At 62.2% G+C, this 46,373-nt stretch carries 40 protein-coding genes; 24 read left to right on the top strand and 16 right to left on the bottom strand.

Annotation, left to right across the window (positions count from 1 at the left end):
* Window positions 1–686: 686 nt before the first annotated feature.
* The gene (locus KBX18_RS09620; protein ID WP_255995832.1) at window positions 687–1,769 is read right to left on the bottom strand and encodes a pseudouridine synthase; all 1,083 of its coding nucleotides are present in this window, start codon (window positions 1,767–1,769) and stop codon (window positions 687–689) included.
* Between KBX18_RS09620 and KBX18_RS09615 the strand changes: the two genes are divergently transcribed.
* The 4 genes from KBX18_RS09615 to KBX18_RS09600 all read left to right on the top strand — a co-directional run bounded on the left by KBX18_RS09615 (window position 1,705) and on the right by KBX18_RS09600 (window position 3,940).
* Entirely contained in the window at window positions 1,705–1,851 is a 147-nt protein-coding gene (locus tag KBX18_RS09615; protein WP_005287921.1) for a hypothetical protein, read from the top strand. The two genes, KBX18_RS09620 and KBX18_RS09615, sit on opposite strands and share 65 nt — an antisense overlap.
* A gap of 58 nt (window positions 1,852–1,909) precedes the next feature.
* On the top strand, window positions 1,910–2,806 hold the full coding sequence (locus KBX18_RS09610) for a universal stress protein (RefSeq protein WP_255995829.1): 897 nt from the start codon (window positions 1,910–1,912) through the stop codon (window positions 2,804–2,806).
* A 127-nt stretch (window positions 2,807–2,933) separates the two neighbouring features.
* Window positions 2,934–3,203 carry a GlsB/YeaQ/YmgE family stress response membrane protein gene (locus KBX18_RS09605; RefSeq protein ID WP_005287926.1) on the top strand — a complete coding sequence of 90 codons (270 nt, stop codon included), beginning with the start codon at window positions 2,934–2,936 and terminating at the stop codon, window positions 3,201–3,203.
* A gap of 119 nt (window positions 3,204–3,322) precedes the next feature.
* Window positions 3,323–3,940 carry a TetR/AcrR family transcriptional regulator gene (locus KBX18_RS09600; protein WP_255995828.1) on the top strand — a complete coding sequence of 206 codons (618 nt, stop codon included), beginning with the start codon at window positions 3,323–3,325 and terminating at the stop codon, window positions 3,938–3,940.
* On the opposite strand, the gene yidC is transcribed toward KBX18_RS09600, so the two are convergent.
* Together yidC and KBX18_RS09590 are read right to left on the bottom strand one after the other, a co-directional pair.
* Entirely contained in the window at window positions 3,879–5,048 is a 1,170-nt protein-coding gene (yidC, locus tag KBX18_RS09595) for a membrane protein insertase YidC (protein WP_255995827.1), read from the bottom strand. The genes KBX18_RS09600 and yidC overlap by 62 nt on opposite strands.
* Window positions 5,049–5,128: 80 nt before the next feature.
* Complete coding sequence (locus tag KBX18_RS09590) at window positions 5,129–6,211, bottom strand: SGNH/GDSL hydrolase family protein (protein WP_255995826.1); 1,083 nt, start codon at window positions 6,209–6,211, stop codon at window positions 5,129–5,131.
* Window positions 6,212–6,262: 51 nt separating this feature from the next.
* Between KBX18_RS09590 and KBX18_RS09585 the strand changes: the two genes are divergently transcribed.
* Together KBX18_RS09585 and KBX18_RS09580 are read left to right on the top strand one after the other, a co-directional pair.
* The gene (locus KBX18_RS09585; RefSeq protein ID WP_255995825.1) at window positions 6,263–7,519 is read left to right on the top strand and encodes a sensor histidine kinase; all 1,257 of its coding nucleotides are present in this window, start codon (window positions 6,263–6,265) and stop codon (window positions 7,517–7,519) included.
* A complete protein-coding gene (locus KBX18_RS09580; RefSeq protein ID WP_255995824.1) occupies window positions 7,516–8,154 on the top strand; it encodes a response regulator transcription factor in 639 nt (212 codons plus the stop codon). The genes KBX18_RS09585 and KBX18_RS09580 overlap by 4 nt, the downstream gene beginning before the upstream one ends.
* A 24-nt stretch (window positions 8,155–8,178) precedes the next feature.
* Here the strand turns inward: KBX18_RS09580 and KBX18_RS09575 are convergent, their stop codons facing one another.
* Window positions 8,179–8,814 (bottom strand): DUF6474 family protein, encoded by a 636-nt coding sequence (locus tag KBX18_RS09575; RefSeq protein ID WP_255995823.1) that lies wholly within the window; start codon window positions 8,812–8,814, stop codon window positions 8,179–8,181.
* A 57-nt stretch (window positions 8,815–8,871) separates the two neighbouring features.
* On the opposite strand from KBX18_RS09575, the gene KBX18_RS09570 reads away from it, so the two are divergent.
* Window positions 8,872–10,389 (top strand): TM0106 family RecB-like putative nuclease, encoded by a 1,518-nt coding sequence (locus KBX18_RS09570; RefSeq protein WP_255995822.1) that lies wholly within the window; start codon window positions 8,872–8,874, stop codon window positions 10,387–10,389.
* Here the strand turns inward: KBX18_RS09570 and KBX18_RS09565 are convergent.
* On the bottom strand, window positions 10,346–11,569 hold the full coding sequence (locus tag KBX18_RS09565; protein ID WP_255995821.1) for an MFS transporter: 1,224 nt from the start codon (window positions 11,567–11,569) through the stop codon (window positions 10,346–10,348). The genes KBX18_RS09570 and KBX18_RS09565 overlap by 44 nt on opposite strands.
* A 284-nt stretch (window positions 11,570–11,853) precedes the next feature.
* Window positions 11,854–12,456: a superoxide dismutase gene (locus KBX18_RS09560; RefSeq protein ID WP_005287955.1), complete on the bottom strand. Its 603-nt coding sequence runs from the start codon at window positions 12,454–12,456 to the stop codon at window positions 11,854–11,856.
* A 123-nt stretch (window positions 12,457–12,579) separates the two neighbouring features.
* Between KBX18_RS09560 and msrA the strand changes: the two genes are divergently transcribed.
* The gene (gene msrA / locus KBX18_RS09555) at window positions 12,580–13,221 is read left to right on the top strand and encodes a peptide-methionine (S)-S-oxide reductase MsrA (RefSeq protein ID WP_255995831.1); all 642 of its coding nucleotides are present in this window, start codon (window positions 12,580–12,582) and stop codon (window positions 13,219–13,221) included.
* 9 nt (window positions 13,222–13,230) lie between these two features.
* On the opposite strand, the gene KBX18_RS09550 is transcribed toward msrA, so the two are convergent.
* Complete coding sequence (locus tag KBX18_RS09550) at window positions 13,231–15,174, bottom strand: alpha/beta-hydrolase family protein (protein WP_255995820.1); 1,944 nt, start codon at window positions 15,172–15,174, stop codon at window positions 13,231–13,233.
* A 142-nt stretch (window positions 15,175–15,316) separates the two neighbouring features.
* Between KBX18_RS09550 and KBX18_RS09545 the strand changes: the two genes are divergently transcribed.
* The 4 genes from KBX18_RS09545 (at window position 15,317) to KBX18_RS09530 (ending at window position 19,339) form a co-directional block, all read left to right on the top strand.
* On the top strand, window positions 15,317–16,108 hold the full coding sequence (locus tag KBX18_RS09545) for a glycerophosphodiester phosphodiesterase family protein (RefSeq protein WP_255995819.1): 792 nt from the start codon (window positions 15,317–15,319) through the stop codon (window positions 16,106–16,108).
* Between the two features lie 14 nt (window positions 16,109–16,122).
* Window positions 16,123–17,037, top strand: a complete 915-nt coding sequence (locus KBX18_RS09540) for a DUF5926 family protein (RefSeq protein ID WP_005287969.1) — start codon at window positions 16,123–16,125, stop codon at window positions 17,035–17,037.
* 164 nt (window positions 17,038–17,201) lie between these two features.
* The gene (locus tag KBX18_RS09535) at window positions 17,202–17,834 is read left to right on the top strand and encodes a DUF2335 domain-containing protein (RefSeq protein WP_255995818.1); all 633 of its coding nucleotides are present in this window, start codon (window positions 17,202–17,204) and stop codon (window positions 17,832–17,834) included.
* Window positions 17,835–17,908: 74 nt separating this feature from the next.
* Window positions 17,909–19,339 (top strand): amino acid permease, encoded by a 1,431-nt coding sequence (locus KBX18_RS09530; RefSeq protein ID WP_370687244.1) that lies wholly within the window; start codon window positions 17,909–17,911, stop codon window positions 19,337–19,339.
* Window positions 19,340–19,351: 12 nt separating this feature from the next.
* On the opposite strand, the gene KBX18_RS09525 is transcribed toward KBX18_RS09530, so the two are convergent.
* Window positions 19,352–20,800 (bottom strand): LCP family protein, encoded by a 1,449-nt coding sequence (locus KBX18_RS09525; protein WP_255995817.1) that lies wholly within the window; start codon window positions 20,798–20,800, stop codon window positions 19,352–19,354.
* 365 nt (window positions 20,801–21,165) lie between these two features.
* Window positions 21,166–21,942 carry a CPBP family intramembrane glutamic endopeptidase gene (locus KBX18_RS09520; RefSeq protein WP_255995816.1) on the bottom strand — a complete coding sequence of 259 codons (777 nt, stop codon included), beginning with the start codon at window positions 21,940–21,942 and terminating at the stop codon, window positions 21,166–21,168.
* Between the two features lie 25 nt (window positions 21,943–21,967).
* Here KBX18_RS09520 and pheA point away from each other — a divergent pair, with 25 nt between their 5' ends.
* Together pheA and KBX18_RS09510 are read left to right on the top strand one after the other, a co-directional pair.
* Window positions 21,968–22,891: a prephenate dehydratase gene (gene pheA, locus KBX18_RS09515; protein WP_255995815.1), complete on the top strand. Its 924-nt coding sequence runs from the start codon at window positions 21,968–21,970 to the stop codon at window positions 22,889–22,891.
* The gene (locus KBX18_RS09510; protein WP_255995814.1) at window positions 22,892–23,533 is read left to right on the top strand and encodes a histidine phosphatase family protein; all 642 of its coding nucleotides are present in this window, start codon (window positions 22,892–22,894) and stop codon (window positions 23,531–23,533) included.
* On the opposite strand, the gene KBX18_RS09505 is transcribed toward KBX18_RS09510, so the two are convergent.
* Both KBX18_RS09505 and KBX18_RS09500 read right to left on the bottom strand, forming a co-directional pair.
* Window positions 23,530–23,877 (bottom strand): metallopeptidase family protein, encoded by a 348-nt coding sequence (locus KBX18_RS09505; protein ID WP_255995813.1) that lies wholly within the window; start codon window positions 23,875–23,877, stop codon window positions 23,530–23,532. The genes KBX18_RS09510 and KBX18_RS09505 overlap by 4 nt on opposite strands.
* Complete coding sequence (locus KBX18_RS09500) at window positions 23,877–24,923, bottom strand: septum formation family protein (RefSeq protein ID WP_255995812.1); 1,047 nt, start codon at window positions 24,921–24,923, stop codon at window positions 23,877–23,879. Before KBX18_RS09500 ends, KBX18_RS09505 begins: the two co-directional genes overlap by 1 nt.
* 34 nt (window positions 24,924–24,957) lie before the next feature.
* Between KBX18_RS09500 and serS the strand changes: the two genes are divergently transcribed.
* From serS to KBX18_RS09480, 4 genes are read left to right on the top strand one after another with little or no spacing between them, the layout of a single operon-like run.
* Window positions 24,958–26,211, top strand: coding sequence for a serine--tRNA ligase (gene serS / locus KBX18_RS09495; RefSeq protein WP_255995811.1), 1,254 nt, complete (start codon window positions 24,958–24,960; stop codon window positions 26,209–26,211).
* Window positions 26,208–27,035 carry a 1-acyl-sn-glycerol-3-phosphate acyltransferase gene (locus KBX18_RS09490; RefSeq protein WP_255995810.1) on the top strand — a complete coding sequence of 276 codons (828 nt, stop codon included), beginning with the start codon at window positions 26,208–26,210 and terminating at the stop codon, window positions 27,033–27,035. The genes serS and KBX18_RS09490 overlap by 4 nt, the downstream gene beginning before the upstream one ends.
* Window positions 27,032–27,880, top strand: a complete 849-nt coding sequence (locus KBX18_RS09485; protein ID WP_255995809.1) for a lysophospholipid acyltransferase family protein — start codon at window positions 27,032–27,034, stop codon at window positions 27,878–27,880. The genes KBX18_RS09490 and KBX18_RS09485 overlap by 4 nt, the downstream gene beginning before the upstream one ends.
* Entirely contained in the window at window positions 27,880–28,707 is an 828-nt protein-coding gene (locus tag KBX18_RS09480) for an HAD family hydrolase (RefSeq protein ID WP_255995808.1), read from the top strand. The genes KBX18_RS09485 and KBX18_RS09480 overlap by 1 nt, the downstream gene beginning before the upstream one ends.
* Window positions 28,708–28,882: 175 nt before the next feature.
* Here the strand turns inward: KBX18_RS09480 and KBX18_RS09475 are convergent, their stop codons facing one another.
* Window positions 28,883–29,722 carry a hypothetical protein gene (locus KBX18_RS09475; RefSeq protein WP_255995807.1) on the bottom strand — a complete coding sequence of 280 codons (840 nt, stop codon included), beginning with the start codon at window positions 29,720–29,722 and terminating at the stop codon, window positions 28,883–28,885.
* A 205-nt stretch (window positions 29,723–29,927) separates the two neighbouring features.
* Between KBX18_RS09475 and glpK the strand changes: the two genes are divergently transcribed.
* On the top strand, window positions 29,928–31,424 hold the full coding sequence (glpK, locus tag KBX18_RS09470) for a glycerol kinase GlpK (RefSeq protein ID WP_255995806.1): 1,497 nt from the start codon (window positions 29,928–29,930) through the stop codon (window positions 31,422–31,424).
* Between the two features lie 3 nt (window positions 31,425–31,427).
* Here the strand turns inward: glpK and KBX18_RS09465 are convergent, their stop codons facing one another.
* Window positions 31,428–33,539 carry an N-acetylmuramoyl-L-alanine amidase gene (locus KBX18_RS09465; protein ID WP_255995804.1) on the bottom strand — a complete coding sequence of 704 codons (2,112 nt, stop codon included), beginning with the start codon at window positions 33,537–33,539 and terminating at the stop codon, window positions 31,428–31,430.
* Between the two features lie 152 nt (window positions 33,540–33,691).
* On the opposite strand from KBX18_RS09465, the gene glf reads away from it, so the two are divergent.
* Entirely contained in the window at window positions 33,692–34,882 is a 1,191-nt protein-coding gene (gene glf, locus KBX18_RS09460; RefSeq protein ID WP_255995803.1) for a UDP-galactopyranose mutase, read from the top strand.
* 153 nt (window positions 34,883–35,035) lie between these two features.
* Here the strand turns inward: glf and KBX18_RS09455 are convergent, their stop codons facing one another.
* The 3 genes from KBX18_RS09455 to KBX18_RS09445 all read right to left on the bottom strand — a co-directional run bounded on the left by KBX18_RS09455 (window position 35,036) and on the right by KBX18_RS09445 (window position 42,108).
* A complete protein-coding gene (locus KBX18_RS09455; protein WP_255995802.1) occupies window positions 35,036–35,332 on the bottom strand; it encodes a hypothetical protein in 297 nt (98 codons plus the stop codon).
* Between the two features lie 537 nt (window positions 35,333–35,869).
* On the bottom strand, window positions 35,870–41,635 hold the full coding sequence (locus tag KBX18_RS11905; RefSeq protein WP_255995801.1) for a DEAD/DEAH box helicase family protein: 5,766 nt from the start codon (window positions 41,633–41,635) through the stop codon (window positions 35,870–35,872).
* A gap of 164 nt (window positions 41,636–41,799) precedes the next feature.
* Entirely contained in the window at window positions 41,800–42,108 is a 309-nt protein-coding gene (locus tag KBX18_RS09445; protein ID WP_255995800.1) for a hypothetical protein, read from the bottom strand.
* A 667-nt stretch (window positions 42,109–42,775) separates the two neighbouring features.
* On the opposite strand from KBX18_RS09445, the gene KBX18_RS09440 reads away from it, so the two are divergent.
* The 4 genes from KBX18_RS09440 to KBX18_RS09425 form a co-directional block, all read left to right on the top strand.
* Window positions 42,776–44,050: a hypothetical protein gene (locus KBX18_RS09440; protein WP_255995799.1), complete on the top strand. Its 1,275-nt coding sequence runs from the start codon at window positions 42,776–42,778 to the stop codon at window positions 44,048–44,050.
* A gap of 27 nt (window positions 44,051–44,077) precedes the next feature.
* Window positions 44,078–44,773: a hypothetical protein gene (locus tag KBX18_RS09435; protein WP_255995798.1), complete on the top strand. Its 696-nt coding sequence runs from the start codon at window positions 44,078–44,080 to the stop codon at window positions 44,771–44,773.
* A gap of 18 nt (window positions 44,774–44,791) precedes the next feature.
* A complete protein-coding gene (locus KBX18_RS09430) occupies window positions 44,792–45,022 on the top strand; it encodes a hypothetical protein (RefSeq protein WP_255995797.1) in 231 nt (76 codons plus the stop codon).
* 5 nt (window positions 45,023–45,027) lie between these two features.
* A partial coding sequence (locus tag KBX18_RS09425; protein ID WP_255995795.1) for a cutinase family protein occupies window positions 45,028–46,373 on the top strand: 1,346 nt, incomplete at its 3' end.

Below are 46,373 nucleotides of genomic sequence, written 5' to 3'. Positions count from 1 at the left end.
GCTGATGGTACTGCACCCGGGAGGGTGTGGGAGAGTAAGTTACCGCCGACCAACAACAACAAAAACAACTCAATACAGACACAAACAACCCCCGAGGAACGGCGCCACACAGCGCCACCCCGGGGGTTAACCGCGTCTGCCTAAACCCACGCTGGTTGTAACGATTCCTCCTCCCCCGAACACTTCACAGATAGAACCACATAACCGTGAAAAAAAGGGGGAAACATCATGGGTCGCACCACACTCGCAGCTACCGCGATGGCAGCTATTCTCACCACCGGAGCCGCACTCCCAGCACACGCACACACCACCCCGGCACAACCCGACACCGTAGTAGCAGCGCAAGCAGACACTACCGCAAATAACACACGCACACGGGCCGAAGAGTCCTCCGCATGGGCCGAAGGCACACGCTGAATCACCAACGACCTTTCGTCCGGTAACCCAAACATCATTGGCAGATTGGCCTCAGTTCTGGGTATGTTTGGGCTGCTACTCGTTGTTCTAGGCAACTTCGCTCAGTTGGACAGATGGAACAACAAGGGTGCTGCAGCCGGTAACGGAAGCTAGCTCCCACTAATTGGACATCGGGTCGTAGGAACGCGGAGTGCGTTGCGGCAGCCTTGATCGTCGCTTGCCCACCGGCCTTAAACGGTCAGCTTCAAACGCTGAGGTTTCAAGGTGCACTATTTGTTTGCACGTCCCTTCTGCTTCAGCCCCAGAGTCGCTAGTCCCGAGAACCCTGGGGCACTGAAGGTTCGCTTCACCCCGGTTAGGGGATCGGTGAAAGCGAGCCCGACGGCCGTCAGGAGCATTGGGTTCGTGAAATCTTCAGCAGACGCTGGAAGTAGCTCCGGATAGACAGGATCCCCGTGAATAGGAGCGCCGGCAGCGTGCATCTGCACTCGGAGCTGATGGGTGCGGCCCGTTACCGGCTGTAAGAGATATCGGGCAGCACCTCCTTGCAACGGTGTGATGTCTGTGACGTATGTGAGTGAGTTCGGGATGGCATCTACGGTGATGGACGACGCCAGCGCACCCTCCCGCTTCACAATGTGGTGCTCCCATACCAATGGCGAATTCGCTGATGGACGTGCGGGCAGCGACGGGCCGATGTCATCGGCCACAGCCTCATAAAGTTTGGTGACCGCCCGCGACGCGAAGAGTTGCTGGTAAGCGCCCCGCACGGAGGCCTTCTTGGTGAATAAGAGAAGGCCGGAGGTCATTCGGTCGAGGCGGTGCGCCGGCGTGAGTTCTTCGTTTCCCGTCGAACGGCGTAAACGCACCGTCGCGCTTTCGGTAATGTGTGATGCCCTGGGCATGGTGGCCAGGAACGGCGGCTTGTTCACCACCATGATGGCGTCGTCTTCGTAGACGACAGTTACTTCGAACGGCACGCGCGGCTCCGGAGCTGGGCGCCGGTAGAAGAAGACGTCCGTTCCTGGCCGTACTAGGTCACCGGGGGTGAGGGGGGTGCCGTCGATAAGCACGACCTCGCCCGCGGTGAAGCGGGATGTCACGGCGGACTCGTCGTCAAGCGGGTGGCGGTGGCGCTGTGTGGACACAAGATGCCAAATGAAATCCCAGGCGACCCACGGTTCATCGTCCGGAACACGCGCTCGCGACGCGCCGAGGCCGTCGCGCGGAGGTAAAGGTTTACGGTTCCTCTTCCCAACTTCTGTCACATGTACTAACTTATTCCCCATGAATATTGATGCAATTCTGGGCCAACTGACGGCTTTCTTCAGTGAAGGTATCGGCAAGACGATCAAGGATGTCCTGTGGACGATCTACACCATCCTCTTCCCGGCTAACGCGGAACCGGCTCGTCCGATCGAAATCCCCAAGTAGACCGACCCCCGCGGCGGTATGATGGGGGTGTCAGATAAGAACGAGGAAAGGCACCCTCATGAGCCGTGAAGATATGGTTGTCGTCGCTGTTGATGGCGGCGAACCGTCGAACAATGCCGTCCGTTGGGCGGCCAACACCGCTAACAAGCGCGGCGTTCCGCTGCGTCTCGCGTCCTCGTACACCATGCCGCAGTTCCTCTACGCCGAAGGCATGGTGCCCCCGCAGGAGCTGTACGACGATCTGCAGAACGAATGTCTGCGCAAGATCGCAGATGCCCGCGACATTGCTCTCGAGGTCGCTCCCGACATCAAGATCGGGCACACGGTTGCGGAGGGATCCCCGATCGACATGCTGCTAGATCTGTCGAAGGAATCCACGATGATCGTCATGGGTTCCCGCGGTTTGGGCGGACTTTCCGGCATGGTGCTGGGGTCAGTCTCCGCCGCAGTCGTGTCTCACGCTTCGTGCCCGGTCGTGGTCGTGCGCGATGACAACGCGGTGACGGAAGATACCAAGTACGGCCCGGTTGTCGTCGGTGTCGACGGCTCCGAGGTCTCCGTTAAGGCTACTCAGGTCGCCTTCGAGGAGGCGCAGGCCCGCGGTGCCGAGCTCGTCGCCGTGCATACCTACATGGATAATTCCTCCCCAGCCGCCGGCGCGATCGTCACGGAGGATCAATTGCAACAGGTGGATCAGCAGCGCGCGCAGAAGCTCGAGGACGCGCTGTCCTCCTTCTCTACTGAGTTCCCCAATGTCACGGTGCGCAAGGTGGTCACCCGCGACCGGCCGGTGCGCGCTCTGGTGGAGCAGGCGCAGGGCGCCCAGCTGCTCATCACCGGTTCCCACGGCCGCGGCGGCTTCAAGGGCATGCTGCTCGGCTCCACCTCGCGGGCGTTGCTGCAGGCCGCGCCCTGCCCGATGATGGTCGTGCGCCCGGAGAAACTACCGAAGTAAACAGGCAAAAGGTTGCAATGCCAGCCGAACCGTTATGGAACCGTGGGCCTTCTGTTGCCCACGGTTCGGTTTCTTTGGGCATAATAGGAAGCGGAAAGTTTAGGAATTTGTTAGAGAGGAATTTTTCATGACCCCTACACTCGGTTTTCTCGGTTGGATCGTTATCGGTGGTATTGCTGGTTGGATCGCATCCATGATCATGAAGCGTGACGCTTCCATGGGCATCTTCGCCAACATCGCTGCCGGTGTGGTCGGTGGTCTCGTTGGTGGTTGGGTTCTGTCGCTGTTCGGCGTTGATGTTGCCGGCGGTAACTGGATCTTCTCCATGTTCACCTGCATCATCGGTGCGGTTATCGTCCTGTGGATCGTGAACATGATCATGGGTCGTCGCCGCTAATCACCCGTAAGAAAGAATGTGCTCCCGTCCGGTTGGGCGGGAGCTTTTTCGTGCCTGAAGCACCAAATCCTGCCACCAAACCTTTGAATGGACGTACCGGTTTGTCTATATTGAGTTAGGTGAGCAAGAAACAGCCGGCATCGCGTCGCCGCAACAGGCCCAGTCCCCGTCAGCGCCTGCTCGATGCCGCCACAAAATTGTTCACTGAAGAGGGCATCCGCGTCATCGGCATCGACCGCATCCTGCGTGAGGCGGATGTGGCGAAGGCATCGCTGTACTCGCTGCTGGGGTCGAAGGATAACCTGGTCATCGCGTACATTGAACGGCTTGATTCACAGTTCCGTGATCGCTGGGTCGAGCGCACCTCAATGATGATCGATGCCGACGAGAAAATTCTCGCCTTCTTCGACATGGCGATCGAGGAGGAGCCGGAGAAGGATTTCCGCGGCTCACCGTTTCTCAACGCCGCTGCCGAGTATCCGCGCCCGGAGACAGAGTCAGAACGCGACATTGTCGCCGCGTGCTTGGAGCACCGCCGCTGGATGCACTCCACAATGACGGAGCTGCTCAACCGGAAGAACGGTTACCCCTCGGAAGCGCAGGCGAACCAGCTGCTCATCTTCCTTGACGGCGGGATGACGGGTGCGCGCGTGAGCCGCACTGTAGCGCCGCTGATCACTGGTCGGGATCTGGCGCGTCAGATGCTGTCGGCTCCTCCGGCTGACTATTCGATCTAGTCTTCGCCTCGTCGCGTGCTTTCTTCCGCTCCTCCATCTCTGCTTTGCGCATGTCGGAGCGGACTTTGCTCTTTTCCTTCTTCAGGTTCTTCTTTTCCGCTTTTTTATCCTTGAGTGCCTGCTTCTCCGCCTGCTTTTCTGCCTTGATGGTGCGGCGGACCTCCGGGAGCGTCGACGGGTGGGCGAGTGCCTGCAGGTTGCGGCTGCGGCGGGAGCGCTTCGCCTCCTTATTCTGCGCGTCGGCGCGGGCTTCCTCGACGTGGTCAAGGTGGTGCGGCTCGAGCGGGTACTTGCGGGTAAGCAGGTACCACATGATCGCTGTCTGGCACAGGGTCCACAGGTTGCTGATGAACCAGTACATCAACAACGCAATGGGGATCAGACCGGTCATGCCCACGAAACCGAGCATGACGGGTATCAGCAGCATGAGCCACCACATCAAGTCGTAGATGCGTACGGCCATGCGTTCGTTCCAGTCCATGTGCACGCGGCTGCGCAGCTGGGAGACGAACATGTTGAAGGTGGTGAAGATGATCGCGAAGATGAGCAGCGGAATGGCCACTGCGCGCACGTCGTCGCCGGTAGTGCCCAGCGCCGCGAACTGCTCCTGGCTCATGGACACGTACGCCGGCAGCGGCACGCCAAGGAAGGACGCTTCGAGGAAGCCGGCAATGTCATCAGGGTTGAGCAGGCCGATGTCGCTGCCCGTGCGGCCGTTCTCGGGGACGGACATCCAGATGAGTAGGCGGTACAGGCCCAAAATGAACGGCAGCTGCACCAGCGGCGGGATGCAGCCGGACAGCGGGTTGTACCCGTACTCCTTGTTCAGTTCCTTCAGCGCCTTCTCGTGCGCTGTGATGTCGTCCGGCTCCAGGGAGGCGCCGTAGCGTTCCTCGAGCGCGATTTGCTCAGGCCGCATCATGAGCATCTTGCGGCTGGATTTGAACGTCGACCAGTAGGACGGGACTAGCAGACCGCGCACGGTGAGCACGAGAAGGCAGATCGATAGCACCCACGCTGTGTCGGGAGCCACGTTGAACACATCCGCCAGTAACCAGTGCCACAGCTTCATCACCGCGGACACCGGGTAGACGAACGCTTCGAGCATGCCTCACTCTCCTCTACGTACCGAGGGTTGATTCTAGGCCATGCCCACGACGGTTCCTAAAACTTCGGTGCATTGGTGAACTACAGTTTCGCCAAGACATCCGCGATCGCTTCGGCTATTTGTTTCTGCCCGGTCGGTGTCGGGTGCACGGCAAAGGAGTCGGTTTCCTCACCGGTCAGGTCGGTCCAGCGCTCGCTGGCCGGCGCGCAGACGGAGTGGAAATCCGCGTTCGGTGGCATGACAAACAGTGCGCCGTTGCGGACTGCGGCATCGCGCACCATCGCGTTCATGGTCACGGTCAACCCGGCGGCCCAGTTCAACGTCCCGCTGGGTAGATCCGCCGTGCGCTCGCAATCGTCCTCCATGGACAGCAGCGGCATGTAACCGGTGGTGATGATCGTCGCGTTCGGGGCCTTCTCGTTGATGCGTGCGTAGATCGCGTCGAGACGTTTCGGCAGGTCGACGAGGGCGCGGGCGGTGTCGTCGTAAAGCCCCTCCTCGCAGTCGGCCTCGCCGCGGTCCTCGACCATGCCTGTGATGCAGCGGCTCCACGGCCCGAAGTGAATGTCGTTGCCGCCGATCGACAGCGTGATTAGGTCCGTATCCGGTTCGAGGGCTTCGATCTGGGCGGTGATGGTGCTTGCGCCAGCATCCTCGGTCGTGGTGGGAGAACTCGTTGCGGTTGTGCTTGTCGACGTCGCAGTGCTTGTCGACGGACTCTCCGTCACCGTCGCCGAACCCGTTGCGGTGTCTTTGACCTCTGCGTCGAGGACGGGGGCGGGGATGTCTGCGCCGGTGATGTCGCGGTCGGACAGGATGTGCTCGGTGGTGGAGCCTTGGCAGGTCGCATCGGTGAAACCGCGCTTGGCGTTGATGCCGCTGTAGAGTTTCGCCAGCTCATGCGGGTAGTTGTCTTCGCTGCGGGCGCAGAAGGCGGGGCCGACGAATGGCCCGGAGGCGGACCCCATCGCAGCATACGAGTCGCCCAGGGCCACGTAGTGGATGAAGGAAGACGGAAGGTCTGTCGGGTCGGCAGTGACGGTCACGGTGGTGGGCACCTCGACCGTGACGCGCTCAGACGCGGCGTCGCCGGACTCGGAGCAGCCTGCAAGAAGAAGGGGAATCACGGCGAGAATGGCGGCCAGCACGCGACGGGATGTCATGTGCATCATTCTAAGGCTAGAAACGTGGAAGCTCGGGGTACGCTCTTGCGCATGGTCTCCACGGTATCTGCGGAAAGCGGTCGGCCCGACCGGGTCGCCGGGCTGCCGGACAACCGCGCCCTGGACACGGGCATCGCCGCGCTGACAGTGGCGTTACTACTGGTCTCCCTGGGCGGGGTGTTCCGCATGCACATCAGCCAGGCGGTGACCCTGGTTTTGCTCATCATCACCTTCGGCGGGATCTACTCGTTCGGCGCGTTGCAGATGCGCCGCTGGAACGCCATCGCGCGGGTGCTGTGGATGCTCGCGCTGACGGCCGTGTGGGTCGCGGCGATGTTCTTGACCCCGGTGGCCGTCTACTGGGTGTTCATCCTGTTCTTCCTGTTCATGCGCGCGTTCAATGGCTGGTACGGCGTTGTCGGCGTCGTCGGGGTGCTAGCGATCTCCATTCTCGTGCAAATCCCGGATGGGCTCACCCTCGGCGGGGTAATGGGTCCCACCGTCTCGGCGCTGGTGGTCATCATGATCACGTACGCGTTCAAGGTCATTGCCCGGGTGAGTGCGGAAAGGGAGGCGCTCATCCAAGAACTCGTCGATACGCAAGAAGCGCTCGCACTCAAAGAGCGCGAGGCGGGCGTGGTTCAGGAGCGCCAGCGTCTCGCGCACGAGATTCATGACACGGTGGCGCAGTCGCTGTCGAGTATCCAGATGCTGTTGCACGCCGCTGAACGCGATCTGATGAGTACCGGGCTCGAGCGCGAGGCACTCGCCAGCCCGCTGCGCCGCATCGAAGTGGCTCGACATTCTGCCTCGGACAACCTGGCGGAAACACGCGCGATGATCGCGGCGCTCACGCCGGCGCCGCTGTCGGAGACCTCGCTTCCGGAGGCACTGGAACGGATCGCGGGATCGTTCGCGCAGGCCGGGGAGATGGACATTACCGTCGACGTGGACGGTCAGCCGCGTCAGCTGCCGATGCGCGTGGAGGCGGGACTGTTGCGGATTGCGCAGGGGGCGGTGGGTAACGTCGTCAAGCATTCGGGCGCATCGATGGCGCGGGTGACGCTGACGTTCGCACCGGATGAGGTGCGGCTAGACGTCGTCGATAATGGTCAGGGGTTCGATGTCGATGCGCTGCCGGAGCGTCCCAGCGGGCTCGGCCACCTCGGGCTCGACGCAATGCGCACTCGCGCCCGGGAGTTGGGCGGAGAGCTCATCATCGAGTCCGCGCCGTCAGGCTCCACGGCATTGTCGATCGTGGTGCCCGACGGTGATACTATCAATCGAAAGATTGAGGAGGAAGAATGATTCGTGTCTTGCTTGCCGACGACCACGAGATTGTCCGCCTTGGCCTGCGCGCCATCCTGGAAGAGGCTGACGACATCATCGTCGTGGGGGAGGTGGCGACTGCTGAAGGAGCTATCGCCACAGCTCAGGCAGGTGGAATCGATGTCATCCTCATGGACCTGCGCTTCGGCGCGGGCGCGCAGGGGGCACGGGTGACCACGGGCGCAGAAGCCACCCGCGAAATCCGGGCCACGATGGACAACCCCCCGAAGGTCCTCGTAGTGACCAACTACGACACCGACGTAGACATTCTCGGCGCGATCGAAGCCGGTGCTGTCGGCTACCTGCTCAAAGACGCCCCGCCCGCCGAGCTGCTGGCCGCTGTGCGCTCCACCGCCAAGGGCGACCAAGCCATGTCCCCGATGGTGCGCGACCGGTTGCAAACCCGCGACCGCACCCCGCGCTCCTCACTCACCCCGCGTGAGCTCGAGGTGCTTCAGCTTGTCGCCGGGGGCTCCTCCAACCGCGAGATCGGCCAACGCCTCATGCTGTCAGAGGCGACCGTGAAGTCCCACCTCGTCCATATCTACGACAAGCTGGGCGTGCGCTCGCGCACCTCAGCAGTGGCATCGGCGCGCGAACAGGGAGTGTTGTAACTCGCAAGCTCGTTACAGCAGGGATTAGCGGAGGGTCTTTTCCTGGATCTCCGCGGTCAGTTTGTTGATGTCGCGGTCGATCGTCTCGTGAGCCAGGCGGCGCTGCGCGTCGTTCATCTGCTCGACATTGTTGACGGCGGCCTCGATCTCGTCGCAACGCACCTCGACATCGCGGCGGAAGTCGTCCTTGAGCGCGTCGTTATTCTGCGCCTGCGAACGGATCGCCTGCACGCGGCCCTTGAGCTCAGCGCCCTGGGTGGAAAAACGCGCCATCTCGTTGGCGGTCAGGCCAGCGGCACGTGCGCGGTCGTTGACCTTGTTCTGCTGGTAGGTGGTCAGTGCGCGGTAAGCGAGCGGGATGAGGATCGGCAGCAAAATGCGCGACGCACCGACCCACTGCTTGGCCTTCTTCTTGGTCAAGCCAGACTCCTGGATCTTCTTCAGCTCGTTCTTGGCCAGATTCTGCTCGTGCTTGCGCTTGCGCTTCAGGCCCTGCTTCTCCTCTTTCAGCAGGCGCTTTTCAGCCTTGTCCAGCAGCTTGGCCATCTGCTTGTCGTTCTTGGCTTCTTCCTTAGCCAGCTGGCGCGCCTTCGCCTCAGCGGCCTTGATTTCAGCCTTGGTCTTCGCGCGGGATTTGCGGATGGTTTCGAACAGTCCCATGAGTATCTCCTTAAATAACTTGTCCGGTTCAACTTTACCCATCTCTGGCCGTTAGGCTTGGTTTCCGTGAGCGAGGAAACGTCTTTGGTGCGGGCGAGTGACCTTGTCGGTTGCCGTTACCGCCTGCGCCAGCGCATCGCCCACCCCGAGATTCCGCCGCTGCCTGAGGCGGAGCGCCGCCAGCCGCTTATCGACGCCGGACGCGCCGCCGCATTCACCCTCTTGCCTGTCCGAAGAGCCATGGGGGATGGCCGCCGCAAACCCTTCTCGCGCATCGACATCGATCCCGCCGCAGATGTTTTCGCGGCAGAAGGTCACACCCGCGCAGCGCTGGCCAAAGGCGCCACCTTGATCACGAACGGCGCTTTGACCGGGACGATCGACGGGGTGCCGGTGGTGGCGGAGATCGACATCCTCGCCCGTCTTGAAGATGGGACCTACCTGCCCGTGGTGATTTCCAACCACCGCGTCGCCCGGTCGCGCCCATCGGCGACGCTGCGGTTCATCCCCACGCGCCGGTTGGGCCTGGGTAAGCCCCTTGAGGTCCGTGCCAAGCTGCGGCACCACACTATCGACGGGTACCGCGCTGCGCTCGCGCACATACTGCTTGACGACCTCGGATACGCCAGCGGGCAGGCCGCCGCCGTCGGCCAGGACCGCGAACGGGCCTACCTCACTGACGTGACCCGCTATGAGGAGGCGCTCCGCACCGCTCTTGCTTTGCCCACGCCCGACCGCCCGGTGCGCCTGAAACAGTGCGCGACCTGCCGGTTCTGGGAACTGTGCGAGCCGGAGTTGCTCGCAATGGACGATATCTCGCTCGTCTTTCCCGGTCAGCGCGCCGAACCGCTGCGTCTTAAGGGCTTGGAGACAGTCCAGGCCGTTATGGATGCTGATCTTGGCGAGTCCTCCCAGATCGCCCGCGCGTGGCGCGCCGGGATCCCAGTTCTCGCCCGCGACGACTTCGCCCCGCCTGCAGAACTGCGGGCTGATGTTGAAGTGGACATCGACATGGAGGCCTACCTCGACCAGGGTGCCTATCTGTGGGGCGCGTTCGACGGTCAGACGTACCGCGCCTTCTCTACGTGGGAAGAGGTCGGCCCGGATTCCGTGGCCGAGGAAAAGAACTTCGCGGCGTTCTGGAGCTGGCTCATGGGCCTGCGCGCGGCCGCTCACGCTGAAGGCAAGACTTTCCGGGCGTATTGCTACGCGGCGGGTGGGGAGAACCACTGGTTGATGGGGTCGGCGCGGCGGTTTGCGTCGATAAGCGAAAACGAAGTCCGCGACTTTATTGCTTCCGACGAGTGGGTCGACGTGTTCACGTGGGTGCGCCGCTTGCTGGTGGGCACGGACGGGCTAGGGCTGAAAGTGGTCGCGCCCATTGCCGGGTACGAATGGGCCGGCGATGTGGACGGGGAAGAGTCAGTGGCGCTGCGCCGTGAAGCGCGCACCGGGGACATGTCCGCGCGGGCGGCGCTGGAGCGCTATAACGAGGACGATTGCCGTGCCACTGCCGCCGTGCGACGGATGCTTATGGCTGGTGCGCCCGGGGTGCCGCGCCTTTCTTCACTGTGAGCGCGAGCCACACTGCGATCGCCGTGAGCGCCACGAGGAATCCAGCGACGACCCCGATGAAGCTCGGCCAGTCGAGGTACTGGAAGAGCCAGCCCGTCAACGCGCCGAGTGCCGACGATCCGACGTAGTAGAAGAACACGTACCCGCTCGAGGCTTCCGCCCTGTCGCGAGTTGCCACTTGGCCCACCCAGCCGGACGCCACCGAGTGCATGGCGAAGAAGCTGGCCGTAAACAGCAGCAACCCGACGAGCGTGACCCACAGGTTCGGGCTGATGAGGATGAGCGCGCCGATGAGCATGAGCACCGCCGTGATCACCATGACCCGGCCGCGCCCGGCGCGCTGCACGTAGTTGCCCGCGCGTGCCGACGACCATGTGCCCGACAAATACATCACGTAGACAAGCCCTGCCAGCGCCGGCGGGAGCCCGAAGTGCTCGATCGCCCGGAAGCCGAACATGTTGTAGACGGAGACGAACATGCCCATGCCCAAAAACGCGCAGGCGTAGAGGGCCACGAGGCGCCAGTCGGTGAGGTGGCGGGCGATAGCTGTCGCCTCGCTGGAGAAGTGCAGCGGTTTCGGCTCGAACTGCTTCTGGTTAGGCAGCAGTGCCCACATGATGCACGCGAACGTCAGAGCCGTGACCGCCCCGGCGAACAGGGCGGTGCGCCAGCCTGCGACCTCTAAGGTGAACGCGGGGACAAGGCGACCGATCAGCCCGCCGATCGAGTTGCCCGCCACGTACAGCCCCATCGCTCCGGCGGAGTCCTCGGCAGCGATTTCCTCCGAGATCCACGTCATCGCCACTGCCGGGGTGCCGGCGATGAGGCAACCCTGGATAAAGCGCATCGCGATGAGCTGCCCGCCTGTTTGCGCCAATGGCAAAGCAAGCCCGAGCGTGGTGGCGAGCAACGCTGAAATGATGAGCACCCTGCCGCGGCCGAACCGTTCCGAAAGGATCGACGCTGGCACGACGCAGAGCGCCAGTCCGCCGGTTGTTGCCGAGACCGTCAGAGCTGCTTGGCCCTCGGTCATGCCGAGCTCGTCAGTCAAGGTGGGCAGCAGAGCCTGCGTGGCGTAGAGCGAGTTGAAGATGGCGAGTCCCGCGAACAGCAGCGCGAACGAGGCGCGCCGGTACTCCGGTGTGCCTTTGCGTATGCCTGCTTGTCTGTCGGGTGCCATAGCTCCTATCCAACTACTCTTCGCCCGAGGGGTCTAATCCGGGCAGGTCAGGGCGTCGATAAGCAATTAAGCGCATTTAATGTTGCATAAACCTTGCTTGTTTAGGTCAGCCTTACTTATAGTGAAAGGCGAGTTCGGAACTCCGCCGATCTCGTTGCGAAAATCAGGTTACGCACCCAGGCACCTCCAGCCCCGGGAATGCGTGAAGGGACCGCCACTTTCTGGGTAGTGGCGGTCCCTTTCAGCTTGAAGCGACTTTCGCGCTTCAAGCAGTCAAGCGATGGTTAGGCGGAGGCCTTAGCGTAACGCTCGGCGACGTCCTCCCAGTTGACAACGTTCCAGAATGCCTTGGCGTAGTCAGCCTTGACGTTCTTGTACTGCAGGTAGAACGCGTGCTCCCACATGTCCAGCATGAGCAGCGGGGTGAAGTCAACGGAAATGTTGCCCTGCTGGTCGGTCAGCTGCTGGATGATCAGGCGACCAGCAATGTGGTCGTAGCCCAGCACAGCCCAGCCGGAACCGTGGATGGAGGTTGCAACGCCCTCGAACTGCTTCTGGAAAGCCTCGAAGGAGTTGAAGTCGCGGTTGATGGCCTCAGCGATCTCGCCGGTCGGCTCACCGCCACCGTTCGGGGACATGTTCTGCCAGAAGATGGTGTGGTTGGTGTGGCCACCCAGGTTGAACGCCAGGTTCTTGGACAGGGCGCGCAGCTTGTCCGGGTTAGCCTCGCCGTTGCGCTCCTCCTCGAGAGCCTCCAGGGCAGCGTTAGCGCCAGCAACGTAGTTCGCGTGGTGCTTGTCGTGGTGCAGCTCCATAATCTCAGCGGAGATGTGCGGCTCGAGAGCGTCGTATGCGTACGGCAGGTCAGGAAGCGTGTAAACAGCCATTGTTCTAATACCTTTCGTATGGGTGATTGGCTTACGTGGCCCATGATAGGGAAATTTCCCAGGGTGGGGGTCTGGGCCAATTCGGGCGGGAATCTTCTGCGGCACACGGCCGTTATGAAAGACATGGCATTCTTCTTCGGACGCGCCCCTGAACTCACCGACCCGGATCGGACTCTGCCCGGCCGCCCGGACCCGGTCCTGAACAACCCGCGCCCGCACGCTGTGCTGGGCACGCCGATCACCGGCCCGTGGCGTGAGGGACAGAAACGCCTGCTCATCGGCATCGGCTGCTTCTGGGGTGCAGAGAAAATGTACTGGGAGACCCCCGGTGTGGAGTCCACGTCCGTCGGCTACGGCGGCGGCGTGACCCCGAACCCGACCTACCGCGAAGTGTGCAGTGGGGCCACCAACCACGTCGAGCTGGTCGAGGTGGTCTACGACCCGGAGCAGATCAGCCTGAAGGAACTGGTCAGAATGGCGCTCGAGGCGCATGACCCGACGCAGGGCTACCGCCAGGGAAATGACGTGGGCACCCAATACCGCTCTGCGTTCTACACCGATACTGAAGAAGAGGCGGGGCAGATCCGCCAATGGGTGACCGAATACGGCAAACAGCTCGAGCAGGCCGGCTTCGGCGCCATCACTACCGAGGTCGCGGCCGGGCAGGACTATTACCTCGCCGAAGACGAGCACCAGCAGTACCTGCACAAAGTTCCGAACGGCTACTGCCCGCACCACTCCACGGGCGTGGCCTGCGGAATCTAGTTAGCGCCTTTAGCTCGGCGCGCCAGAGACATCCGTGAACGCCTGCCGCGCCGACTCGGCAGCCTGGCGGGCACCTTCCTTCGCCGCGGAGGCAGAGGTGGCGCGGATGCGGGTGGAGTCCTTGTGGATCCACTCGGAAATCGCCGCCAGCTCCTGGTCGGAGAAGCCGGCATCCAAGACAGCGTTCCAGTAGGCCACGGTCTCATCGTGGTACTGGTGGCCGTGGCCGCCGGGCGGGTCCTGGGAGGTCAACTGGTCCACACCGATCTGCCACCAGGTGATGAACGGCACCCAGCGCATGTTTTGCAGGGTATCCACGTGCATGGCTTCCGGTGCGCGCTCGCCGCGGGAACCGGGCTCCTTCAACCAGTCGGGCGCCTTGAACAGCAGCGTCAGATCCCACCAGACAATCGGGTCGGACGCGTGCTGGGCGAAGACGGCGCGGGGGAACTCCCACTCGTTGTCGTAGTCGGAACCGTCGAATGTCTTCTCCAGGTGGTCGGGGTGGGCGGTGAAGCGCACGCTGCGACCACCGTCGACTACAGGTACGCGCTGCGGGGAACCTTCGTCGCGGTTCTGGGTCAGCTGAGCATGGGTCTTGGTAAAGCCAGGTGCACCGGTGAATACGCCGCCGTCGACATTGGCACGGAACTCCTCGAGGTTCTCAAAAGCGTCGGCAAGCCCGTAGGCGCCGAGCGATTCGCCGCCGAGGTAGAGCTTCGGCCGCTCGTCTTCCGGCATGGCGTCGATACGCTCCTTGACCGCGCCAATGAGAATCTTCGCGCTGCGCACCGGCACCTCGCGGTCAGAGGCGTAGGAGTAGGCCGACGGCATGAACGAGTACTGAATCGCCACGATGGCGCTGTCACCGCGGTTCAAGAACTCGAACCCGGAGGTGTGGAAGTCATTGATCCAGCCCGTGCCGGCCGAGGACATCACAGCAATGGACTTCCGCGACCACGCATCAGTGCGGTCCATCTCGCGCAGCACCATCTTGGCTTGCTCCTCCGGCGAGCGGTCCTTCAAACCGATGAAGATGCGGATCGGTTCCTTCACTTCGCCGCCGAGCACCTTCTTCAGATCAGCCGAGCGCGGCCCGCCCGCAACGACGGCGCGGCCTTGGCGGCCCAGGTACTTCCAACGTTCAAGAGAGGCCGGAGAGCCGGAGCGTTCCTTCTCCCGCGGCTTGGTCGCGCCGGGGAGGAATTCGCGGTTGAGCTCGTCGGCGTTCTGGTAGGCCTTGCTCAGCACAGCGCGGACGACCACCTTGTCGGTGAGCAGCAGGCCGGCCGCGCCCAAGGCGACGATCGCCAGCGGCCACGACGCCACGGACGGCAGAACACGGCCGAATTCCTTGTTCAGCTGATCCACGGTGACCTGGATGCCTTCACCAACCAGCAACAGCACGCCATAACCGATGGAGCCGACACCAATGCCAGCCAAGGTCTGCAGCGGTCCAAGCTTGGTCTCGTTTTCTACGAGGCTTTCGTGCTCGGGACGTCGATAAGCAGCGGTCGCGTACGCGATGACCGTAGCTGCGCCCATGACCAGCTGCACTGGCACCGCGGTGCGCTGGCGGAAGCGGCGCGGAGCCTGCCAGCCGACCGACTCGCTGGCGTTGGCCACGAAATTCGCCAGCCCGACACCAACCGAGTGCCCGGCTGCCTGGCAGCCCGCAACATTAGCTGCGGTCACCCACCATGGGTGAGGCAAAAGAGATGGAGAGATGGCTAACCACGTCGCGGCTTCGGCCCCGATGATGCCCGTGGCGAAGTTGTCCGGCAGGCGGCGCAGACCCGCCATGCGGACCACCGGCGTGAGGTCTGCGAGGATCTGAACTGCATAAATCGGGACGCGCACCGCGTGGTTGCGGCGCGGCCACAGCTCCTTCACCGTCGACGTGAGGCGGTCGCGGAAGGACCCGAGAGAATCCTTGAGTGGCTCAACCATCATGCGGTCCATTGTGACAAAAGATACTAACTCGAGGTGAACTCTCAGTAATCTTTGCGGTAATCAACCGTCTGGGGGTTCGCTCACAGCGCGCGGAGGCCTATTGTCTTCCAGTGGTATACGTTGCGTTCGCTGGGAGACCCTTTTGACCACCGTCACTGACACAGCTCTAGTGCCCGTTAATAAAGACCCGAAGATTGTCGCCCACCGCGGCATGAGCGGGCTCTACCCCGAATCCACGCTCCGGGCGTTCGAAGAAGCACTCAAGCTCGACGGGGTGCACGGCATCGAAGCCGACGTGCGCCTCACCCGCGACGGCAAACTGGTTGTCCACCACGACAACTTCATCAACCGCACCTCCACCGGCGCGGGGCGCGTGGCCAAAATGGACTTCGATGAGCTGCGCCAGTTCAACTTCGGCACCAAAGAAGACCCGCAGCAAATTTTGCTTCTCGACGAGCTTCTTGACCTCCTCGCCGACTATCCCGATAAGCACTTCTACATCGAGACAAAGCACCCCACCCGCTACGGCCCCGAGGTCGACGAGCAAACCGCGCGCACCCTGTGGCACCGCGGCATGAAGGAAGACCCGCGGATCCACCTCATCTCTTTCTCTCACGCGGCGATGCGCTACTTCGCCCAGGCCGTGCCGGACCTGGAGACCTTCTACCTGTTCCGCCTGTTCGAGCGGAAGTGGAACAAGAACAACACCATGCTTTCTCGCCCCTACGGTGTCGGCCCGGCCCTGGCCCACCTGCAGGGCAAGCCGGAGCTGCTCGGTTTCCGGGGCTTACGCACCTACACCTGGACGGTGAACCTGCCGAAGGAAATGCTGTGGTGCCGTGAGAACGGTGTGGACGTCTTCGCTACCGACTTGCCGCAGCTCGCCGTGGACACGTTCAAGCGCAACCCGGTCACGCCGGCAGCCGTCGGGTAGTTAGACTAAGCCGCATGGCCAAGAAGAACCGCAAGAAGGACCAAGACCTGCCGGAGGGCATGAGCCGCCGTCAAGCCAAGCTCGCTGCCCGCGCCGCCGAGCGCGAAGCCCTGGCAGGTGACCCCCGCCCGTACAAGGACTTCGCCGCTGAGACCGATCTGGTCGCACTGCAGGAGTTCGTGCCCGCCGCCACCGCGAAACTGGATGTGAACGGTACTCCGGTCACGCTGGCCACTGTGCTGCCGGGCGCTGGCGCCGCGTTGGTCCGCTCCGAGGATGAGGGCGCTGAGCGTCTCGTCGCTCTCCAGGTCCAGTCCCACTCCGGCAACCCCGCCCGTGACCTCGCGTACGCTCTGAACTGGGTAGTCAACGCGCAGCCGGGTGAGACGCTCGGTTCCACGGCAGCAGACGGTTCGCAGCCGGAGCTGACTTCGCTTATCGACGCTTCTACTGACCTCGACATCACCGAGCACTCCGACTTCAACTGGTGGTTCCCCTCCGGCGCCGGCATGAACATGCAGATCCAGCAGGCACTGCAGCGGGCAAACGACGCGATCATGCCGTCCACCAAGGTCGCTGCCGACGTTCCGGGTTCGGTCTGGTGGGTCAACCCCGGCGGTGGCAAGGCCCACATCCGCTGGGTCCGCCCGGAAGATGACGAGCGCGCCATGCTCAACGCCCTGGCCCGCATCGCCGCCCGCGGCGAGCTGAACCTGGGCGAGGGCACCAAGTTCGCCGGAACTTTCCGCACCCACGGCCTGCTCGTGCCGGTGTTCGACCTGGACCCGTCCGTTGCCGCTGACTCCTACGGTGAGGCATTGGCGGCAGTGAATGCGGCGATTGAGAAGGAGTACACCAATTCCGCCCAGCTCACCGCCGACGAGCGCAAGCAGCTGGAGAACATCAAGTCCCGCCAGGTGACTATCTAGACCCTGTCCGAACAGACGGGCATAAGTAGGCACCTAATCCGTTCAATAGATTGCAGGGGCAGCGAGAGTTCGTTGCCCCTGCAGGTAGAAACCAGCGGTACGGCAGATTTCAATCTAAAATGTAGTGCTTATATAGCGTTAAACGATTCGAAGCGGGAGGAGTGATGGAAGATGACAACCAATTACCTGAGTCCGAAGTCGGGGCGGAAGGTGATCGCGAGAACGAACACCGGAGAGGAAATCTACCTGATCGAAGCCCCCGCATCAGGGGAAGTCGTGCGCGAGGCATGGAAGCAGACCGGGACGTCGATGAAGAGGGCCATGAAGCGGCACCAGTCCCAGACGAAGCGGTAGAAGGCGAGATAGTTTCCGGCCCTTCTGGCAACGAAAACCCCAGTTTCTCTGCTGTAGTTGAGCATTCGGGCCCCCTCCCTCCGGTCGCTGCTTTTCGCGGATACGACGAAGTTCTACCTGGCTCGGCCGATCGCATTCTTCGCATGGCAGAGGAAGGTGTTGCGATTCAACGTGTGCAAGTGGAATCAAACGCGGAGATTCAGCGTGCGGTGGCAAGATCGATCGACGGAAACACCCAGCGTTCTAATCGGCAGCAGGGGATATACACTGCCCTAACGATCCTCATCGGTGTTGGAGCTTTCCTCCTGGCTTGGTTCGATAAGCCGATCCCAGCGGTCTTTATGGCGATAGTCGCTTTCACCCCAGTGTTTCTCATGTTTGCTGCTCATAAGAAAGAACCTCCTATCGTTCCGGCGGATTCACCGCAAGAGTCGGAAGGCTAGGCTCTAAACCCTTTTTAGGGAGCGTTTTCTCCCCCGACCGGGGGCGGGCTTAAGCTCAGCGTGTGTCTGAACCTGTGTCTTCCCCCTCGTCTGCGCAAGCCCTTACATCTAGGACCAAGCCGAAGGGCTTGAACACGCGCCACCTCAACTTCATCGCCCTGGGCTCGGCTATCGGCACCGGCCTGTTCTACGGTTCATTCGGCGCCATCCAAGCGGCCGGCCCGTCTGTGCTGCTGGTCTATCTGCTCGGCGGTGCCGTGGTGTACTTCATGCTCCGCGCCCTGGGCGAGATGGCCGTGCGCCACCCCGTGACCGGCTCCTTTGCCGAGTACACGCGTGCGCACTTAGGCGGCGTCGCAGGCTACCTGACCGGCTGGATGTTCGCCTTCGAAATGGTCATTGTGGCGCTGGCGGACCTGACTGCCATCAGTGTCTACATGAGCTTCTGGTTCCCGGATGTCTCCCGCTGGGTGTGGATCGTCACCGCGCTGCTCATCGTCGGGGCCGCCAACCTCGCCAGCGCGAAAGCATTCGGCGAGCTGGAATTCTGGTTCACCATCATCAAGGTCGGCGCGGTCATCGCCATGATCGTCGCTGGCGCGGCCGTGCTCACCTTCGGGCTTTCCGACGCCGCCACCGGCCCGGCCAACCTAGTCAACGACGGCGGGTTCTTCCCCAACGGTTTTGAAGGCATGGTCGCCTCCTTCATCCTGGTGCTCTTCGCCTTCGGCGGAACCGAGATCATCGGAGTCGCCGGCACCGAGGCGGCCGAACCGAAGAAGGCGATCCCGCAGGCCGTCAACGCCGTGCCGGTGCGCATCCTCATCTTCTACGTGCTGTCCATCCTGGTCATCTTGATGATCAACCCGTGGCGCACCATCACCGGCGAGGAGTCCCCCTTCGTCCAGATTTTCTCCGTTCTCGGCGTGAACTGGGCGGCCAGCCTGCTCAACATCGTGGTCATCACTGCCGCTCTGTCCGCTATCAACGCCGATATCTTCGGTGCCGGCCGCGTGCTCACCGGCCTGGCCAAGCAGAAGTTCGCGCCCTCGATCATGGCGAAGACCGTCCGCGGCGTGCCCGTCATGACCACGATCATCCTTCTCATCGTCATGGTCGTCGGCGTCGTGGCCAACGCCCGCATTCCGGAGAGCGTCTTCGAGCTCATCGCGTCCTTGGCCACCTTCGCCACCATCTTCGTGTGGTTGATGATCCTGTTGGCGCACCTCGCTTCGAGGCGCCACATGACCCCCGAAGAAGCCGCGGCCCTGACCTACAAGACACCGCTATTCCCCTACGGACAGTACTTCGCCGTGGCGTTCATCCTGTTCACCTTCGGCATCATGCTCTGGCTCCCCGAGTTCAGGCCAGCCTTCTGGGTCGGCATCGCCTTCAGCGTCATCGTTGTCGCCCTGTACTACCTCACCGGCCGGCACCATCTCCCCGGCGTGAACGATCACACGCCCGGGGCGACGCCGGAGGAGCTAGAGCAGCGGGCGTCGTAAAGCGCACGCTCTTTAGCGCAACTTAGCGAAGAGCTCTTGCGCACCCGCCTCATCCCAGATGAGCACGCTGCCCACCTCGGAATCGGCGAACTGTCCGATGGGGACAGTCTCCGTTTCCACGCCCGAGCGCAGCCCCAGCGCCATGCGCGCGAGGTGCCACACGTGATCGCCCTCGCCGACGATGAGCAGGTCCGTTCCGCGCAACGCCATCGGCACCAAACGGAACGGGTTGAGCAGCACGCCCGGTGAGACCACGCGCTTCATCAGTGCACTCATGAACTCGCGCTGGCGCTGGACACGGTCCAGATCGCCCATCGCCGTCGCGCGCGTGCGGACGTAACCCAGCGAGGTCGGCCCATCCATCTTCTGGCAGCCTGCCTGCACGTCCAGGTTCGCTAACGGGTCCTGTATCGGTTCGGACGGGCATAGCTCCACGCCGCCCACTGCGTCGGTCAGCCCGGCGAGACCGCCCATGCCGATTTCCGCGTAGTGGTCGATGCGCAGGCCCGTGGCCTGCTCCACTGTCTCCGTGAGTAGCTTCGGGCCACCGAACGCGAACGCCGAATTGATCTTATCCATGCCGTAGCCAGGGATATTCACGTAAGAATCTCGGGGTAGCGACACGAGCGTCGGCTTTCCCGTGGCCGGCAAGTGCATGAGCATGATCGTGTCCGTGCGGCCCTGACCAATATCGCCGCCGGTTCCCAGGCGCTCAATGTCTTCGTCGCTCAAACCCTGGCGGGAGTCCGAACCCACAATCAGCCAGTTCGTGCCTGCTGTGTTGGCCACCTGGTTGTCCGGGAAGGCATCCACGCGGGTCAGGCGCGTATCCACGAACAGGGTGCCTGCCACAATGAGAACCAGTAGCAGCGTCAGTGCCGTCGGGATGCAGCCCCGGAGCCGGGGCATGCGCAACCGCGGGCGCCGGCGCTGGCGGGGAGGCTCGTACGGTTGGTCACGTCGTTGCGCTGGTCTTTGGCCCGGCCGCTGCCGCGGCTGGTTCAGATCGCCCGGTAGGTCATCGCGGTAACGCTGCGCGTTCCTTGCAGGGCGGTTCGGACGGTCTGCTGCTCTTTCTGCCGATTGCGGCGAATGGTGCGGAGTCTGCCGAGGCTGATACCCCGTCTCATTCGGCAGGTACTGGCGCGGCCGGTCCGACTGAGCTGGCTGGGCGGTTCGGACTGGTCGCTCTGATTGACGTGGCCGCTCTGCTCGGTCTGGTCGCTCGGGCGAGGCTGGCTGCCGCTCGCGAGCCGCCCTGCGCACGGGCTCTTCGTCGCCACGGCCGACACCCCACTGGGTCTGGTTGGGTTGGCTACTGGGGTTCTGGCTTGTTGCACGCTTGCGGATCGGCCGGCCGTATCGGTCGATCAGCGGTTTGCCGTCCCTACCCACAACGAAGTCCCCGGGGTTGTCCCGGGGATCGTTGGAGTGTGGAGGTCTCGGCGGCGTTGTCGACATGGTAACCATCCTAAACGCTCACACCACATGTCCCAGCAATTCACACCAGTTACATTGGGAAGTTTTAGAAGAGTCCACGCTGCGGACTCCCTGCGGTTTTGTGATCGGCCACTCCGCATTGCGGAGTCCCTGCAGTTTTACAACCGAGGCCGTCCACCTTGCGGAGTGCAATCCGTCGAGTTCCGGAATACTGCTCGACCACATAAACCAAAGAGCATGCTTTTGACCTGCACGTTTACTTGATCAGTATTCCGGAAAACAGCGAGCAGTATTCCGGCCCCCAACCTGTCGTCACCGGGCCCCCGCAAATTTTGCGGAGTCCCTGCGGTTTTGTAGCCTGGCCTGTCCGCGCTGCGGACTCCCTGCTATATCCCAAGCCAAGAGAGGTCGAGGAAAAGGTAGCCGATGTAGGCGACGGCGTCGATAAGGAAGTGGGCGAGGATCAGTGGCCAGACTTTTCCGGTGCGCGCGTAGAACCAGGCGAAAACCACGCCCATGACCACATTGCCCAAGCCGGCGGAAAATCCCTGGTAGAGGTGGTAGGAGCCGCGAAGGACAGCGGACCCGGCGATGGCACCCCACACGGGCACGCCGAGTTGGCGCAGCCGGGAGACAAACCACATCACCACCACGATCTCTTCACCAAAGGCGTTGGCGAAAGACCAGGCCAACAGCAGGGGCAACTTAGATGAGTCGGTGGCGGGGACGACCTCCGCCGAAAATCCGAAGTGCAAGGCGCCCACGTAAAGAGCCAGGCCAGGTAGGCCGATCAGTGCGGCTAACCCCGCGCCCCACGCCCAGTCGCGCCACCCGGGCCACCGCCACGCAAAACCGACATCAGAAGCCGAACCGGCACCCGACCCGACCGCAGACCCCGAGCCAGAACCCGAACCAGCCGGCACCACCGCCAACAAATACAGCGCAAGTAGCCCCCACGCGATCAAGGTTCCAGCGGATGCGAGCTGGAGGCCCACGTCGAGCCAGTCCAGGCGCGAGACGGAGTCGTTGAGGACGACCTGTTTTTGGTTGAGGGGGGTGGGGGAGAGCCAGGCGTCGATAAGCTTCATGGCTGCCTTGAGCCCGGACATGCCGAAGGTGACGGCGAGGACGATGAGGATCTCAAGTTTGAGCCGGGCGTGCATGAGAGCAACTGTAGGCTGGGGAACTATGACTGCAACCGTCGCGTATCTGGGTCCTGCGGGCACGTTCACCGAGGAGGCGCTGTGGCGTCTGGCTGAGCACATCGGCGACGTGGAGCCGCTGCCCGTGGATTCGCCGTCGGAGGCGCTGGGTGCGGTGCGCGACGGGCGGGCCCAGTACGCGGTGGTGGCCATCGAGAACTCGGTCGATGGTGCTGTGACCAGCACGTCTGATGCGTTCGTGGAGGCGCCGGGGGTGATGGTGTACCGCGAGGTGGAGTTGCCGATCAGTTTCGCCATCATGACGCGGCCGGGCTTCGAGCTCTCAGATGCCGCCCGCTTTTCGACGCATCCTGTCGCCCACCGCCAAGTCCGTTCCTGGCTCGGAGAGAACCTGCCCGACGTGGAGTTCGTGGCCGCGAGCTCGAACGCGGCAGCAGCGCAAGCTGTGGCCGAAGGGCAGGCGGATGTCGCGGCGGCGCCGAGGAGAGCAGCGGACCTGTTCGGCCTGGAGGTGGTCGCCGAGGACATCGCGGACATGCGCGGTGCGCGGACACGGTTCGTGCTGGCCGGGCCGCGGGGCGTGCCGACGCCGCGGACCGGCGATGACCGCACCTCCGTCGTCTTCCAGCTGCCCAACGAACCCGGCACGCTCGTCGGAGCGTTGCAGGAATTCGCCTACCGCGGGGTGGACCTGAGCCGCATCGAGTCGCGCCCGACGCGCGAGGAAGCCAACACCTATAACTTCTACGTGGACTTCGTCGGCCACATTGATGATGTGCAGGTGGCGGAGGCGCTGCGGTCCTTGTGGCTGCGGGCGTCGAAGATAGCGTTTTTGGGGTCGTGGCCGCGCTTCGTCGATAAGCAAGAAGCGGTTGTGGACACGATCGAGGCCCCGGCTCGCCTGCGCGAGGCTGAGGACTGGGTCCGTGCTGCGAGCGAAGGGAACTAAATGCTGATTCTTCTGCGTCACGGGCAGACCACGTCCAATGTCGACCACAAGCTGGACACGCTTCTGCCGGGGGCGGAGCTGACGGAGCTGGGCCAAGAGCAGGCGCGCGAGACGGGGGAGCGCATTCTGGCTGAATACGATGTTGACCAGGTGATTTCGTCCCAGGCGACCCGCGCCCGACAGACTGCGGCCATCGCGTTCGGGGAGCGTTTCGGCGGCATTCCCGCCGTCGAGGGGCTGCAGGAAGTCCACGCCGGGAAATGGGAGATGCACTATTCCTGGGAAGCGCACGACGCGTATCTGAAGGCGTTTCGCGGTTTTTACCGCCGCGACCTAGCCTCGGGGATCCAGGACGGCGACTCGCTGGAAATCTTCCTCGCCCGCTACAAGGGCGCGTTGCTGCCGTTCGCGGAGCAAACAGCCCAAGGCGTGACGACGGTTGCCGTCTCCCACGGCGGCGCCATCCGTGCGTTCACCGCCAACGCCTGCGAGGTCGATCCGACGTATGCCGAGCGGTCCTACCTGCCGAACTGCCAGTTCGTCGTGCTAGATCCGTGTGCCGGGCCGACCGGGGATCCCGTGGCTGATTTCGGCCAGTGGGGCATGGTGAAGTGGGCTGACTACGACCTTCCCGGCGCCTAGCCCCAGCCGAGGTGGTGCAGCTCGTGCTCCTCGAGGCCGAAGTAGTGGCCGACCTCGTGGAACACGGTGACTTTCACCTCGTGGCGGAGCTCGTCGAGGTCAGAACAGATCGCTTCGAGGGCATCTTTGTAGATGAACACTGCATCCGGCAGGAAGCCGGTGTGGTTGGCGTGCTGCTTCGGCAGCGGCACGCCCTCAAAAAGGCCGAGCAGACTCGGGTTGTCCTCGTTATAGGGCCTGGCCAGGATGACCATGTTGGTCATGTTGCGGGCGAAGTCCTCGGGGATCTGGTCGAGGGCGTCATTAATGAGGCCCTCGAACACCTCGTCGCTGACCGGCTCCATTACGGGGTGTCTTCGGTCGAGCTGGGGCTTTCGGATTCCTCGCGCAGCGGGCGGCGCTCCGGCGGGGGCTTCGGTGTCTCGCCGTCAACCTTCAGCGCGTCGCGGCCGTCCTTGGCGGAGCCGGTGATCTCGGCGAAGCGGTCGTCCTTGGCGGAGATCAGTCCGCAGTTGACGGAGCGGCTGCCGCCGTCCCATGCCTGGCTGTTGGAGGTTCCCCAGTACACCTGCAGGGTGGACTGGTATAGGTTCTCCTCCCCGCCGAGGTAGTTCTCTGCGGCCTTGGCGCACACGTCGCCCAAGTACTTGTTCTGGTCCTCGGTAGACGGGGTGCGGTCTTGGAAGACGGGGGCCAGGTCGACCTTCTCGGTGATTTCAATGTGGTGCGGGTCGGCGCACTCGACGGTCCGCAGCGTGTTGGCATCATCAGTGATCACACAAGTGCCGGGCTCCGCGACACGGGCCTGGTCCTGCTCGGCGGCGTGGCCGACGGTGAGGATCGGGGTGCCTTGGCTATCAGTTTCCTGCAGCCCGCACAGCATGGTGCGGTCGCCGCGCTCCCACGCCTCGACGGGCGGAAGAATCGGGGCGATGGAGTAGCGGCCCGACGGATCGTAGCGGCCGTTGAGGTAGCGGATGGATGCTGTCTGGCACAGCTCCTCGCGCAGCTGCGCCTGTCTGGTCGGGTTCGGCGGTGGCGCGTCCGGACCGAATTCCTGCGTGGGGTAGGTGTTCAGGTCTTCGCGGGCAGTGACCTCGAAGCGGTGCTCATTGTCGCAGGGCGTTTCGGTGAAACCGGAGATGGAGCCGTCCTCTTGGGACTCCCACGTCAGGCAGGCGCCTTGGTCGGCGGCGGTGAAGGCTTCGGTGTCATCGCCCTTCTTCGACGTGGACGACGTCTGGGAGGTGCCGTTTCCGTTGCCGTTGCCTGCCGCAACATCGAATCCGGTCGCGGCGGCGTAGGTGCCCATGCCTAGCGAGCCCGCGAGCGTGGCCACCAAAATGGTGCGCAACGCGGCCGGGGTCAAAGCGGATTTTCGTGCAGCCATACCCACTATCATGCCTGACGGTAGTGTTATAACCGTGATTGATCTGAAGTTTCTGCGTGAAAATCCCGATGTCGTCCGTGCCTCCCAGCACGCCCGCGGTGAGGATCCGGGGCTAGTAGACGCCCTCCTGGCGGCGGATGAGAAGCGTCGCGGAGCGATCGCTACGGCAGATTCCTTGCGGGCGGAGCAGAAAGCCTTTGGCAAGAAGATCGGCCAGGCCTCGCCGGAGGAACGGCCCGCGTTGCTGGAGGGCTCCAACGAGCTGAAGACGAAGGTCAAAGAGGCCGAGGAGGTGCAGAAGACGGCGGAGGAGAACGTCGTCAAGCTGCAATACGCCATCTCCAACGTCATCGAGGGCGCTCCCGCGGGCGGCGAAGAGGACTTCGAGGTGCTCGAGCATGTCGGCGAGCTGCCGGAGTTCGACTTTGAGGTGCAGGACCACCTGGATCTGGGCGAAGCCCTGGGGATCATCGACATGAAGCGCGGCACCAAGGTCGGCGGCGCCCGCTTCTACTACCTCGTCGGCGACGGCGCGTGGATGCAACTCGGCATGCTCATGCTGGCTGCGCAGAAAGCGCGCGAGGCCGGTTTCAAGGTCATGGTGCCGCCGGTACTGGTCCGCCCGGAGATCATGGCGGGCACCGGCTTCCTCGACGCCCATGACGAGGAGATTTATTACCTCGAGCGCGATGACCTCTACCTCGTGGGCACCTCTGAGGTCGCTCTGGCCGGCTACCACCGCGACGAGATCATCGATCTGTCCGATGGGCCGTTGCTGTACGCGGGGTGGTCGAGCTGTTTCCGTCGTGAAGCGGGCTCCTACGGCAAGGACACCAAGGGAATTTTGCGCGTCCACCAGTTCGACAAACTGGAGATGTTCGTTTACTGCAAGCCCGAGGACGCCGAGGAGATGCACCAGAAGCTGCTGGGACTCGAGCGCGAAATGCTCGCGGCGGTTGAGGTGCCGTACCGCATTATCGACGTTGCAGCCGGCGACCTCGGTGCTTCCGCCGCCCGCAAGTTCGACACGGAGGCGTGGGTGCCGTCGCAGGACACCTATCGCGAGCTGACGTCGACGTCGAACTGCACCACCTTCCAGGGCCGCCGCCTGAACACGCGCTACCGCGATGAGAGCGGCAAGACCCAGACCGCGGCGACGCTCAACGGCACGCTGGCCACCACGCGCTGGCTCGTGGCCATCCTGGAGAACAATCAGCAGGCAGACGGATCGGTTGTCGTGCCGGAGGCGTTGCGCCCGTGGGTCGGGAAAGAGGTGCTCACGCCATGACGCTTTTCGACGTCGCAAGCAGCGACTTCACCCCACCCGCCCCGCACCCGAAAGAATCCCGCGAGCGGTTTTATCAGGCCATTATCTCCGGTTTCAAAGGGATCATGCGCGCCCAAGGGCTGCGTTTCACCATCTTCGGCGTGGAGAACAACCCGACCGAGTCGGGCGCCCTGTACGTGATCAACCACACGGGGTTCTACGACTTCATCATTGCCGGCATCGGCCCGCACCTGCAGGGCAAGCGGCTGGTGCGCTTCATGGCGAAGAAAGAGGTCTTCGACATGCGCGTCGTCGGGTCCTTGATGCGCGGGATGAAGCATGTGCCGGTGGACCGTGCGGCGGGTGCGGCGTCGATTAGCGAGGCCACAAAGTGGCTTGCTGACGGCGGACTCGTGGGCATCTTCCCGGAGTCGACGATCTCGCGGTCGTTTGAACTCGCCGAGTTCAAGACGGGTGCCGCGCGCATCGCGCACGAAGCTGGGGTGCCCATGATCCCGACAGTGATTTGGGGCTCGCAGCGCATCCTGACCAAGGACCTGAAGAAGAACCTTGGCCGCTCCAAGACACCGGTGTTCGTCTCCTACGGCGAACCCATCTGGGCGACCGGCAACGCGGAGGAAGACACGCGCCGGGTCAAGGACGCAATGCAGGCGCAGCTCGAAGAACTGCGGGAAAAGTACGCCGAGAAGTACGGGCCGTTCGAGGACGGTCTGGACTGGATGCCGGCCTCCCTTGGCGGCAGTGCCCCGACGCTGGAGGAGGCGAACCAGATCCTGGAGCGCGAGCGGGCCGCCAAGAAAGCTGCACGGGAGGCGAGGAAGTGAACGAGCCTGACTACCGCGTTGAGAACGGGATTTTCTACATCCCGGCCGACGTTCCGGTGGTGCCCATCCAGCCCGGTTGGAAGCGCGAGCGGATGTATCAGGCGATCAGGAACACGATGATCCCTCTGCTTCGTGCGCAGGGAGTGAAGATCTTCGTGCATGGCCTGGAGAACGTTCCGGTTGAGGGGCCGGCACTTGTTGCGACGAACCACATCGGCTACTACGACTTCATCGCCGGCGCTTTGCCGGGCATGCTCCGCGGCCGCCGCCCGACGCGCTACATGGCCAAGAAGGAGCTGTTCGACCACTGGTTGCTCGGCCCGGTCTGCCGCTCTGTGCGCCACATCGAAGTCGACCGGTCCCTCGGCGCGGACAGCATCGTCACCGCCGTTGAGCGGCTTGAAGAGGGCGAGGTCGTGGGCATTTTTCCCGACGGCACGCTCTCGCCGTCTTTCGAACTGTCGGACTTCAAGACCGGTGCCGCCCGCATTGCGCAGCAGTCCGGTGCGCCGCTCATCCCCGTCGCCTCTTGGGGCACGCAGCGCTTCTGGACGAAGGGCCGCAAGCCGAACCTGGGCCGTAACCACTACCCGATTGTCATCAACATCGGCCCCGCTATCTCCACTGATGGCACGGCAGAGGAGGTCACGCAGCGGCTCAAAGACGCAACGCAGGAGCTTCTCGACGCCTCCCGCGCCCAGTACAACGACCGTTTCGGACCTTTCCCGCCCGGCCTGGACTGGATGCCGGCCTCCATGGGCGGCTCCGCGCCGACGTTCGAGGAGGCCCGCGTGATCAAGGAGCAGGAGAAGGCCGAGCGCGCCAGGAAGAGGGGCAAGAAGTAGTGGCACCACGGCTCATCGTCAGCGACATTGACGGCACACTGCTGGACAGCAACGGCCGCGTCAGCCCCCGCCTGCGGGATAAGCTGGCGCGCGCAGTCCGCAGCGGAACGCACGTGTGCTTAGCGACGGGCCGCCCCCACCGCTGGCTCACCCCCGTCCTCGACCAGCTACCGTTCACCCCGTTGAGCGTGTGCGCCAACGGTGCCGTGCTGTACGACCCTGCCCGCGATGAAGTCCTGGCGCGCCACGAACTGCAGCCCGACACCCTGCGCGACATTGCCTCCGCGGTGCAGGAGGTCTTCGGGCCGGCTTCGCCCTCTGAGTACGGTTTCGGCGTCGAGCGTGTCGGATCTTCCGCCTTCGACCCCGAGGACGAATGCTTCCTGATCACCCCCGGGTACAGCCCAGACCTGTGGGACATCGGGTACGGCGTGGTCGACGTCGACGAGCTGACCTCGGTGCCCGCCGCGAAGATCCTTGTCCGGCGCGCTGACATGAATTCCGCCGAGCTTTTCGACGTTGTCGCTCCGCTCATCGACCCTGCCGACGCCCACGTCACCTACTCCATGAACGATGGCTTGATCGAGATCTCCGCCCCCGGCATCAATAAAGCCACCGGCGTGTCCACCCTGGCCGCCCACTACGGCGTGCATCAGAAACAGGTGCTCACTTTCGGCGATATGCCCAACGACATTGAGATGCTCGCCTGGGCCGGAATGGGAGTGGCGATGGCAGATGCGGCCCCGATCGTTCACGATGCCGCTGACTTTGTCACCACCTCGAATGATGACTTCGGGGTGGCCCGGGTGCTGGAGCGGTGGTTCTAGCTCGCTGCAGTCCGGCCAGCCCGACCCGCCCGCCCGCTCGCTGGCGCTTGCCTTGCTGGGCCCTGCCTTGCTGGCCTGGAATACTACTCGAGCATATAAGCTTTACTGCACGCTTTTGACCTGGTGTTTTCTACGAGCAGTATTCCGGAAACTGCCCAGTAGTATTCCAGCGCCGCTAGGCACCTCTCCGGTACATGGAGTACTTCCTGTTCTCTTCTGCGCGCACGATCTGTGCAACTCTGTTGGCGAAGATGCCTTCCATGACTGATGTCCAATCTCCCCGCACGATCGGGAAGCCCTCGGCTTGAATGCCGTTCTCTCGCGTCTTCTCCCGGGTAATCACCTTTCGTGGATCCCCGTATATGCCGGAGTATTTTGCTGCCCCGTCCACCTCTGCGACGAGGAATCCGTTGATTAAGAAGTCCACCCGTGAGAGGCATAGTTCCCCATAATCGCCTCGGTAGGCGATCTCTGCCTGTGGTTCGAGCGTGACCACTTCGGGAAGCTGCAGCAACCGATCGCGCGCGACGGTTTCAAGGGGACTTTCGCTGGTGTCGGCGGAATATTCAATGAGTTCACGCAGGTCCTTGGCCCCCTTTGCGCGGGGAAGAGTTTCACACGACTCCAGAAGAAGGGCCTGTGTGAACCTGTCAGGCCACTTGTTCCGCAAAGATTCCAAGGCTACGAGGCATTCGAGACGTCCGTGGTAGCGCAGTGTATCGAGGAGCATTCTCACTGGCCTCACTACTGCAACCCCGTTGATCTCTCGGATCTCGTGGGGCTTGAGGATGGCACTGCGGTACACAAGCTGCCCTTTCATTTTGGCCCGGGGTTTCGCACCATTGCGGAGGAGGACATCTGTCTTCCTCACCCAAGTCAGAGTGTTCACACCCATAAGGCGCGCAGCCGCAGGACCTGTGACTACCGCTGACCTACAGTGCCGGATTGATTCCCGTATCAGTTCGAGTTCTGCCTGCTTGTCCATGATCCCCCCGGGGTTTCCTGTGTCCATCATGAACCAGCTGGACCTGGCAGCGCAGCATCACCGTGCGCACTGCAGTGAGCATTCAGGCCTTAGAATACTGCTCGAGGTTATAAGCAAGAATGCATCCTTTTGACCTGCAGCTTCGCATGAGCAGTATTCCGGAAAACCGCGAGCAGTATTCCGACGCCGCTAGGCACCGGCGCGACCCCCAAGCCCATAAGGTTTAATAGCCCCCATGTACATCGCTGCCATCGACCAGGGGACGACGTCGACACGCTGCTACATCACCACCACCGATGGTGAGGTGGCGGGGACGGCGCAGTTCGAGCATGAGCAGATCATGCCGCGTGAGGGCTGGGTGGAGCACGATCCGCGGGAGATTTGGCGCAATACTCGTCGCGCGCTGTCCGAGGCGCTTGTCGACGCTGACTTGGAGCTCGAAGACATCAGCGCCGTCGGCCTGACGAACCAGCGGGAAACAGCCGTGGTCTGGGACAAAGCCACAGGCAGGCCCGTCTACAACGCGATTGTCTGGCAAGATACCCGTACCGAGCGTGTCGGGGAGGGAGAGAAGGACCGCTACCTGCGGAAGACGGGCCTGTTGGCCAACTCGTATCCGGCGGGTCCGAAGTGGGCGTGGATCCTGGATAACGTCGAGGGTGCTCGGGAGCGGGCGGAGAAGGGGGAGTTGTTGGCGGGAACCGTCGATACGTGGCTGATCTGGAATCTCACCGGCGGCGCGCGCGGGAAGCGCTCGGTCTTCGGCCGTGGCGGTGCCCAGCATGTGACCGATGTGACGAATGCATCGCGCACGCTGCTCATGGATCTGGAGACCCTCGACTGGGACGACTCGCTCTGTGAAGAGATCGGTGTCCCGCGCAAGATCCTGCCGGAGATCAGGCCGAGCTTCGGTTCTTTCGGCACCATGCGCCGACGCAAGGGCAGCCGCGACGTGCCGATCACGGGTGTGCTCGGCGACCAGCAGGCCGCGTTGTTCGGCCAGGGCTGCCTCGAGCAGGGCGACGCGAAGATGACCTACGGTACCGGCCTGTTCATGCTGCTCAACACCGGTGAGGAGCCGCAGTTTTCGGATCACGGCCTGCTGACCACCGTCGCCTACCAGCAGGACGGCAAGAAGCCGGTCTATGCGCTGGAGGGGTCAGTTGCGGTTGGCGGCTCACTGATCCAGTGGCTGCGCGACCAGATGGGCATCCTGTCTTCCGCCGCCGAGTCGGAGACGCTCGCCAGCCAGGTCGGCGATTCCGCGGGCGTGGTGATCGTTCCGGCGTTTTCCGGCTTGTTCGCCCCGCGGTGGCGCCCGGACGCGCGCGGCGTGATCACCGGCATCACCCGCTACATCGACCGCCGCCACATTGCGCGCGCCGCCCTCGACGCGACCTGCCTGCAAACGCTCGAGGTGGTCAACGCGATGGAGAAAGATTCCGGCATCAGCATCGACGCATTGCGTGTCGACGGCGGCATGACCGCCAACGACCTGCTCATGCAAATGCAAGCCGACATGCTCAATTCCACGGTGGTCCGCCCAGACAACATGGAGACGACAGTCATGGGCGCAGCCAGTGCAGCGGGTTTTGGCGCTGGGCTTATCGACGACCCCTTGAGCCTCGGCGGGGACACCACCTGGGAAAACGAAATGGCCGGCCCCGACCGGGACCGGCTCGTTTCGCAATGGGAGGAAGCGGTTTCCCGCTCCCTGGACTTGGCGCCTTAGCGGTTAGCGCTCGTCGATAGTGACGTCCAGCTTGTTGGTCTGCACGTTGTAGGTGATCTTGCCGCGTTCGAAGTCGACGCGGACGTCACCGCCGGAGGCTGCTTCGTCGCTCTTGACGGGCTTGCCCAGCGGGCCGAGGTCCATGCCCTGCTTGAGCCAGGCGTCGGCGATCTTCTCGGGCATGACCACGCTGCTGCCGTCGGAGGAGAGCGCCTCGACGCCGTTTTCGAAGAAGGCGTACTCGTCGCCGCCGACACCCTTGACCACTCCGTCGAGCTGGCCGAGGATCGGATCGACCTTGCGCCAGGTGTCCTGAATATCCTCGCTGCCGGACATCTCGACGATCTTGCCAATGTGCGGGCGCAGGCTGGACAGCGTCATGCCCGGCAGGACCTCAATGTTGGCCACATTCGAGACTTCCTCCGGAATCAGGTCTTTGCCTGCGATGAAGAGGAGCACAGCGCCGGCGACAGAGCCCACGGCCGCGGCGATTGCTGCCGGGTCACCACTGAGGATGTCCTCGAAGGAGATGTCGCTGGACAGGTTGGCCGCGTTGTTGATGTTGGTCTCCGTACCGTTCGAGTCCTTGACCGTGCCGGAGTTGCCGGTGTTTCCGTTGTTGCCGTTGCTCGGCTTCGGCGCGGGCTTCGGTGCCGGTGCTGCACCGCCGCCCTTGATCTCGTTGTACTTGGTCTTCGCCTGGCTGCGGACAGTACCCAGCTGGGAGTAGAGCATGTCGCCCGGGCAGTCGTTGTAGTGGAAGTCGCGGTGGGCGTTGATGGCCGGGAAGTTCGCGCCGGAGCCCTTCGGGAACTTGGTGCCGCGGAAGGAGTAATCGGAGCGCAGGTAGACGGTGCCGGTCGGGTCGAAGTTCGAGCTTGCGGCCTTCCAACCGATGATGTCGCCCATGGCCTTGAGCGCTTGCGGGGTCGGGGCTGTCTTGGAGTAGTCGCCCATCATGGACACACCCCAGGTGTTGGAGTTGAAGCCGCCGACGTGCGCGCCCTGCGGGCCGCGGTCCAGGCCGCCTGCGCGGCCCTCGTAGATGTTGCCGTACTTGTCCACCACGGCGTTGTAGCCCAGATCCTGCCAGCCCAGGCCCTGGTGGTAGGCCTGCATCGAGCGCATGATGCCCGGTGCCTGAGCTGCGGTGTAGTTGTTGGAGCCAGCAGTGTGGTGCACCGTGACGGCCTTGGTCGGCTCGGTGTAGCTCGTGCCGGTGGCGTTCTTCGCACCCCAGGAGGCGCGGGTGATCACCTTGGGCATACCGTTACTGTTGTACTGGGCCGGGGCGATCGCACCATCGACAGTGCCCTCGCCGCCGTCGATGAAGACGGCCTCGAGGTCGCTGGCGGTGGTCACCGGAGCAGCCTCGGCCGGAGCCTCGGCGGGGTCTTCATCGCCGTGCTCTTCGGCGCCTTCTTCGCTGAGCTCCTCGATGTCCGCCACCGGTGCGATGTCACCGTAGTTGGTCGGCAGCGCCGGTGCGTCGCCCATGACAGCGGGGGAGTCGGCGTCGGGCACGTCGGGGAGGTCGACCGGGTCAGAGTCGGGAAGCGCATCGTCAGGAAGCGGAACGTCAGGAATGTCGTCCTGGTCGGTGACTTCGGTTCCGCCAATGTTCAGGTCGCCGTTCTCGATGAGGTCCACGTTGGCCGTGGAGACCTGCACCTTCTTGGTCGGCTCGACGTAGATCGGCTCGGTGCCCTGGTGGGTGGCGTCCTCAGGGGTGGACAGCAGGTCCATCGGGTACCACTCGGACCAGGAGCCGTCGGCACGCTCGGCGCGGACGAAGGCGACAATGTCGCGGTCGCCTTCCCACTGTAGGCCGAACACGGAGAACTCCTCGTCGCGGGTGAACTCCTTGACTGTGCGGGCGGCGTCGCCTTCTGCGCCCTGCGTTGCGACGGCTGGGTCGTCGACGACGACATTCTCAGCGTCGGAAAGCGATGCCTGCGAGGTGGTCACCTCGATCTGTGCACCGGCGGCATCCTGGGTCTTGAGAATCTCGTTCCCGCCGTAAACACCAGCGGCAACAAGGGCTACGGAGGTGACGGCGGCGATGACCGGCGTCTTCCTGCGGGAAGACGGGTTCAAACGTGTACGTGCTTTCACGGTGATCGCTCCTGAGTTAATTGTGACAGCTGTGACTAATCTAGATCACAACGAAGTTTAAGTGACTCGTGTGACAACTGGTGACATTGTGAATTTTCGGCGTGTCGCGTCTGTCCCTGCCGTGGCGCTCCGACCCCACTACGCTGGAACGCATGACTTATGACCTCATCGTCGTCGGATCCGGATTCTTCGGCCTCACTATCGCCGAACAGGCAGCGTCTGAGCTGGGAAAGCGTGTGTTAGTCGTCGAAAAGCGTGAACATATCGGCGGCAACGCCTACAGCGAGCCGGAACCGGAAACCGGCATTGAGGTGCACAAATACGGTGCTCACCTGTTCCACACCTCCAACGACCGCGTATGGGAGTACGTCAACCGTTTCACCGATTTCACGGATTACCAGCACCGCGTCTTCGCCATGCACGACGGCACTGCGTACCAGTTCCCCATGGGTTTGGGTCTGATCAACCAGTTCTTCGGGCGCTACTACAGCCCGGATGAAGCGCGCGAACTCATCGAGGAGCAGCGCGAAGGGCTCGACCCCGCAGCCGCGACGAACCTGGAAGAGCGCGGTATTGCGCTCATCGGCAAGCCGCTTTACGACGCATTTGTCAAGCACTACACCGCCAAACAGTGGCAAACCGACCCCACCGATTTGCCGCCGGAGATCATCTCCCGCCTACCCGTGCGCTACACCTTCAACAACCGCTACTTCAACGACAAGTACGAGGGCCTGCCCGTCGACGGTTACGCCGCCTGGCTTGAAAACATGGCGTCGTCCGACCTCATTGACGTGCAGCTGAACACCGACTGGTTTGATGTCCGCGAGCAGGTCCGCGCCGAGTCCCCGGACGCGCCGGTCGTCTACACGGGACCTTTGGACCGCTACTTCGACTACGCCGAAGGCCGTCTCGGCTGGCGCACCCTCGACTTCGAGCAGGAAGTGCTGGAAACGGGCGACTTCCAGGGCACCCCGGTGATGAACTACAACGACGCCGATGTCCCCTACACCCGCATCCACGAGTTCCGCCACTTCCACCCGGAGCGGTCCTCCTACCCGGAGGACCGGACGGTGATTGTGAAGGAGTACTCCCGCTTCGCAGAGGACGACGACGAGGTGTACTACCCGATCAACACGCCCGATGACCGCGCCAAGCTCGAAGCTTATCGACGTCTCGCTGCCGCCGAATCCCGCGACAACAAGGTCCTCTTCGGTGGCCGCCTAGGCACGTACCAGTACCTGGACATGCACATGGCGATCGGAGCGGCCCTGTCCGTCTTCGACAACCACGTTCGCCCGTACTTCGAGGACGGCAAGGCGATCGACCAGCCGCGCGGGCACTAGCAGATAGCGTCCAGAAGCACGGTTGGCACGATCATGACCCCTCAGTGAACGCCAATTTCTACTAACTGTCCTGCTATCGGGGCAGCCACTTGAGGGTATTGCGGCGAGCCGTACACACGGGTGTGGGGCAATACGCAGGGCCGTAGGGCGCGGCTAAGGTGTCGAAGCGCCGCCCATTGGCTGCTGTGAGTTGAGGGCATCACCAGGGTTGTCGTAAAAGGTGCCCTGGTCCACGTTTGGCTTTTCTTCCTGGTCCGCGAACTCGTTGGCTGCTAGCGACAGGGCGGTCCCGAAAAGGAAGATAATCGCGAACGCAACTAGCAGGCCGATAATCGGCATGACACTGAATATAAGACCAGCGAAAAGGCCGTTGGCCTGTACTTGTTTGCGGACAATCCCAAGCGCTGCAAGTACGAATATGGCGGTGGCGATGTTGGCGGTGGTGAACATGACCTCTCGTCCTTTGCCCGGCGGTGACCGGGCTCTTGCATTTGGTTCGTCGCACCGCCCCGATGGACGAGCTATTAGTGCAAAACGCTACCGTCTGACTCGAAGCAGCGAGCGACAACTGGTTCAGGGTACGTCACTACCGTATCGCGGGCTTGGCTTATTCGCGCGGCCGTCAAGATTGCTTTACGTTAATAGTCCCCCAGGGCTTTTGGCGGCAGCAATGCCATCCGCCTGGCGCTCGCATGATTCTGTGCTCAAGTGGCGCGAGGGGGCCTGGGGCACATAGCATGAACCGATTTGTTGGCTAGCGGTTTGAGCAAGAGAGCGATCTTGTTGACAAGCCGCAGCGCTGTTAGGCGTTAGGAGGGGTGTTTGCGACAAGGCGAAGGCCTAGCCGAGTAGAGATGCTCAGCGTCAGGCCTTCGGACGCGGCGGAAACCGGGATTATCCCCAACGTCCCAGGACGGCTAGCAGTTCAACAGCGTCCGACAATGTGCTCGAATTCGCCAGGTGCACGGATGCTTGAGGTCGGCGGGTTTATAACTCGGGGGTGTCGGTTTCTTTCTGGAGATGGTCGTTATGTGTTTCGTGCTCGGTCACTGACGCGTCTTGAAACTCTGACAAGAACGATTGGAGTGCTAGTCGCTCCGGGGCTGTGATCTGCTCGGGCGCCGGACGGTTAGCTGGGTCAGTGATTGAGGTGCCGTTGAGTTCTGCTTTGCGTTTGACGTAATCCACTGCGCCAATCGACTCGTTATGCAACCTCATGTCGAGCTCCTGGACCTTGACACTGCGCACAAGTTCACTTGGGGTGGTGCCTTCGACTTCCTCGGCATACGCCTTGGTCGGGTTCAGCCGCAGTGACCAACCAACCTCCCGCCCTAATTCGGCGTAGCGCGAGGCTCGTTGCTGGCGCTCTTGCTGGGCTGCCGCCGATTGGTCAATCTTAGACAACGTGTCTTCCAATAGGTCTCGCCGTGCAGTAATTTCTCGTAACCGGTCCGCGTGAAGAAATGTGGCTTCGTCTTCGGGGGATGCGAGCTGGCTGGCCTTGATACGGGTCTTTGTGAGTTGCTCGTCGACTGTATCTACCAGATGAGGCAGGTTTTTCACGAAGTTTTCGACACGCCTCATCGCGCCATACTCGCCAGAATTAGGGGGGCCGTCAAAGGTGGGTAGGCCGAGATCACTGGTGGAAATAGAGAGTCTTTGTGCCAGGGCTTCGGTTGGAACTTTCAGGTTGGCCGGAGTGATCGACGCCGATGAGTTCAAAGGTGTGTAGGTAGCCTGGAACTCGATTCCGGCGATGCTGACAAGCGGAACTTGCGTGGTTGAGTCGTGAGAGGCCAGCACATCCCGCAAGGTAGAGACCATTTTGCCGGTGGCCTCGGCGCGGTCGCTTGTTGGAGGTTGGCCAGGTAGGGTCCACGATTTGTCCTCGCTTTCCGACCACGTGTGCGCCTGTTCAACTAGCGGGCCTGCTTGGTCTAGGAACCGCTCGAACTTGTTGATCACGGTTTCGTAGTGGTGGCGGGTGAGCTCGGTAGATTCCCGCGAAGCTTTCCACTCTTCATAGCGGCCCGCTAGGTCGTCCACCTCTCTATTGAGGGCCATCAAATCAAAGTACCGCGGGTCGCCTGTTGCGGCGGCACGGTTCTGGGCGGCGATTTCCTCACTGGATGATTCCAACGGGTCCATCGAGCGCATGGTGCGATCCGCATTGAGGAATTGGTTGATTGTTTGCAGTTTGCGCAGGATGGTCTGCCAGCGCACCGCGTCAGTGGAGCCTCGTGCGATGTAGTTGCAGATCTCGACCTCGGGGTTCTGGTTGCCTTGGCGGATGATGCGGCCTTCGCGTTGTTCGAGGTCGGCTGGTCGCCAGGGAACGTCGACGTGGTGGAGCGCGACAGCCCGGGTCTGGATGTTTGCGCCGGTTCCTAATTTGGGAGTCGAGCCGATGATTACGTCGACCTGTCCGTTGCGGCAACGCTCGAAGAGTGAATCGCGGGAATCGTTGTGGTCATGGATGAACTCGATGCGGCCTGGGTCCATTCCGCGCTCGGCGCAAGCGGCGCGAATCTCATCGTAGAGGTTGAAGGAGCCGTCACCTTTGGGCGTCGCTTGATCGAGGAAAACGATCTGCAATCCCCCTCGCTCGGGGGATTCGTTGCCGTGTTTGTCGGTGTAGACGTTGTCTTTCGTCTCGTTCCAAATGCGGGTCAGTTCGTCGGCTACGGCGACGACGCGCGGGGAAAAACCCTCGTAGTCGAGGTTGACAAGGCGCGGGTCCATCGAGACTTTCTGGCCGTCCGACAACTGCTTGAGTGCCAGGTCAATTGCGGCCGGGTTGCCGTCGGGCACAACGGATGCCCAGTCAATGTCTGCGCGATCGGAGATGTCCTGGATGAAATCGCGTTCTTCTTGGCCGAGGTCGAACTCGATGACTCGGTTGTTGTCTCCGGTGGAGCGCGTAGGCAGGGGCACTTCGATTTGTTCTCGGGTGACAACGTCCATGAACGGCTCGACGAGTGTGACGAGGTCGCCGACGTTAATGAACTTGGCCGTGCGGGTTTTCGAGCGCAGGCCAATACCTTGTGGTGGTACTTCGGCCATCGTGATCTGGTCGGTAAAGGTTGCGGCCCAGGCGTTAATGCCGTTGACGTTTGCGCGCGCAAGCAGATCAGGACGGAGATACTGGGCCATAACCCAGATCTCCGCCAGGTTGTTTGCCAGCGGCGTACCCGTGGCAAAGGTGACGACGGGATTGTTGTGGCCGTCGTTTCTTTCGGTGCGCTCCCGCAGCAGTTGCAATTTCAAGTCCAAGTCGGCAGCGCGCACCGAACCAGGGTGGGAAATGTCTTCGATCCGCGAGGAACGGAACCTATTCTTATAGTGGTGGGCTTCATCCACGATGAGGTAATCACAGCGAGTCGATTCAAACTCCATGCCCACATCACGGGGTCGAGCGATCACCTTTTCGATGCGTGCTTCGTGTGCTTTGAGGGTGCGCTGTATCTGCTTGACCGTTGCTGCCTTGCCGTCACTGCTGGTTTGGACGGCCTCGAGATCGGCTTTGAGTTCATTGAGTTGGGTGTTGAGGTATTCCAGTTCGCGTTCTTTCGAGACGGGAATCTTGGTGAAGACCGACTCAGGAACGACAACGAAGTCCCACTCCGCGGATGCGCTTTGTGCAATGAACTGGCGTCGTTCCTCCGGGCTTTTCAGCCCTGCCCCGCTGAGCACCTTGGCACCGGGATACCATTCGTTGGCTTCTTTGGCGATCTGCTCGGCCAGGTGGTTCGGGACGACAAGCCACGGTTGCGAAATTCTGCCGAGCCGCTTCAGCTCGGCGGCGCCCATGAGGAACGTGCCCGTTTTTCCTGCGCCGACTGTGTGGTTGAGCAAGACGGCAGGCTCGTTGATCATGCGCTCAACGGCGGAGAGCTGGTAGGAGTATGGTTTGAAGTTCTCACCGAGCCCAGGAACGTCTGTCGTACGCGGTCGCCACTTGGTGGGGACATAGGAATTGAACCTGTCGTTGTAGGCGTCGACGATGGCGTTCCAGCGTGTCTCGTCAGCGCTAACCCAGCTCGCGAAGTCTTGACGCAGGACTGTTGATCGGCGCTGCGCAAAGTCCGTAGCCTCTTTGTGAACGGTGGGGCTTTCGGGGTATGCGTCCCGCCATTCCTTGGAGTAGTTCACGGTGGGAGACGACACATTGAGCACGGCTTGGAACATGTCAACGGCTGAAAAGACGGTCCCGTCGTTGCGGGTGGTGGCCGCACCCTGGTTGCGGAACTGGTGGGCAATGGGATTTTGGGCTTGGAAGTTGTAGTTGGGGTTCCTATCGACGTTGTAGGCTGCGACAACGCCGTACTTGGCATCGGCAGCGGCGCCGTTGTCCGCCCACCAGTCGCGATCTACCTCAATTGTCCACTGATCGTTGAAATGCTGAAGGTCGAAGCGGTTGTCGGGGATGCCAAACGTGTCGGTGATGAACTGCCGATAAAACGACTGATCAATCCAGGTTGCGCCAGGGCGAATGTCAATGCCCTCAGAGATGCGTTTCGGGAGAACTTCGGTGAGTGCTTCGACATTGGCTTTGAACCGTTCATCGTTTCTGGCGACGTGCATGGCGTCGGCCAGCTTGTCCTTGACTACGCCAGAAAGGTACAACTCCGAACGAATGAACGTATTGGGGTTGGCCGGGTCGCGGAACGCGTGGCCTTCGCTGACCAGAATCTCTTCGACGTCTTCGGCAGTATTGTTGCTCAGCTCCGCGATGAACACCGGGTCAATGACACCGAAACGGTGCAGGCTGACGTTAACTCCGTCTGCGATGCTGTCTACGTGATCGACAACGTGCGGTGGAGGAACGGGATTACCTGTAAAAATGCGGCCCTTGTGGTGTTCTAGCGTGCTCTCGTCAAAGATTTCACTAGCCAGAAGCGTCTGCATGTGCGGGTCTTGACGAAGCGCACCGATGTGGGGTCGTAGTTTCCGATCAGGAGCAATCGGTGCTGCGGACTGCTCGCGCAGCTGGAGTTCGGTATCGAGTGGGGGGTCGACGTTCGCTGGTTCGCCAGTGTCGGCGCGCCATTCGGCTACGAGTTGCCTGTAGCGCGTTTCTTGCTGGGTAGCCGAGGGCGACTTCGGCGGAGCATCTTTGAAGCGGTTCATCGGGCCGTAGGTCGCCAGATAGGCGTCATACTGTGCGTTGAACGTGTCTTGCAGGGCAGTGGGGTCGGCGCCCTGGGCATAGGCATCATAGAGCGAAACTACGGCGTCGCGCATATCCAAGAGTGCAGCCCACTCGGTGGCGTCCACACCTCGGGGCCGTGTGAGATCTACCCACTCGCCAGAATCAAACTTCTGGAAAGAGATAGATCCGTTGTCGCGGGTGTAGCGGATAGTTCCCGGGAGGACTTCTTCTCGATCTTCTGCCGATTCCACGATCTCATCGACGGTGGTTTCTCCGGACAGCATGCGCCCATGCTCGGCCACAGCCACGGCGACGGCGTGGGCCAGGTGAGCTTCAAGGCGCTGTTCCAGGGACTCCCCGTCGCGCGCGGTGACCTTAAGGAAAGGGTTGCCAAAGCGGTCTTGGCCCACGGACGGTGTGCCAAGGATGGCATCAGGGTTGTCGGCGAAGACACCGTTGACCCTTAAGGGGTCGCTGCCGGTGACCTCGAACCGGTCTGTTTCGATGAAGCGCTCGCTCAGAGCGCTTGGCTCCTTCCCTGCTTCCCGCTTGCGGAACACTAGGACATCAGTGCCTACCTCTGTGCCTGCGACGGAGGAGAAAGTGCCTGCGGGTAGACGGGCGGCTGTGACCAAATCGGCGCGAGCGATCATGTCTTGACGTGCTGCCGAGGACAGCGAATCAGCGGTGTAAGAGCTTGTCACCAGTGCGACATACCCGCCAGGCTGAACAAGGTTGATGGACTTAATGATGAAGTGGTTGTGGATCGAGTGTGACTGGGGGTTGTGCTGGGGGTCGAACAGTTGAAAGTCGCCGAAAGGCACGTTTCCAATGGCAGCTGCGAAGCTGTTGTCGCGGGGCTGAAACTTCTCGAACCCAGTGTTGATGATCTGAGCCTCCGGGTAGAGGTGCTGAGCGATCCGTGCTGCGGTGGGGTCGATTTCCACCCCTACGGCATTCGCCGTGTCGGGTGCATGGCCAAGAAAGTTGCCCGTGCCCGAGCCGGGTTCGAGCACGGGGCCAGTTTCGTATCCGGCGGCGCTAAGTGCTCCCCACAGCGGGCGGATCACGTCCTCACCGGTGAAAAATGCCGTGAGCGTGGACTCTTCCATGCGGCGGTATTGCTCGTCAGTTGTCGCCGCGGCAAGGCGCTCCCGCAGGTCTGCAAACGAGGTGTCTTGGCGATTGAATACAGCTGACGCCGCGCCCCACGACGAGTAGCGAGCAAGCACGTGCTGTTCTTCGGTAGTGGCGAAGCGATTCTCGCGTTCTAACGTGTTCAGCGTCTCTAGAGCCGCGATGTTGGCCTCAGCGCGAGCGCGCGGTGTGCGTGGCATCGCCAGACGCATCCCAGGGTCGAAGGCGGCAGCCGCACGGTCTGATTGATGCTCGCTATTTGATGGAGCGGAGGTGTCGTTGTCGCCGCTGCCCTGCGGTTGATCCGGTATGGTCTCCCAGGATTGGCCGGTATCGGGTTGGAATGTTGGAGATGTGGCCGACTGCTGCGGTGTGGATCGTGGAATCTCACCGGAAGAATCGGCGAGAATTTCGAACAGCTGCATCTGATTGTCGTTTCGCTTCTGCTTGCGTTTCTTGGCCACGAGAATCTCCTAAACCGGTGCGATCGGTACAAAATCTAACGACTATCTTACGAAAAACTTTGGATTATCTTAGGTTGTGGAGACAATGCTGAATCGGAGCGCTGCAGGAAAGAAATATGGCTCCACGGCGAATCGTAGAGCCGTACCGTCGTGTGAGTGAATAGCTACCAGCCGTCTTCCCCAGCCTCGACCTTACGGTCGATCAGAGCCCGGATCGGCTCGTTGTACCACTCCTCCAAGATCTCCTCTTCCGCCAAGCGCATAGCTTGGGCATGGCAGCGGCCAATGATCTCGCCCGGTATGAGGGACGTGCCATTCTCTTTGCGCCACTGCGCGGTCAACCGAAAGTAGTGGTCGTCGCAGCGCTCGCAGGCTGCTTCGTTTGCGTCTTCAAAGGCGGCATGAATCGTGTCATTGTCTGTAGGCCGGCCAAGTTCCTCGTGTGCCGCTCGAATTGTCTCTCGGGAAATCATTGGTGCACCCTTCTCGTGTCGTGGTTTTAGCTATAAGTATGGCAGGCGGTGCCGTGGAGCGGTAGGTGGCAGGATGCACCGCACGCACTTTACGTCTGTTGGCCGAAGGTCTGTATCGACTTGGCGCTAAGGAATGCCTGAGCTGCGAGAGCTGCTGTCTTCTCGTCCAGGGAAGCTATCGTCCACATTTGTTCGATCTCGGATCGGGGCGGGCCAACTGGGACGATCACGATGTCGGGACGCTCAATCCCGGTAAGGCCGGAGGGCCTGTAGGGCCTCGCGGTCAGTGGTGAAACAACCAGTCAGCGTCACAAACGTCGTAACCTAGTCGCGAAAATCTGTAATGACTGCCCGGTAGGCCTACTGTGCGCTCGGTTTGCCGCCGGTGCCGGGCTTCGAGGGGTGTCGGCGGTGGTGCTTCGCCCGGCCGGCATCGGATCAAGCGTTGAACTTGGGGGCAACACGCCGGCTCCCTTAAGGAGTGGGTGGATGGGTGCAGCGCAGATGCGCGCCGAACATAAATAAATAATATTTAACGGTTTAGCTCAGAAAAGCGCGGGTTACGTGCTTGTTCTCTGAGCTTGACTGTTGTCGAAAAGCGACCAACACTTAGAGCAGTTAATCTGCCATATAGTAATCGGGGCAGAAAATACCAAGGAGAGGGGCAATGGACATTAAGAAGCAAGTTAAGGTCGCATTGGCGGTGGCGGTGTCGTCCTCGCTGGTCATTCCAGGATACGTTCTAGCGGCGGAGAAGCCCGCCCAGCCGGGAACGGTGCGTCCGGCAGACAAGGCAGCCGCTCAGCCAGGCACCGATAAGCAAGCGCGGACAGAGAAGAAAAACGCCGAAAGCAAAGAGCCTGCGTCTCAGGCGGGGACAGAAAAAGCACCGCAAAAACCTGCTAAAGACGGCGCGGCCCCTAAGCCCTCGGCAGCAGCGAAGCCGTCCGCAGCTGCAAAGCCTGAAACGCCTGCGGCACAGCCATCTGCCGAGAAGACGCCGTCGACACCGAGTGTGCGGGCGCAAGAGCCAAGCGCCCCTGCGCCGGCACCTAACTACTCCAATGTGACGGATCAGGGCGCTGTGCCGAAGGTGCGGGCCGAAGATGCGAACGCAGCTGCACCGGCGCAGCCCGCTGCCGAGAAGAAGCCGTCGACGCCGAGTGTGCGCGCGCAAGAGCCAAGCGCCCCTGCACCGGCACCTAACTACTCTAACGCGTCGAATAAGGACACCGCACCGAATGCTGCGCAGGAGGCGACGCCGCCCGCAGAGTCCGCTGGTGGCCAGACGCTGGCAGAGCAGGCGTCCGAGACGACTGGCTCGCAGACGGTGCGTGAGTCGGCACGGGGTATCGAGCAGGAGGACGAAGCCCAGCCGGTGCGCACGACCCAGGCCGACGAGAAGGCGCGCTTTGAGGTGGCCTCGGCGGTAGAGACAGATGGCGATGTGCGCCAGGACGCCACCCGGGAAGAAGCCGCTATCACCCGTGAGGAGGAAAAGTCCGACCTCGCTCCCGCGCAGGTGCCGGATGATGGTCCTGACGGAGACGACGAGGACACCCCGGAGCCGATCAACAATGCATTGGATCAGACCATCAGTGCAGGAGCATCTGTTGAGGGGGAGCACGGCAACGCTGAGGTGGAGTTTGATGCTTCTCCAGAAGCCACGACTTTCAGCGCGAATGCAGCTGATACGACCGTGAATGCCACGGTCGATCATGTCGAAAAGCAGGTCACTGTTGAAGCAGGCGACACCGAATTCCAGGTGCAGGCACCTGCCGCAGTCGAGGAGATCCTGCCGCCGCAGGTGGCCCAGTCTATCGATCAGGCTGCGCAGCAGGCGCAGGCGGCAGCCAATACGCACCTGGAGTCGCTGCCGAGCGGTGAGCAGGTCAGCGAGACCGCTATCGGTCAGGTAACGACCTGGCTCGATGTGCAGTAGTGGGGTAGAGCACCGATAAGGGGAACTATGAGTTCGTGGTTTGACGACATCGAGCAGCAACCGCCTGCCAGCGCCGAGGACGGGGAGCGGTTTTCGGAAGAGGGAGAAGAACAACCGCCTAAGCGTGCGCCGAAGCGTGCGCGCGGAGGTTCAGTCACCATCGACCGCAACACTGTTGTCCTTGTCGGTGCTTTCGCCCTTGCTGTGGGCATCGTCGTAGCGACACTGTGGTATCTCTCGACCGCTAGCGCGAGCAGTGACGTCGCAGCAGACGGTGGGGAAGACACCACGGCTGCGCAGGCAGCAGAGGGTGAGGAGGAGACCGCTTCTGTGGAAGCGGCCTCGAATCCAGATGAGCAGGTGGCCGTTGCCGGACAGTGCGAGCCGGAAGACAACGAGACCACGTTATCCACCGCTGATACGTCCCTTCGCGGGGTCGTGGCGCAGTGGCAGGAGAAGTATTACGACAGGGACACCAGCCTGACGGACCACCTCACGGAGAGTTCGTGGCTTCGCGATCAGGACTGGGAGCAGATTCTTGCCGAGGGGGCACCAGACGGATCGTCCTGGTGCGCGGTCATGGGGCCGGTGGAAGACGATCACGTCGACGTCGACGTGATGGTGACGTACGCAGATAACTCATCGCAAGTTTTTAAGCAGACCGTGACGGGCACGCAAGACGCAGACGGCACATGGCTCATTGATGACATCGAGATTCGGTGATCTTAGAAAGGAAATGCAATGAAGCGCAAAGTAGTTTCATTCAGCACTATCGCCCTCGTCGTGTGCGCGGGTATGAACCCGGTAGCTGCGCTCGCGCAGACGACGGAGAAGGAAACGACCGAGCAGCAAACAACTGAACAGCAAACGACCGAGCAGCGATCTGGGGACGCTCGCTGTCCTGCGGTCCAGATGATCGCCATTAACGACGTCAATGATTCTGCCTCGGTCAGTCGGACTCAGGCTTCCTGAGCACTGTGGCAGCTCCGGTGCTCGCATCCGCTAACGACGACTCCACCAGCGACGCCGACCTTGACGGTGGCTTTAGCGCCCCGGCTAAGACCTCTACCTCAGCCACGTCGGAACAAGACAGCGACTCGGATTCCGACGTCTGGGGAGACGCAGAAGCTGAAGACGAAGTAACACCCACGGCCAGTGCCAGCGATAAGTGGAAACCGTCTGCGTGGGATGAAGACACCACGACGTCCGCTGCCGCAGACGAACCAGAGGACAAGGAGTCGACGCAGGAGTCCTCAGGTCAGACGTCAACAACCGCCCAGACCTCGGCCACTGCAGCGACGACCACAACGTCTGCGGCGAAAGCTCCGAGCGTGGGTCGGACGATCATTGAAGTGGAGTCCACCGACGATACCCGCGCGTATCTTCCTGGTGTGACCGGCCCGGATACGGTTCCGGCCTACGATGAATCCATCAGCACGGCGATGGCGGACGTCGAAACGGTCCTCGAAGAGATCGACACCACCTGCCCGAACACGAAGGTAGTGCTGCTTGGCGTCGGCCAGGGTGCCCATGCGGCGTCGACCCTTTCTAAGCGCATCGGCGCCGGCGAGGTCTTCCCCGCAGACAAGGTGCTTGGCGTGAGCCTGTTTGCAGACCCGTCTCGCGCCGAGGATCAGCCCGTCGTGGCCAACGGCGCGGATGCGCCTGCCGGCGCTCAGCAAACCTGGGACGCGGAACAAGCCCCGGGTGCAGGCGTGGCCACGGTGCGTGAGGATGTTGAAGCAACCGGTGGCAGTGACTATGGCAGCGTTGCAGATCGTACGGTGTCGTGGTGTGCAGAAGGTGATACGACTTGTGCCTTGCCGGCCGACACTCCGCTTCGCACCGTTGTGGCCAACACTGCTGAGGGCACCGAGGGCAAAGCTCCGGAGCATGTTTTGCGTCACGTCACCGATGTGCTGGCACCAGCGGTGGTGCTCGGATCGGTAGAGACGTTGGCTTCCGACGTGGAGTTTGGTCCTGGCGGGTTCACGTTCAACCGCGCTGCCAGCGCGGACTCGACCTTGATTGGTCGTGTTGCGGCTGAATCAGATCGCCAGGTGCCGCAAGACGAGATGCAAGAGCGCCTGCTCTCGGCAGGCATGCAGATTGGTGGCATGGCGCTGGCCGCTGGTGTGACCGTGGCCAAGGAAGTGGTTCAGCCCCACAACGTGGCGCAAATCGCTACGGCAGCGTCAGTCTCCCCAGCAGCAGGTGTGGGGACCGCTTTAGTCATTGCGGGTGCGGCAGCGGGCGAGTTGGTCTCTGAGCAAACGATGACCACCGGTGCTGCGCGCCTGGCAGATGAGGCCAAGGCGTTCGG

Source organism: Corynebacterium sp. CCUG 69979 (genome assembly GCF_024454095.1).
Lineage (GTDB): Bacteria > Actinomycetota > Actinomycetes > Mycobacteriales > Mycobacteriaceae > Corynebacterium > Corynebacterium genitalium.
Note: the sequence above shows the minus strand (reverse complement) of the source record. Positions and strands in the feature narration are given on the sequence as shown.

Bases quoted from the DNA above. Each gene is read 5' to 3' on its own strand.
- KBX18_RS09615 (WP_005287921.1), top strand. From the start codon at position 1,705: ATGAATATTGATGCAATTCTGGGCCAACTGACGGCTTTCTTCAGTGAA.
- KBX18_RS09610 (WP_255995829.1), top strand. From the start codon at position 1,910: ATGAGCCGTGAAGATATGGTTGTCGTCGCTGTTGATGGCGGCGAACCG.
- KBX18_RS09605 (WP_005287926.1), top strand. From the start codon at position 2,934: ATGACCCCTACACTCGGTTTTCTCGGTTGGATCGTTATCGGTGGTATT.
- yidC (WP_255995827.1), bottom strand. From the start codon at position 5,048: ATGCTCGAAGCGTTCGTCTACCCGGTGTCCGCGGTGATGAAGCTGTGG.
- KBX18_RS09590 (WP_255995826.1), bottom strand. From the start codon at position 6,211: ATGACATCCCGTCGCGTGCTGGCCGCCATTCTCGCCGTGATTCCCCTT.
- KBX18_RS09585 (WP_255995825.1), top strand. From the start codon at position 6,263: ATGGTCTCCACGGTATCTGCGGAAAGCGGTCGGCCCGACCGGGTCGCC.
- KBX18_RS09580 (WP_255995824.1), top strand. From the start codon at position 7,516: ATGATTCGTGTCTTGCTTGCCGACGACCACGAGATTGTCCGCCTTGGC.
- KBX18_RS09575 (WP_255995823.1), bottom strand. From the start codon at position 8,814: ATGGGACTGTTCGAAACCATCCGCAAATCCCGCGCGAAGACCAAGGCT.
- KBX18_RS09565 (WP_255995821.1), bottom strand. From the start codon at position 11,569: ATGGCACCCGACAGACAAGCAGGCATACGCAAAGGCACACCGGAGTAC.
- KBX18_RS09560 (WP_005287955.1), bottom strand. From the start codon at position 12,456: ATGGCTGTTTACACGCTTCCTGACCTGCCGTACGCATACGACGCTCTC.
- msrA (WP_255995831.1), top strand. From the start codon at position 12,580: ATGGCATTCTTCTTCGGACGCGCCCCTGAACTCACCGACCCGGATCGG.
- KBX18_RS09550 (WP_255995820.1), bottom strand. From the start codon at position 15,174: ATGATGGTTGAGCCACTCAAGGATTCTCTCGGGTCCTTCCGCGACCGC.
- KBX18_RS09540 (WP_005287969.1), top strand. From the start codon at position 16,123: ATGGCCAAGAAGAACCGCAAGAAGGACCAAGACCTGCCGGAGGGCATG.
- KBX18_RS09535 (WP_255995818.1), top strand. From the start codon at position 17,202: ATGGAAGATGACAACCAATTACCTGAGTCCGAAGTCGGGGCGGAAGGT.
- KBX18_RS09525 (WP_255995817.1), bottom strand. From the start codon at position 20,800: ATGTCGACAACGCCGCCGAGACCTCCACACTCCAACGATCCCCGGGAC.
- KBX18_RS09520 (WP_255995816.1), bottom strand. From the start codon at position 21,942: ATGCACGCCCGGCTCAAACTTGAGATCCTCATCGTCCTCGCCGTCACC.
- pheA (WP_255995815.1), top strand. From the start codon at position 21,968: ATGACTGCAACCGTCGCGTATCTGGGTCCTGCGGGCACGTTCACCGAG.
- KBX18_RS09510 (WP_255995814.1), top strand. From the start codon at position 22,892: ATGCTGATTCTTCTGCGTCACGGGCAGACCACGTCCAATGTCGACCAC.
- KBX18_RS09505 (WP_255995813.1), bottom strand. From the start codon at position 23,877: ATGGAGCCGGTCAGCGACGAGGTGTTCGAGGGCCTCATTAATGACGCC.
- KBX18_RS09500 (WP_255995812.1), bottom strand. From the start codon at position 24,923: ATGGCTGCACGAAAATCCGCTTTGACCCCGGCCGCGTTGCGCACCATT.
- KBX18_RS09490 (WP_255995810.1), top strand. From the start codon at position 26,208: ATGACGCTTTTCGACGTCGCAAGCAGCGACTTCACCCCACCCGCCCCG.
- KBX18_RS09475 (WP_255995807.1), bottom strand. From the start codon at position 29,722: ATGATGGACACAGGAAACCCCGGGGGGATCATGGACAAGCAGGCAGAA.
- glpK (WP_255995806.1), top strand. From the start codon at position 29,928: ATGTACATCGCTGCCATCGACCAGGGGACGACGTCGACACGCTGCTAC.
- glf (WP_255995803.1), top strand. From the start codon at position 33,692: ATGACTTATGACCTCATCGTCGTCGGATCCGGATTCTTCGGCCTCACT.
- KBX18_RS09455 (WP_255995802.1), bottom strand. From the start codon at position 35,332: ATGTTCACCACCGCCAACATCGCCACCGCCATATTCGTACTTGCAGCG.
- KBX18_RS09445 (WP_255995800.1), bottom strand. From the start codon at position 42,108: ATGATTTCCCGAGAGACAATTCGAGCGGCACACGAGGAACTTGGCCGG.
- KBX18_RS09440 (WP_255995799.1), top strand. From the start codon at position 42,776: ATGGACATTAAGAAGCAAGTTAAGGTCGCATTGGCGGTGGCGGTGTCG.
- KBX18_RS09435 (WP_255995798.1), top strand. From the start codon at position 44,078: ATGAGTTCGTGGTTTGACGACATCGAGCAGCAACCGCCTGCCAGCGCC.
- KBX18_RS09430 (WP_255995797.1), top strand. From the start codon at position 44,792: ATGAAGCGCAAAGTAGTTTCATTCAGCACTATCGCCCTCGTCGTGTGC.